The sequence below is a fragment of the Pseudomonas sp. GL93 genome (assembly GCF_003408955.1).
GTDB lineage: Bacteria > Pseudomonadota > Gammaproteobacteria > Pseudomonadales > Pseudomonadaceae > Aquipseudomonas > Aquipseudomonas paracarnis.
In genome coordinates this window covers 1-57,671 of the sequence record NZ_NKRF01000133.1, presented here as the reverse complement: position 1 = coordinate 57,671, position 57,671 = coordinate 1, and the positions used below count along the sequence as shown (strand labels likewise).

At 58.4% G+C, this 57,671-nt stretch carries 46 protein-coding genes, 2 tRNA genes, 1 other RNA gene and 1 pseudogene (1 of these 50 running past the window's edge); 21 read left to right on the top strand and 29 right to left on the bottom strand.

Going from position 1 to position 57,671, the window contains the following annotated elements; genetic code table 11:
* From CER19_RS27560 to CER19_RS27510, 10 genes are all read left to right on the top strand, one after another.
* On the top strand, positions 1 to 1,952 hold the 3' portion of the coding sequence (locus tag CER19_RS27560; protein WP_003194154.1) for a sensor histidine kinase. Its footprint begins 1,003 nt before the window's first position; only the last 1,952 of its 2,955 coding nucleotides appear in the window; its start codon lies off the left edge, out of view; it ends in the stop codon at positions 1,950 to 1,952.
* A 22-nt stretch (positions 1,953 to 1,974) separates the two neighbouring features.
* Positions 1,975 to 3,411: a sigma-54 dependent transcriptional regulator gene (locus CER19_RS27555; RefSeq protein ID WP_116668682.1), complete on the top strand. Its 1,437-nt coding sequence runs from the start codon at positions 1,975 to 1,977 to the stop codon at positions 3,409 to 3,411.
* A gap of 697 nt (positions 3,412 to 4,108) precedes the next feature.
* A complete protein-coding gene (locus tag CER19_RS27550; protein WP_116668681.1) occupies positions 4,109 to 5,512 on the top strand; it encodes a polynucleotide adenylyltransferase PcnB in 1,404 nt (467 codons plus the stop codon).
* Positions 5,513 to 5,514: 2 nt separating this feature from the next.
* The gene (gene folK, locus CER19_RS27545) at positions 5,515 to 6,000 is read left to right on the top strand and encodes a 2-amino-4-hydroxy-6-hydroxymethyldihydropteridine diphosphokinase (RefSeq protein WP_116668680.1); all 486 of its coding nucleotides are present in this window, start codon (positions 5,515 to 5,517) and stop codon (positions 5,998 to 6,000) included.
* 363 nt (positions 6,001 to 6,363) lie between these two features.
* Positions 6,364 to 7,164 carry a 3-methyl-2-oxobutanoate hydroxymethyltransferase gene (panB, locus tag CER19_RS27535; RefSeq protein WP_116668679.1) on the top strand — a complete coding sequence of 267 codons (801 nt, stop codon included), beginning with the start codon at positions 6,364 to 6,366 and terminating at the stop codon, positions 7,162 to 7,164.
* Positions 7,161 to 8,012 carry a pantoate--beta-alanine ligase gene (gene panC, locus CER19_RS27530; RefSeq protein WP_116668678.1) on the top strand — a complete coding sequence of 284 codons (852 nt, stop codon included), beginning with the start codon at positions 7,161 to 7,163 and terminating at the stop codon, positions 8,010 to 8,012. Before panB ends, panC begins: the two co-directional genes overlap by 4 nt.
* A gap of 224 nt (positions 8,013 to 8,236) precedes the next feature.
* Positions 8,237 to 9,901: a glucose-6-phosphate isomerase gene (gene pgi / locus CER19_RS27525; protein WP_003194166.1), complete on the top strand. Its 1,665-nt coding sequence runs from the start codon at positions 8,237 to 8,239 to the stop codon at positions 9,899 to 9,901.
* A 105-nt stretch (positions 9,902 to 10,006) separates the two neighbouring features.
* Positions 10,007 to 11,944, top strand: a complete 1,938-nt coding sequence (acs, locus tag CER19_RS27520; RefSeq protein ID WP_116668677.1) for an acetate--CoA ligase — start codon at positions 10,007 to 10,009, stop codon at positions 11,942 to 11,944.
* A 92-nt stretch (positions 11,945 to 12,036) separates the two neighbouring features.
* Positions 12,037 to 13,053 carry a class I SAM-dependent rRNA methyltransferase gene (locus tag CER19_RS27515; RefSeq protein ID WP_116668676.1) on the top strand — a complete coding sequence of 339 codons (1,017 nt, stop codon included), beginning with the start codon at positions 12,037 to 12,039 and terminating at the stop codon, positions 13,051 to 13,053.
* Between the two features lie 88 nt (positions 13,054 to 13,141).
* Positions 13,142 to 16,063: a DUF748 domain-containing protein gene (locus CER19_RS27510; RefSeq protein ID WP_116668675.1), complete on the top strand. Its 2,922-nt coding sequence runs from the start codon at positions 13,142 to 13,144 to the stop codon at positions 16,061 to 16,063.
* 289 nt (positions 16,064 to 16,352) lie between these two features.
* On the opposite strand, the gene CER19_RS27505 is transcribed toward CER19_RS27510, so the two are convergent.
* From CER19_RS27505 to rlmE, 16 genes are all read right to left on the bottom strand, one after another.
* Positions 16,353 to 16,952: a BON domain-containing protein gene (locus CER19_RS27505; RefSeq protein WP_116668674.1), complete on the bottom strand. Its 600-nt coding sequence runs from the start codon at positions 16,950 to 16,952 to the stop codon at positions 16,353 to 16,355.
* 294 nt (positions 16,953 to 17,246) lie between these two features.
* Positions 17,247 to 19,352 (bottom strand): polyribonucleotide nucleotidyltransferase, encoded by a 2,106-nt coding sequence (gene pnp / locus CER19_RS27500; protein ID WP_003194180.1) that lies wholly within the window; start codon positions 19,350 to 19,352, stop codon positions 17,247 to 17,249.
* 195 nt (positions 19,353 to 19,547) lie between these two features.
* Positions 19,548 to 19,817: a 30S ribosomal protein S15 gene (rpsO, locus tag CER19_RS27495; RefSeq protein ID WP_003177875.1), complete on the bottom strand. Its 270-nt coding sequence runs from the start codon at positions 19,815 to 19,817 to the stop codon at positions 19,548 to 19,550.
* A 260-nt stretch (positions 19,818 to 20,077) separates the two neighbouring features.
* Positions 20,078 to 20,995, bottom strand: coding sequence for a tRNA pseudouridine(55) synthase TruB (truB, locus tag CER19_RS27490; RefSeq protein WP_005791476.1), 918 nt, complete (start codon positions 20,993 to 20,995; stop codon positions 20,078 to 20,080).
* Positions 20,996 to 20,998: 3 nt separating this feature from the next.
* Complete coding sequence (rbfA, locus tag CER19_RS27485; RefSeq protein WP_003176137.1) at positions 20,999 to 21,394, bottom strand: 30S ribosome-binding factor RbfA; 396 nt, start codon at positions 21,392 to 21,394, stop codon at positions 20,999 to 21,001.
* A 159-nt stretch (positions 21,395 to 21,553) separates the two neighbouring features.
* Entirely contained in the window at positions 21,554 to 24,070 is a 2,517-nt protein-coding gene (gene infB, locus CER19_RS27480; protein WP_116668673.1) for a translation initiation factor IF-2, read from the bottom strand.
* Between the two features lie 27 nt (positions 24,071 to 24,097).
* On the bottom strand, positions 24,098 to 25,579 hold the full coding sequence (gene nusA / locus CER19_RS27475; protein WP_057703317.1) for a transcription termination factor NusA: 1,482 nt from the start codon (positions 25,577 to 25,579) through the stop codon (positions 24,098 to 24,100).
* 47 nt (positions 25,580 to 25,626) lie between these two features.
* Positions 25,627 to 26,085 (bottom strand): ribosome maturation factor RimP, encoded by a 459-nt coding sequence (gene rimP, locus CER19_RS27470; protein WP_032873230.1) that lies wholly within the window; start codon positions 26,083 to 26,085, stop codon positions 25,627 to 25,629.
* 140 nt (positions 26,086 to 26,225) lie between these two features.
* Positions 26,226 to 26,302: transfer RNA gene (locus CER19_RS27465), tRNA-Met, on the bottom strand.
* A gap of 96 nt (positions 26,303 to 26,398) precedes the next feature.
* Positions 26,399 to 26,484 (bottom strand) — tRNA-Leu (locus CER19_RS27460).
* A gap of 22 nt (positions 26,485 to 26,506) precedes the next feature.
* Positions 26,507 to 26,890 (bottom strand): preprotein translocase subunit SecG, encoded by a 384-nt coding sequence (gene secG, locus CER19_RS27455; protein WP_003194191.1) that lies wholly within the window; start codon positions 26,888 to 26,890, stop codon positions 26,507 to 26,509.
* Between the two features lie 4 nt (positions 26,891 to 26,894).
* Positions 26,895 to 27,650, bottom strand: a complete 756-nt coding sequence (gene tpiA, locus CER19_RS27450; protein WP_003194193.1) for a triose-phosphate isomerase — start codon at positions 27,648 to 27,650, stop codon at positions 26,895 to 26,897.
* Positions 27,651 to 27,716: 66 nt separating this feature from the next.
* Positions 27,717 to 29,054, bottom strand: coding sequence for a phosphoglucosamine mutase (glmM, locus tag CER19_RS27445; RefSeq protein WP_003194195.1), 1,338 nt, complete (start codon positions 29,052 to 29,054; stop codon positions 27,717 to 27,719).
* Positions 29,055 to 29,070: 16 nt separating this feature from the next.
* Positions 29,071 to 29,922 carry a dihydropteroate synthase gene (gene folP, locus CER19_RS27440; protein ID WP_054898020.1) on the bottom strand — a complete coding sequence of 284 codons (852 nt, stop codon included), beginning with the start codon at positions 29,920 to 29,922 and terminating at the stop codon, positions 29,071 to 29,073.
* Positions 29,923 to 29,930: 8 nt separating this feature from the next.
* Positions 29,931 to 31,841, bottom strand: coding sequence for an ATP-dependent zinc metalloprotease FtsH (gene ftsH / locus CER19_RS27435; protein WP_116668672.1), 1,911 nt, complete (start codon positions 31,839 to 31,841; stop codon positions 29,931 to 29,933).
* 200 nt (positions 31,842 to 32,041) lie between these two features.
* Positions 32,042 to 32,692: a 23S rRNA (uridine(2552)-2'-O)-methyltransferase RlmE gene (gene rlmE / locus CER19_RS27430; protein ID WP_014719954.1), complete on the bottom strand. Its 651-nt coding sequence runs from the start codon at positions 32,690 to 32,692 to the stop codon at positions 32,042 to 32,044.
* Between the two features lie 106 nt (positions 32,693 to 32,798).
* Here rlmE and CER19_RS27425 point away from each other — a divergent pair, with 106 nt between their 5' ends.
* A complete protein-coding gene (locus tag CER19_RS27425; protein ID WP_003176146.1) occupies positions 32,799 to 33,107 on the top strand; it encodes a YhbY family RNA-binding protein in 309 nt (102 codons plus the stop codon).
* Between the two features lie 9 nt (positions 33,108 to 33,116).
* Here the strand turns inward: CER19_RS27425 and CER19_RS27420 are convergent, their stop codons facing one another.
* From CER19_RS27420 to grpE, 8 genes are all read right to left on the bottom strand, one after another.
* A complete protein-coding gene (locus tag CER19_RS27420) occupies positions 33,117 to 33,521 on the bottom strand; it encodes an MFS transporter (RefSeq protein WP_116668671.1) in 405 nt (134 codons plus the stop codon).
* Between the two features lie 28 nt (positions 33,522 to 33,549).
* Positions 33,550 to 34,026: a transcription elongation factor GreA gene (gene greA, locus CER19_RS27415; RefSeq protein ID WP_005791494.1), complete on the bottom strand. Its 477-nt coding sequence runs from the start codon at positions 34,024 to 34,026 to the stop codon at positions 33,550 to 33,552.
* The gene (carB, locus tag CER19_RS27410) at positions 34,023 to 37,244 is read right to left on the bottom strand and encodes a carbamoyl-phosphate synthase large subunit (protein WP_003194205.1); all 3,222 of its coding nucleotides are present in this window, start codon (positions 37,242 to 37,244) and stop codon (positions 34,023 to 34,025) included. Before carB ends, greA begins: the two co-directional genes overlap by 4 nt.
* Before the next feature lie 105 nt (positions 37,245 to 37,349).
* Positions 37,350 to 38,486, bottom strand: a complete 1,137-nt coding sequence (gene carA, locus CER19_RS27405; protein ID WP_003194208.1) for a glutamine-hydrolyzing carbamoyl-phosphate synthase small subunit — start codon at positions 38,484 to 38,486, stop codon at positions 37,350 to 37,352.
* 259 nt (positions 38,487 to 38,745) lie between these two features.
* Positions 38,746 to 39,552: a 4-hydroxy-tetrahydrodipicolinate reductase gene (gene dapB, locus CER19_RS27400; protein ID WP_116668670.1), complete on the bottom strand. Its 807-nt coding sequence runs from the start codon at positions 39,550 to 39,552 to the stop codon at positions 38,746 to 38,748.
* Between the two features lie 10 nt (positions 39,553 to 39,562).
* Entirely contained in the window at positions 39,563 to 40,687 is a 1,125-nt protein-coding gene (gene dnaJ, locus CER19_RS27395) for a molecular chaperone DnaJ (protein WP_116668669.1), read from the bottom strand.
* 317 nt (positions 40,688 to 41,004) lie between these two features.
* Positions 41,005 to 42,927 (bottom strand): molecular chaperone DnaK, encoded by a 1,923-nt coding sequence (gene dnaK / locus CER19_RS27390; RefSeq protein ID WP_116668668.1) that lies wholly within the window; start codon positions 42,925 to 42,927, stop codon positions 41,005 to 41,007.
* Positions 42,928 to 43,029: 102 nt separating this feature from the next.
* Positions 43,030 to 43,590: a nucleotide exchange factor GrpE gene (gene grpE / locus CER19_RS27385; RefSeq protein ID WP_003194215.1), complete on the bottom strand. Its 561-nt coding sequence runs from the start codon at positions 43,588 to 43,590 to the stop codon at positions 43,030 to 43,032.
* Positions 43,591 to 43,844: 254 nt separating this feature from the next.
* Here grpE and recN point away from each other — a divergent pair, with 254 nt between their 5' ends.
* Positions 43,845 to 45,518 carry a DNA repair protein RecN gene (gene recN / locus CER19_RS27380; protein WP_003194217.1) on the top strand — a complete coding sequence of 558 codons (1,674 nt, stop codon included), beginning with the start codon at positions 43,845 to 43,847 and terminating at the stop codon, positions 45,516 to 45,518.
* An 86-nt stretch (positions 45,519 to 45,604) separates the two neighbouring features.
* On the opposite strand, the gene fur is transcribed toward recN, so the two are convergent.
* Positions 45,605 to 46,009 (bottom strand): ferric iron uptake transcriptional regulator, encoded by a 405-nt coding sequence (gene fur, locus CER19_RS27375; protein ID WP_003194220.1) that lies wholly within the window; start codon positions 46,007 to 46,009, stop codon positions 45,605 to 45,607.
* Between the two features lie 98 nt (positions 46,010 to 46,107).
* Between fur and CER19_RS27370 the strand changes: the two genes are divergently transcribed.
* Positions 46,108 to 46,635, top strand: a complete 528-nt coding sequence (locus tag CER19_RS27370; protein WP_019817954.1) for an outer membrane protein assembly factor BamE — start codon at positions 46,108 to 46,110, stop codon at positions 46,633 to 46,635.
* A 304-nt stretch (positions 46,636 to 46,939) separates the two neighbouring features.
* On the opposite strand, the gene CER19_RS27365 is transcribed toward CER19_RS27370, so the two are convergent.
* A complete protein-coding gene (locus CER19_RS27365; RefSeq protein WP_116668667.1) occupies positions 46,940 to 47,242 on the bottom strand; it encodes an RnfH family protein in 303 nt (100 codons plus the stop codon).
* Entirely contained in the window at positions 47,235 to 47,669 is a 435-nt protein-coding gene (locus tag CER19_RS27360; protein WP_003194226.1) for a type II toxin-antitoxin system RatA family toxin, read from the bottom strand. The genes CER19_RS27365 and CER19_RS27360 overlap by 8 nt, the downstream gene beginning before the upstream one ends.
* 167 nt (positions 47,670 to 47,836) lie before the next feature.
* Between CER19_RS27360 and smpB the strand changes: the two genes are divergently transcribed.
* Positions 47,837 to 48,319, top strand: a complete 483-nt coding sequence (smpB, locus tag CER19_RS27355) for an SsrA-binding protein SmpB (protein WP_003176160.1) — start codon at positions 47,837 to 47,839, stop codon at positions 48,317 to 48,319.
* Between the two features lie 27 nt (positions 48,320 to 48,346).
* On the opposite strand, the gene CER19_RS27350 is transcribed toward smpB, so the two are convergent.
* Positions 48,347 to 49,114, bottom strand: a complete 768-nt coding sequence (locus CER19_RS27350) for an FCD domain-containing protein (RefSeq protein ID WP_116668666.1) — start codon at positions 49,112 to 49,114, stop codon at positions 48,347 to 48,349.
* A gap of 251 nt (positions 49,115 to 49,365) precedes the next feature.
* Here CER19_RS27350 and CER19_RS27345 point away from each other — a divergent pair, with 251 nt between their 5' ends.
* From CER19_RS27345 to CER19_RS27325, 5 genes and pseudogenes are all read left to right on the top strand, one after another.
* On the top strand, positions 49,366 to 51,060 hold the full coding sequence (locus CER19_RS27345) for a lactate permease LctP family transporter (protein ID WP_116668665.1): 1,695 nt from the start codon (positions 49,366 to 49,368) through the stop codon (positions 51,058 to 51,060).
* Between the two features lie 70 nt (positions 51,061 to 51,130).
* Complete coding sequence (locus CER19_RS27340; RefSeq protein ID WP_116668664.1) at positions 51,131 to 53,941, top strand: FAD-binding and (Fe-S)-binding domain-containing protein; 2,811 nt, start codon at positions 51,131 to 51,133, stop codon at positions 53,939 to 53,941.
* 136 nt (positions 53,942 to 54,077) lie between these two features.
* Positions 54,078 to 54,356: a hypothetical protein gene (locus CER19_RS27335; protein WP_116668663.1), complete on the top strand. Its 279-nt coding sequence runs from the start codon at positions 54,078 to 54,080 to the stop codon at positions 54,354 to 54,356.
* 94 nt (positions 54,357 to 54,450) lie between these two features.
* Positions 54,451 to 54,847: a transfer-messenger RNA gene (gene ssrA, locus CER19_RS27330) on the top strand.
* A gap of 185 nt (positions 54,848 to 55,032) precedes the next feature.
* Positions 55,033 to 55,218: pseudogene (locus CER19_RS27325) on the top strand (integrase arm-type DNA-binding domain-containing protein); the annotation flags it as partial.
* Here CER19_RS27325 and CER19_RS27320 read toward each other — a convergent pair.
* Complete coding sequence (locus CER19_RS27320; protein WP_116668662.1) at positions 55,204 to 56,526, bottom strand: hypothetical protein; 1,323 nt, start codon at positions 56,524 to 56,526, stop codon at positions 55,204 to 55,206. The pseudogene CER19_RS27325 and the gene CER19_RS27320 overlap by 15 nt on opposite strands.
* 330 nt (positions 56,527 to 56,856) lie before the next feature.
* Here CER19_RS27320 and CER19_RS27315 point away from each other — a divergent pair, with 330 nt between their 5' ends.
* Positions 56,857 to 57,399 (top strand): helix-turn-helix domain-containing protein, encoded by a 543-nt coding sequence (locus CER19_RS27315; protein ID WP_116668661.1) that lies wholly within the window; start codon positions 56,857 to 56,859, stop codon positions 57,397 to 57,399.
* The coding region (locus tag CER19_RS27310) for an IS3 family transposase (RefSeq protein WP_133298370.1) at positions 57,396 to 57,671 on the top strand (276 nt) is incomplete at its 3' end. The genes CER19_RS27315 and CER19_RS27310, both read left to right, overlap by 4 nt.

Genomic DNA, 57,671 nt, shown 5'->3' with positions numbered 1-57,671 from the left:
GCGGGTTGATCATCGTCACCACCCTGGCACTCTCGGGCATGGCGCTCAACCACTTGGTACTGCCGCTGTACCAGCCGCCGGCTGAGGGCAATATCTACCGTTGGTTGAAATGGACCCGACGCGCGCTGATCGTCGCGATCATCATGGCCGGCTACGCGTTTTATCTGCTGCTGGGCGCCGGGCAAGACCTGGCCAACCTCGGCATCGTCGCGTTTGTCGCCACCTTGCAGTTCCTGCCGGGCGTGTTGTCGGTGCTGTACTGGCCGACCGCCAATCGCCGTGGCTTTATTGCAGGGCTGCTGGCCGGGATCCTGGTGTGGACCGTAACCATGCTGCTACCGCTGGTCGGCAACTTGCAGGGCTTCTATATCCCGTTGCTGAACATGATTTACGTGCTGGACGACACCAGTTGGCACATGGCTGCCATCGCCTCGCTGGCCGCCAACGTACTGATGTTTACCCTGATCTCGCTGTTCACCAACGCCAGCGCCGAAGAAACCAGCGCCGCCGAAGCCTGCGCGGTGGATAACGTGCGCCGCCCGCAACGCCGCGAACTGCATGCGGCCTCGCCCCAGGAGTTCGCCACGCAACTGGCCAAGCCCCTGGGCGCCAAGGCCGCACAAAAGGAAGTCGAACAGGCGCTGCGCGACCTCTACCTGCCATTTGACGAGCGCCGCCCTTATGCCCTGCGCCGCCTGCGTGATCGCATCGAGGCCAACCTGTCCGGGTTGATGGGCCCTAGCGTGTCCCAGGACATGGTGGAAACCTTCTTGCCCTACAAGGCCGGTGGCGAAAACTACGTCACCGAAGACATCCACTTCATCGAAAGCCGGCTGGAGGATTACCACTCACGCCTCACAGGCCTGGCCGCCGAACTCGACGCCCTGCGCCGTTACCACCGCCAGACCCTGCAGGAACTGCCGATGGGCGTGTGTTCCCTGGCCAAGGACCAGGAAATCCTGATGTGGAACAAAGCCATGGAAGAACTCACCGGCATCGCCGCCCAGCGGGTGGTGGGTTCGCGCCTCAATACCCTGGGCGATCCATGGAAAGAGCTGCTGCAAGGCTTCATCAACCTGCCGGACGAGCACTTGCACAAGCAGCACTTGGCCCTCGACGGCCAGACCCGCTGGCTCAACCTGCACAAAGCTGCCATCGACGAACCCCTGGCGCCGGGTAACAGTGGCCTGGTGCTGCTGGTAGAAGACTTGACCGATACACAGATGCTCGAAGACAAGCTGGTGCACTCCGAACGCCTGGCCAGTATTGGGCGCCTGGCGGCCGGCGTGGCCCACGAAATCGGCAACCCGATCACCGGTATCGCCTGCCTGGCGCAAAACCTGCGCGAAGAGCGCGAAGAAGACGGGGAAATCACCGAAATCAGCGGGCAAATCCTTGAACAGACCAAGCGGGTTTCACGCATCGTCCAGTCGCTGATGAGCTTTGCCCACTCCGGCGCCCATCAGAATCAGGACGAAGCGGTATGCCTGGCCGAAGTGGCGCAGGATGCCATTGGGCTGTTGGCCTTGAACCGGCGCAATTTCGAAGTACAGTTCTTTAATCTGTGCGATCCGGACCATTGGGTCGATGGCGACTCACAACGCCTGGCCCAGGTGCTGATCAACCTGCTGTCCAACGCCCGCGACGCGTCGCCGGCCGGCAGTGCTGTACGCGTCAAGAGCGAGGCTTTCGAGCACACGGTCGACCTGATCGTGGAAGACGAAGGCAGCGGTATTCCACAGAACATCATGGACCGATTGTTCGAACCCTTCTTCACCACCAAGGACCCGGGTGAAGGTACCGGTCTGGGCCTTGCACTGGTCTATTCCATCGTTGAAGAGCATTATGGACAAATCACCATCGACAGCCCGGCTGACACACAAAGCCAACGCGGCACCCGTATCAGGGTGACCTTGCCGCGTCATGTCGAAGCGACGTCCGCTGTGAACTGAGACCGTCGAGAGAATTGAATCAATGCCGCACATTTTGATCGTCGAAGACGAAACCATTATCCGCTCTGCCTTGCGTCGCCTGCTTGAACGTAATCAGTACCAGGTCAGCGAAGCCGGCTCGGTGCAGGAAGCCCAAGAGCGATTCAGCATTCCCACGTTCGACCTGATTGTCAGCGACCTGCGCCTGCCCGGCGCCCCGGGCACCGAGCTGATCAAGCTGGGCCAGGGCACCCCGGTGCTGATCATGACCAGCTACGCCAGCCTGCGCTCGGCGGTGGACTCGATGAAGATGGGTGCGGTGGACTACATCGCCAAGCCTTTCGATCACGATGAAATGCTCCAGGCCGTGGCCCGCATCCTGCGTGACCGTGTATCGGCCAGCAGCGCGCCTGCCGAGCAACGCCCCACCGGCAAGGCCAGCGGCGGCGAAAAACCGGGTGTCGACAACAGCAACGGCGAGATCGGCATCATTGGCTCCTGCCCACCGATGCAGGACTTGTACAGCAAGATCCGCAAGGTGGCGCCGACCGACTCCAATGTATTGATCCAGGGCGAATCGGGCACCGGTAAAGAACTGGTGGCCCGCGCCCTGCACAACCTGTCCAAGCGTGCCAAGGCACCGATGATCTCGGTGAACTGCGCGGCGATCCCCGAATCACTGATCGAGTCCGAGCTGTTCGGCCACGAGAAAGGTGCGTTCACCGGCGCCAGCGCCGGGCGTGCGGGCCTGGTGGAAGCTGCGGACGGCGGCACCTTGTTCCTTGATGAAATTGGCGAGTTGCCCCTGGAAGCCCAGGCGCGTTTGCTGCGCGTGCTGCAGGAAGGCGAAATTCGCCGTGTCGGCTCGGTGCAATCGCAGAAGGTCGACGTTCGATTGATCGCGGCGACACACCGAGACCTGAAGAGCCTGGCCAAGATCGGCCAATTCCGTGAGGACTTGTATTACCGCCTGCATGTCATCGCGCTTAAATTGCCGGCCCTGCGCGAGCGTGGCGCCGACGTCAACGAGATCGCCAACGCGTTCCTGTTGCGTCAAGGCGCGCGCATTGACCGCACCGACCTGAAGTTTGCCGCAGACGCCGAGCAGGCGATCCGTCACTACTCGTGGCCAGGGAACGTGCGTGAGCTGGAGAACGCGGTCGAGCGCGCCGTGATTCTGTCGGAGAGCCCGGAGATCTCCGCCGAGTTGCTGGGCATTGACATTGAGCTCAGCGACCTGGATGACGACGACTTCATCGGCCTGGCCCCGCAGCAGGGCGGCGGTAGCAATACCAGCCATGAACCGACGGAAGATTTGTCACTGGAAGACTACTTCCAGCACTTCGTGCTCGAGCATCAGGACCATATGACCGAGACCGAGCTGGCACGCAAGCTGGGCGTGAGTCGCAAATGCCTGTGGGAGCGGCGTCAGCGCCTGGGCATTCCACGGCGCAAGACCGGGGTGGCCAGCGAAAGCTGAGGGTGCAGCCCCACAGGTAACACCTGTTGATGTGAAAAAACTGTTACCGCTGACTTTTCACGTAACAAAAGCCGGGGCTTACGGTAACGAAACCCCGGCTTTTTTTTGGCCCTCAATCTGGCGAAACCAGCCCAACCCCCCGGTTTCGCTGGTCGGCGCAAAAGTTGGCACGCACCCTGCTATATGCTTAGTACAAAAACAATAACAAGCTTTGTACAAGACAATAAAAATAAGACGAATCGACTCACGCATAACAAAAACAACACGGCGGAGGCGCAGCTAACTGATTCTTTTGGAGAGGCGTTGCATTTGGGGCTTGCCCCGCAACCAGGCCGAGAACAACAAAAACTGCCCTAAGGCAGAGCCTGAACTGGTTGGATCGTAGATCAGCAACACAGCGACCAAAGCAATCCGTTTGCTCTTGACTCCCGATTGGGAGTGTCATGAAGGTGAAGCTTCGTGGCGAGGGCGATCAACAAAAACAAGAAGCCCGACATCAATAATAAAAATAGAGCACGCAACTACTTCTGGGGGAGCTTCGGCTCCCCTTGTAGTTTCCGGAATTTGACCTTCAAACGCTTATGGCGCAATGCCTTTAGCTTGTTCCTACACCATCCCCTGACTAAATGCTAGAATCCCCGCCCATCATGCGGTCATTCTTCGTTATGGCCGAACATTCCTTCAAACAGTGCATCCCATGCTGAAGAAGTTGTTCCAGTCATTCCGTTCTCCCTTGCGTCGAACGCAACACAAACGCAGCACGCCTGAAGTGCTCAATAGCAGCCAGCATTCGCTGCAGCGCGCTCAATTCAGCCGTTATGCAGTGAACATCGTCGAACGTTTGCAGAACGCCGGCTACCAGGCCTACCTGGTGGGTGGCTGCGTACGCGACATGTTGCTCAACATTACACCCAAGGATTTCGACGTCGCCACCAGCGCCACGCCTGAACAAGTGCGCGCCGAGTTTCGTAATGCACGAATCATCGGTCGGCGCTTCAAGTTGGTGCATATCCACTTTGGTCGCGAAATCATCGAGGTCGCAACGTTCCGCGCCGGTCACCCGCAAAACGATGAAGAGGAGGACACTAACCAGTCTTCCCGCAACGAGAGCGGGCGCATCCTGCGCGATAACGTCTATGGCACACTGGAAGAGGACGCGCAACGTCGCGACTTCACCATCAACGCCTTGTATTACGACCCGGTCAGCGAGCGCATCCTCGATTACGCCAACGGCGTACACGACATTCGCAACAACCTGATCCGCCTGATCGGCGACCCGACGCAGCGCTACCAGGAAGACCCGGTGCGCATGCTGCGTGCCGTGCGATTCGCCGCCAAGCTCAACTTCGGCATCGAAAAACACACCGCCGCGCCGATTCGCGAACTGGCGCCGATGCTGCGGGAAATCCCCTCGGCACGCCTGTTTGAGGAAGTGCTCAAGCTGTTCCTTTCGGGTTACGCCGCCGACACCTTTGAAATGCTGGTGGACCTGCAGTTGTTCGACCCCCTGTTCCCGGCCAGCGCCGAGGCCTTGGAGCACAACCCGACGTACACCCACACCTTGATCAGCGAAGCCTTGATCAACACCGACCTGCGTATCAAGCAGAACAAGCCGGTGACCCCGGCGTTCCTGTTTGCCGCCTTGTTGTGGCCGGCCCTGCCCAAACGCATTCTGCGCCTGCAGGACCGTGGCATGCCGCCGATCCCGGCCATGCAGGAAGCGGCTCACGAGCTGATCGCCGAACAGTGCCAACGCATCGCCATCCCTAAACGTTTCACCATGCCGATCCGCGAAATCTGGGACATGCAGGAGCGCCTGCCACGCCGCAGCGGCAAGCGCGCAGACCTGTTGCTGGACAACCCGCGCTTCCGTGCCGGCTATGACTTCCTGCTGCTACGCGAAAGCGCGGGCGAGCAGACCGATGGCCTGGGCGAATGGTGGACCGATTATCAGGACGCCAATGACAGCCAGCGCCGCGAAATGATTCGCGACTTGGGCAGCAAAGGCGATAGCGCCGGCGAAGGGCCGAAAAAGCGTCGCCGCAGCGGCACCAAGCGTAAACGCAGCAGTGCCGATGCCTCGGGCGCTGCGGGCGAATAAACGTGGAACGTATCTACATCGGCATGGGCAGCAACCTGGCTGCCCCGCAACAACAATTGCGCAGCGCGATCGAGGCGCTGGCGCAACTGCCTGGCACCCACCTCGCCGGTGTGTCCGCGTTCTACCAAAGCGACTCATTGCTTCCAGGCCAGCCGCGCTATACCAACGCCGTTGCGGCGCTGGACAGTCACCTGGCGCCATTGGACTTGCTCGATGCGCTGCAAGCCATCGAAAACGATCAGGGCCGCGAACGCCTGGAACGCTGGGGCCCGCGCACCTTGGACCTGGATATCCTGCTGTTCGGCAATCGCCTGATTGATGAGCCGCGCCTCAAGGTGCCGCACTACCAGATGCATTTGCGTGCGTTTGTACTGTACCCGCTGGCTGAACTGGCGCCAGCCGACCTGCAACTGCCCGACGACCAACGCTTGAGCGACCTGCTTACAGCCTGCCCCTTCGTCGGCCTGGAACGCCTCCCTCAAGAATGACTCGGTCAATGTGGGAGCTGGCTTGCCTGCGATGCAAGCGACTCGCTATATCAGCCACACCGAGTTGAAGCCATCGCAGGCAAGCCAGCTCCCACCTTTGATCTTCTCTGCCGTAATACAGCGCACACGTTGCGCAATCGCTTCAGTAACAGCGGTAACACCGCCATCGTAACAATGCGGTAACACATCCAATTGACTTCCCGTGTCCTCCTCACGACTATAGGCGTCCCGCTGCCGCCAACCCGGCGCGACAGGGCGCAATCCAGGCCTTATAAGCACTGCTTTCAAGACAGTGCGCCTGTATAAACGAAGACTCACGCGCGTTACTCGCTGTTTCCAAGCGCCTGAACGAGGACCCTTTTCATGCCAGACGTTACCCTGACCACCTTGCAGAGCCTCAAGCTCAAAGGTGAAAAAATCACCATGCTGACCTGCTATGACGCCACCTTCGCCCACGCCAGCTGCCAGGCTGGAGTCGAAGTGCTGCTGGTGGGCGACTCCCTGGGCATGGTTCTTCAAGGGAATGACAGCACGCTGCCTGTGACCACCGATGAACTCGCCTACCACACCGCCAGCGTCAAGCGTGGCAACGATGGCGCCTTTATCATCGCGGACCTGCCGTTCATGGGTTACGCCACCCTTGAGCAAACCTTCCTGAACGCCGGCAAGCTGATGCAGGCCGGCGCGCACATGATCAAAGTCGAAGGTGCCGTGTGGCTGGCCGAGTCGATCCGGTTGCTGGCCGAGCGCGGCGTGCCAGTGTGCGCACACATGGGGCTGACGCCGCAGTCGGTGAATATCCTCGGTGGCTACAAGGTCCAGGGCCGCAATGAAGCCCAGGCCCGCCAGATGCGCGCCGATGCCATCGCCCTGGAACAGGCCGGTGCTGCGATGATTCTGCTGGAGTGCGTGCCGAGCGAACTGGCCGCCGAAATCACCCAGGCCGTCAAAGTGCCCGTGATCGGGATTGGCGCCGGTTCCGCCACCGACGGCCAGGTGCTGGTCCTGCACGACATGCTCGGCCTGTCGATCACCGGCCACGTACCGAAGTTCGTGAAGAACTTCATGGCCGGCCAGGACAGCATCCACGCCGCCCTGAGCGCCTATGTCAGCGAAGTCAAAAACGTGACGTTCCCAGGCGTTGAACACGGATTCTCGGCATGAACACCGTAAAAACCGTCCGCGAACTGCGGGCTGCCGTAACCCACGCCCGCAGTGCCGGCAAGCGCATCGGCTTTGTACCCACCATGGGCAACCTGCACAGCGGCCACGCCACCCTGGTGACCAAGGCCGCGCAGCAAGCGGATTTCGTGGTGGCGAGCATTTTCGTCAACCCGCTGCAATTCGGCGCTGGCGAAGACCTGGACAAATACCCGCGCACGTTGGCCGCCGACCAGGAAAAACTCCTGCAGGCGGGCTGCAACCTGCTGTTCGCGCCCACGGTCGAGGAAATGTACCCCGATGGCATGAACGGCCAGACCCGAGTCAGCGTGCCTCAGCTGTCCGAAGGCTTGTGCGGCGCCAGCCGCCCAGGGCACTTCGAAGGCGTGGCCACGGTGGTCAGCAAGCTGTTCAACATGGTCCAGCCGGACATGGCCGTATTTGGCCAGAAGGACTACCAGCAGTTAGCGGTGATCCGCGCCATGGTCCGCGACCTGAACATGCCGATCCAGATCATCGGCGAGCCTACCGTGCGCGCCGAGGACGGCCTCGCGCTGTCATCACGCAACGGTTACCTCTCCGAGGAGCAACGGGCGGTCGCGCCAGTGCTGTACCGCGCGCTCAGCCAGATCGCCACGGCCATCCAAGGCGGCGATCACGATTTTGCCAGGCTTCGCGCCGAGCACATCCAGCAGATTGAAGCCGCAGGGCTGCGCATGGACTATCTGGAAGTGCGCCAAGGCGTACATCTGCGCCCGGCCACGGCTGAAGATCGTGATGTGGTGATCCTGGTCGCCGCTTATCTGGGGGCAACACGCCTCATCGATAACCTGCACCTGAACCTCGCCTGACCCTCGTTTTACCCTCAACCTGTTGCCCCGACGGCTGTGCCGGTATAAAAAAGTACCGGCCACAGCGCAGACAAAGCCAAGACATATCCACACGCTAGGTTTAATGTAACTGCCCTGCGCTATGGTTAGCGCTGTCTGGAACCCAATCCTTGCGATAAGACTGGATGTTCCGGGCTTTGAAGTGTCCTAAAGGCAGTCCCCGTAATAAAAGGAAACCCGCAGCGATGGCGTACTACCGCACCCCTCATGACGTTACCGCGCTGCCCGCCTGGCAAGCGCTTGTTCAACATCGCCAAGCCATGCAGGATTTCAGCATGCGCGAGGCGTTCAATGCCGATCCTCAGCGTTTTTCCCAGTTCACCTTGAGCAGCTGCGGACTTTTCCTCGATTACTCGAAAAACCTGATCACCAGCGAGACCCGCGACCTGTTGGTGGGCCTGGCCAAGGAAGTCAATCTCAAGGCGGCTATCGACGCGCAGTACGCTGGCGAACCGGTCAACTCCTCCGAGGGCCGCCCTGCCCTGCACACCGCCCTGCGCCGCCCGGTGGGCGACAAGCTGTCGGTCAACGGCGTGAACATCATGCCGGACGTGCACAAGGTGCTGAACCAGATCACTGACCTGGTCGGTCGTATCCACGACGGCCTGTGGCGCGGCTACACCGAGAAGCCGATCACCGACGTGGTGAACATCGGTATCGGTGGCTCGTTCCTCGGCCCGGAACTGGTCTCGGAGGCCTTGCTGTCCTATGCCCACAAAGGCGTGCGTTGCCACTACCTGGCGAACATCGACGGCAGCGAGTTCCACGAACTGACCATGAAGCTGCGCGCCGAGACCACGCTGTTTATCGTCTCGTCCAAATCCTTCAACACCCTGGAAACCCTGAAAAACGCCCAGGCCGCCCGCGCCTGGTACCTGGCCCAGGGGGGCTCGGAAGCCGAGCTGTATCGCCACTTCATCGCCGTCTCGAGCAACAATGCCGCGGCCGTGGCCTTCGGTATCCGTGAAGAGAACATTTTCCCGATGTGGGACTGGGTCGGTGGGCGTTACTCGTTGTGGTCCGCCATCGGTTTGCCAATCGCCCTGGCCATTGGCATGTCCAACTTCAAGGAACTGCTGTCGGGTGCCTACACCATGGACCAGCACTTCCTGAACGCGCCGTTCGAAGCCAACATGCCCGTGCTGCTGGGCTTGCTGGGCGTGTGGTACGGCAACTTCTGGGGTGCGCAGAGCCATGCGATCCTGCCGTACGACCATTACCTGCGTAACATCACCAAGCATTTGCAGCAGCTGGACATGGAATCCAATGGCAAGAGCGTGCGCCAGGACGGCACGCCCGTGTCCACCGATACCGGCCCGGTGATCTGGGGCGGCGTAGGCTGCAACGGCCAGCACGCTTACCACCAGTTGCTGCACCAAGGGACTCAATTGATCCCGGCCGACTTCATCGTGCCGATCGTCAGCTTCAACCCGGTGTCCGACCACCATCAGTGGCTGTACGCCAACTGCCTGTCCCAGAGCCAGGCGCTGATGCTCGGCAAGACCCGCAGCGAGGCCGAAGCCGAACTTCGCGAGAAGGGCCTGCCGGAAGCCGAAGTACAAAAGCTGGCACCGCACAAGGTGATCCCGGGCAATCGTCCGAGCAATACCCTGGTGGTCGAGCGCATCAGCCCGCGCCGCCTGGGTGCGCTGGTGGCGATGTATGAGCATAAGGTGTTCGTGCAGAGCGTAGTGTGGGGCATCAATGCCTTCGACCAATGGGGCGTTGAACTGGGCAAGGAGCTGGGCAAAGGCGTGTACAACCGCCTGACCGGCGCCGAAGAAACCTTGGCCGAAGATGCTTCGACCCAGGGCCTGATCAACTACTTCCGCGGTCGTCACCGCGGCTGAAGCCGTTCATTCAAGGCCAACGTCCGTTTGGACGTTGGCCTTGAACCCTCCCGCCCCAGGGTGCATCTTTATTACTTGTCGCAAAAACAAGAATAAGGAGCGCTCATGTTCGATATCAGCACCTTCCCCACCGCCGATGCCGTCCGCCGGGCTGCGCAACTCAGTCAAGAGGACTATCAGCGCCTCTATCGCCAATCCATCGACCAGCCAGACACCTTCTGGGCCGAACAGGCCAAGGGCTTTCTCGACTGGATAAAACCCTGGCACAGCGTCCAGCAGTCAAACATCCACACCGGTGCCGCCCAATGGTTTGCCGGCGGTCAGTTGAACGTCAGCTACAACTGCATCGACCGTCACTTGGCGCAACGCGCCGATCAGCCGGCCTTCATCTGGGAAGGCGATGATCCGTCAAAATCCTGCACGATTACTTACCGTCAACTGCACCAAAACGTCAGCCGCCTGGCCAATGTGTTGAAAAGCCGTGGCGTCAACAAAGGTGATCGCGTGTGCATCTACATGCCGATGATCCCCGAGGCGGCCTACGCCATGCTGGCCTGCACGCGAATTGGCGCAGTGCACTCGGTGGTGTTTGGTGGTTTCTCTCCTGACGCCCTGCGCGACCGCATTCTCGACGCCGATTGCCGCACCGTGATCACCGCCGACGAAGGCGTACGCGGTGGCAAGCCCGTGGCGCTGAAACAGAACGTCGACAAGGCCCTGGCCAGTTGCCCGAATGTCAGCACGGTACTGGTGGTGGAGCGCACCGGGGCGGGCGTGAGTTGGCACGAGGGCCGCGACCTCAAGTACCAAGCCGCCCTGGACGCCGCCAGCGACAACTGCCCACCCGAGCCGATGGACGCCGAAGACCCGCTGTTCATCCTCTATACCTCCGGCAGCACCGGCAAACCCAAAGGCGTGCTGCACACAACCGCTGGCTACCTGCTGCAAGCGGCGATGACCTTCAAGTACGTGCTCGATTACCAAGAAGGCGAAGTGTTCTGGTGCACCGCCGACGTGGGCTGGGTCACCGGCCACAGTTATATCGTCTACGGCCCGCTGGCCAATGGCGCCACCTCGCTGATGTTCGAAGGCGTGCCGAGTTATCCGGACAGTTCACGCTTCTGGCAAGTCATCGATAAACACCAGGTAAATATTTTCTACACCGCGCCCACCGCTCTGCGCGCCCTGATGCGAGAAGGCCACGGCCCGCTGCAGAGTACATCGCGCGCCAGCCTGCGCCTGCTGGGCAGCGTAGGTGAGCCGATCAACCCGGAAGCCTGGGACTGGTATTTCAACGCCGTCGGCGAACAGCGCTGCCCCATTGTCGATACCTGGTGGCAGACCGAAACCGGCGGCATCATGCTCAGCCCGTTGGTCAGCGCCCAGCGCATCAAACCCGGCTGCGCGACACAGCCCATGTTCGGCGTACAACCGGTGTTGCTCGACGAACAGGGCAAGGAAATCAGTGGCGCCGGCAGTGGTGTACTTGCCATCAAATCAAGCTGGCCGGGGCAGATTCGCAGCGTCTACGGCGACCCGCAGCGCATGATCGACACCTACTTCAAGCCCTACCCCGGCTACTACTTCACCGGGGATGGCGCACGGCGCGATGAAGACGGCGACTACTGGATCACCGGGCGGATCGACGATGTGATCAACGTGTCCGGCCATCGCATCGGCACCGCCGAGGTGGAAAGTGCCCTGGTGCTGCATGATCAGGTCGCCGAAGCCGCTGTAGTGGGCTACCCCCACGACGTGAAGGGCCAGGGCATCTACGCTTTTGTCACCCCCATGAATGGCGTCGAACCCAGCGACGCGTTGAAAAAGCACCTGCTGGACTTGGTCAGCAAGGAAATTGGCAGCTTCGCCAAACCGGAATTGATCCAATGGGCCCCTGCCCTGCCGAAAACTCGCTCCGGCAAGATCATGCGACGCATCTTGCGCAAGATCGCCTGTAACGAACTGGACAGCCTGGGCGACACCTCGACCCTGGCCGACCCCAGTGTGGTGGACGGTTTGATCGACAAACGCCTCAACCGATAGCCCCAGGATTATCCCCGGCCTGTGCAGGCCGGGGTTAGCTGTTAAACTTCGCGCCCCATTTTTCTTATTCATCTACCAGCAAGGCGCGCTCCATGACTCCCTTGAATCAGGCGCTGCGCGCCGCCCTCGATCACCGCCAAGACCTGATCAACACGCTGCACACCCAGGGTACGGATTGCTATCGGCTGTTTCACGGCAGCCAGGAAGGCGCCGGCGGCTTGACCATCGACCGCTACGGTCCGCAATTGCTGGTACAAAGCTTCCACCAGTCCCTGGAAACGGCAGACTTGCTGGACCTGCACCAACTGATCAACCAATACATGGGCCTGGAATTGTTGCTGGTGTACAACGACCGTGCCCGCGGCAACTCGCGCATCGACCGCGAAGACACGGTGTACCGCGCGGAGCCTGGCGCATTGGAAGACCTGGTCGGCCACGAGTGGGGCCTCAATTACCGTGTGCGTGGGCGCCACGCCGGGCAAGACCCACTGCTGTTCCTCGACCTGCGCAACACCCGGGGCTGGGTCAAGGACCACAGCGCCGGCAAAAGCGTGCTGAACCTGTTCGCCTACACCTGTGGCGTAGGTTTGAGCGCGGCAGCGGGCGACGCACGCGAGGTGTGCAACCTGGATTTTGCCGAGGGCAACCTGGCAGTGGGGCGTGAAAACGGCCAGCTCAACCCACAGTTGCCGAGCATGGAGTTTGTACAGTCCGATTACTTCCCGGCCATTCGCCAACTGGCGGGCCTGCCGATCACCCAGCGTCGCGGGCAGAAACTGCCGAGCTATCCACGCCTGGAGCAGCGCCAATACGACCTGGTACTGCTCGATCCCCCCGCCTGGGCCAAGAGCGCCTTCGGCACCGTCGACCTGTTGCGCGACTATCAAAGCCTGCTCAAACCCGCACTGCTGGCCACCGCCGACCATGGCGTGCTGATTTGCTGCAACAACCTGGCAAAGGTCAGCATGGAGGACTGGCGTGAACAAGTGCTGCGCTGTGCAGAAAAAGCCGGGCGCCCGGTGCGCGAATGGCAGGTTATGACACCTGGAGCCGACTTTCCCTCCAGGGACCAACAGCCTCCGTTGAAAACGCTGATCCTGCATTTGTAGGAAGTTTCCCAGCGCCCACGGTTCTTCGGAACCGAATTCCCGTGCCATACTCCAAGGCACTCTCGTTCGACATAGATGGCGTTCACCCATGCCCAAAGGATTGATCCGCGCCGTAGGCGCCTTGTTGACCGCCCTTGCTTTGTACAGCTTGCTGGGCTTTCTGATATTACCCGGCATCGCCCTTCGCATTGCCAACCAACAGTTGGCCAATTACGCCACGGTGCCGGCGCGAATCGAGCGCATCGAGCTCAACCCCTTCAGCCTGGAACTGACGCTGTGGGGCCTGAAGATCGGTGAGCCAGGCAAAGAACAAGTAGGTTTCGAACGCCTCTACGCCAACCTGCAGATCGACAGCCTCTGGACCCGCGCCCTGCACCTGGCCGATGTGCAACTGGACAAGCCCAAGACCGAACTGCTGTTCGACAAATCCGGCCAACTGAACCTGGCGCAGTTGTTCAAACTGCCTCCGAGCGAGCCTACCCCGGCCGATCCTGATGCCAAGCCGTTCCCACTGCGTATCGACAGCATCAAGCTGGCCGGTGGTAACCTGCATTTCCAGGACCTGCGCCCCAGCGAGCCCATCGAATTCCTCTACGACGAACTCGACTTCGAGCTGAAAAACCTCAGCACCTTACCTGACGACAATGCCGATATGACGCTGGTCGCCGCCGGCCCCGATGGTGGGCAAATCGACTGGAAAGGCAACTTCAGCCTGGTACCGATCACCTCCGAAGGCACCTTGAAGGTTACCGACGGCAAGATGAAAGCCTGGTGGCCATATGTACGTGACGCCCTGCCACTGGTACTGGAAGACGGGGTGCTCAACTTCAGCACTGACTACAAATTCAGCCTGGCCAAAGAAACCGAGCTGAACCTGACCAACACCGCCGCCAGCATCGCCCCCTTTGCTATCAAGGCCCCCGACGGCCGGCCACTGGCACGCCTGGAACGCCTGGACGTCAGCGAAACCACGGTAGACCTGGCCAGGCAGCAGGTCATTGTCGGCAAGATCCGCAGCAACAAGCTGGAAACCTGGGCCGCCCGTGAGGCCGATGGTCAGCTGGACTGGCAGAAGCTGTTCGCCAGCCAACCGAGCAAACCGGCCAAGGCTCCGGAACCAGCCGCTGCCGACGCACCGTCGGCACAACCGGCGGCCCCGAGCAAACCATGGCAAGTGCTGCTCAAGGATGTGCAACTGCGTAACTATCAGGTGCACCTGGCCGACCGCCAGGCAAAACCTGCGGTCGCGCTGGAACTGGGCCCGTTGAATGTCGACGTGCAAAACTTCGACAGCCTCAACCAGAGCCCTTTCGCCTTGAAGGTCGACACCGGCCTGGGTAAGCAAGGCAAGATCCAGGCAACCGGCGAGGTCAACCTCAACCCGGTCAGTGCCAAGCTGAAAGTGAACACCCAGGACATCGACCTGCGTATCGCCCAGGCCTATATCAGCCCGTTTATTCGCCTGGAATTGCGCAGCGGCATGCTGGGCAGCAACCTGGACGTGAACCTCAAAAGCACCGAGCCACTGGCCCTTCAGGTCACCGGCCGCGCCCAGGTTGACCAGTTGCATACCCTCGACACCCTAAAGACCCGCGACTTCCTCAAGTGGCAGCGCCTGGTGCTAGAGGGCGTGAACTACCAGCACGGCCAAAGCCTGTCGATCGACAAGGTCAACCTGCTGCAGCCGTATGCGCGCTTCATGATCAACGAAGATCGCACCACGAACATCGACGACCTGCTGATTCCGCAGCCAGCCGACAGTGGCAGCAAGTCGGCAGCCAAACCTGCCGCCAGTAACGACAAGCCCCTGGGCATTCACATCGGGCAGATCGCGATCAACGATGGTTCGGCCAACTTTGCCGACTTTAGCCTCACGCCCAACTTTGCCACCGCGATTCAACAGCTCAACGGCCAGATTGGCACCATCGACAGTCGCCAGGCCAAACCGGCGAGCGTCGACATCAAGGGTAAGGTGGACCGTTACGCACCAGTGACGATCAAAGGCAGCGTCAACCCGTTTGATCCGATGGCCGCGCTGGACATCGCCACCAGCTTCAAGCGTGTCGAGCTGACCAACCTGACGCCCTACTCAGGTAAATTCGCAGGCTTCCGCATCCGCAAGGGCCGCCTGAATCTCGATCTGCACTACGTGATCACCAAAGGCCAATTGAAGGCTGAAAACAAAGTGGTGGTCGAGCAACTGCAGTTGGGTGAAAAAGTCGACAGCTCCGATGCCGTGGACTTACCGATTCGCCTGGCTGTCGCCCTGCTCAAGGACTCCGACGGCAAGATCTCCATCGAACTGCCGGTAAGCGGCGACCTGAACAACCCGCAATTCAGCGTGATGCCGATTGTGTGGCAGACCCTGCGCAACCTCGTGGTACGCGCGGCAACCGCGCCCTTCAAGTTCATTGGCGGGCTGGTCACCGGTGGTGGCTCTGAAGACCTGGGCAATGTGTCGTTCGCCGCAGGCTCCAGTGAGCTGAACAAAGACGCCGAAGGCGCTCTGAACCCCCTGGCCAAGGCGCTGAAAGAACGCCCTGCCCTACGTCTGGAAATTGAAGGCACCGCCGCTGCCAGCAGCGACGGGCCGTTCCTGGCCGCACAGCGACTGGAACGTGAATACCAATACAACTATTACAAGATCCTCCAGCGCCGTGGCGACAAGGTCCCGGCCCAGGCCTCGTTGCTTGAAGTGCCAGAGAAGGAAAAGGCACCATTGTTGGAAGGCATCTACCGTACCCGCCTCAAACAGCAACCCCCGGCCGAATGGAAAGACCTGGGCAGCGACGAGCGCTCGGCGAAGCTCAAGGACGGTGTGATCAAGTTCTGGAGTAGCAGTGATGTACTGCTGCGCCAGTTGGGGCAGGACCGAGCCAGCACGATCAAGGATTACCTGGTAGACAAGGGCCAGTTGGAAGATGACCGCGTGTACTTCATCGATGCGCAGTTGGGGCAGGCCGAGAAAGATGGCCGGGTGATCACTCCAATGCACCTGGATGCTGAATAACTTCTAAGCACCGCCCATCCTAATGTGGGAGCTGGCTTGCCTGCGATAGCATCACCTCGGTGCAACTGAATGACCGAGGTGCCAGCATCGCAGGCAAGCCAGCTCCCACATTTTTTTGTGGTTGGGTTGGCAGTTTTGTTTCAACCGGAATAGAACAGGCCCCGACACAAGTGCCGGGGCCTGTAATGACCACATCCGTGTGGTCGGTCGCATGAACTCCAGAGGTGCGTCAGGTGGATATCTAACTCACCCTAAGCCGCCGCTATTCAGTCCAGACGAAACGTCAGCGTTACTCTGCTTTCAGGCCATCGGCCGATACAGCTTTAACGCCTTTGATTTTCTTGGCGATGTTCACAGCTGTAGTTTTCTGAGCCTCGGTGACCGCTGCGGTCGACGACAGGGAAACTACGCCTTTGTTGGTTTCGACTTTGATGTCGGTGCCAGGAATGCCTTTCTCGGTTACCAGATCAGCTTTTACCTTGGTGGTAATCCAAGTATCCGAAGTCCCTTCCTTGGCTTTGTCGATGTTGTCAGCTTTCACAGCACCGCCAGCCAGCAGGCCGTCAGCAGAAACCGCAGTCACACCTTTGATTTTCTTGGTGATGGCTACAGCAGTGGCTTTCTGCGAATCCGAGACTGCAACTTCGGAGGACAGGGAAACCACACCTTTGTTGGTCTCAACCTTGATGTCCGAACCTGGAATGCCTTTTTCGGTCAGCAGGTCAGCTTTGACTTTAGTGGTGATCCAAGTATCCGAAACGCTTTCCTTAGCCTTGGTCGCTTCACCGGCCGCCAAAGTCATAGGGGCTTGGGAAGTCTGAGCAAAGGCTACGTTAGCACCCATGGCCAGGGTCAGAGCGGTAGCAGTAGCGAGAGCGAACTTCTTCATACGAGTAACTCCTGTTTTATTAAAAGTCTGCAGGCGTAAACCTTCATGCTGCAGCGCTACCAGGGATATTGCAGGCAGTGTGCCAACTCGCAGAACAGATTAAATCCCTTAATAAACAATGAGTTATGAAATAAGTGAATTTTCGAAATCGTGCAACTTGCATGAAGCCCATCGTGCCTGCATGCAAGTTGCGGCTTTTGGGCGGCGCTAAACAGCTGATTCTGCTTCATTTTCTCGCGCCCATAAAAAAGGACTCCGAGGAGTCCTTTTTTTCAGCGTGAAGCCTGCGGGTGATTAAACGCCCGAAGCCTTGGCTGCTGCTACGTCCTTGATGGACAGCTTGATACGGCCGCGGTTGTCCACGTCCAGTACCAGCACTTCCACTTCCTGGCCTTCTTTCAGAATGTCGGTCACTTTCTCAACGCGAGCATCGCTCAGCATGGAGATGTGAACCAGACCGTCTTTGCCTGGGAGGATGTTGACGAACGCGCCGAAGTCGACAATGCGCTCAACCTTACCGACGTAGATCTTGCCGATCTCGGCCTCAGCGGTGATACCCAGGACGCGCTGGCGTGCAGCTTCAGCCGCTTCCTTGGTTTCGCCGAAGATCTTGATCGAACCGTCGTCTTCGATGTCGATCGAAGCCTTGGTTTCTTCACAGATCGCACGGATGGTCGCGCCGCCTTTACCGATGACATCACGGATTTTGTCGGTGTCGATTTTCATCGCGATCATGGTCGGAGCATTTTCCGACAGTTCGGTGCGGGACTGACCAATGATCTGGTTCATCTGGCCGAGGATGTTCAGGCGCGCTTCCAGGGCTTGGCCCAGGGCGATTTCCATGATCTCTTCGGTGATGCCTTTGATCTTGATGTCCATCTGCAGCGCGGTCACACCTTTGGCGGTACCGGCTACTTTGAAGTCCATGTCGCCCAGGTGGTCTTCGTCACCCAGGATGTCGGTCAGGATGGCGAACTTCTCGCCTTCTTTAACCAGGCCCATGGCGATACCGGCAACCGGTGCCTTCATTGGCACACCGGCGTCCATCAGAGCCAGGGAAGCACCGCAGACCGAAGCCATGGAGCTGGAACCGTTGGACTCGGTGATTTCCGATACAACACGGATGGTGTACGGGAACACGTCAGCAGCAGGCAGCATGGCCTGAACCGAACGACGGGCCAGACGGCCGTGACCGATCTCGCGACGACCTGCACCGCCCATACGACCACACTCGCCCACCGAGAACGGAGGGAAGTTGTAGTGCAGCATGAAGGGGTCTTTTTTCTCGCCTTCCAGGGTGTCCAGCAGTTGTGCGTCACGGGCAGTACCCAGGGTCGCAACGACCAGGGCCTGGGTTTCGCCACGGGTGAACAGCGCCGAACCGTGAGTCTTCGGCAGAACGCCGACTTCGATGTTCAGCGGACGCACGGTGCGGGTGTCGCGACCGTCGATACGTGGCTTGCCGTTAACGATGTTTTCGCGAACGGTGCGGTATTCGATCTCACCGAAAGCAGCTTTGACTTCGCTGGAAGAAGGCTGGCCTTCTTCGCCGGACAGCTTGGCGACGACCTGGTCCTTCAGCTCACCCAGGCGAGCGTAACGGTCGGCCTTGACGGTGATGGTGTAGGCGTCGGAGATGGCAGCGCCGAACTCGGAGCGGATAGCGCCCAGCAGTTCGGTGGCTTCCGGGGCAGCAGCCCAGGTCCAGGTCGGCTTGGCAGCTTCGGCAGCCAATTCTTTAACCGCGTTGATCACAACCTGGAACTCGTCGTGAGCAAACAGTACGGCACCCAGCATCTGGTCTTCGGTCAGCTCTTTGGCTTCCGATTCAACCATCAATACGGCTTCGGACGTACCGGCAACGACCATGTCCAGGCTCGATGCTTTCTGTTGCTCGTAAGTCGGGTTCAGCAGGTAGCCGGTGCTTTCGTGGAACGCAACGCGGGCAGCGCCGATCGGGCCATCGAAAGGAATGCCGGAGATGGCCAGGGCAGCCGAGGTACCGATCATCGCAGCGATGTCCGGATCGGTCTTCTTGCTGGTGGAAACGACGGTGCAGACAACCTGCACTTCGTTCATGAAGCCTTCTGGGAACAGCGGACGGATCGGACGGTCGATCAGTCGGGAAGTCAGGGTTTCTTTCTCGGAAGGACGGCCTTCGCGCTTGAAGAAACCGCCAGGGATCTTACCGGCAGCGTAAGTCTTTTCCTGGTAGTGAACGGACAGAGGGAAGAAGCCCTTGCTCGGGTCAGCGGTCTTGGCGCCAACAACGGTCACCAGTACGGTCACGTCGTCGTCAACGGTAACCAGCACTGCGCCGGAGGCTTGACGGGCGATACGGCCTGTCTCGAGGGTAACGGTCGACTGACCGAACTGGAATTTTTTGATAACCGGGTTCACGGTGTCCTACCTTCTTTGTGGCTCTTGGGGGAACTTGTCTTCTTGCGAAATTCTTGGGCAATGCCGGGAATCGGCCCGACGCTCGTCCAGGGTAAAACGTGTATCCAGATAAAACTTGAGGCTGGGAGCCTACCACGGGCCAACGGGAATCCCGATGACACGCGGCAGACAACCAACCTCTAGCGCAATCGCTTATTAGCGACGCAGACCCAGGCGACCGATCAGAGTCTGATAACGACCCAGATCCTTGCCTTTCAGGTAGTCCAGCAGCTTACGGCGCTGGTTTACCATGCGGATCAGACCACGACGGGAGTGGTGGTCTTTACCGTTGGCCTTGAAGTGACCTTGCAGTTTGTTGATGTTGTGGGTCAGCAGTGCAACTTGCACTTCTGGCGAACCAGTGTCACCAACAGCTTGCTGATAGTCAGCTACGATTTGTGCTTTTTCTTGAACGTCGAGAGCCATGAGGCAATCCTTTTTTCAGGAAACCACCCAAAGGGCAGTTTCAACAGGCCAGGGACAAATCCCTGTATCTAAAAATGAGTGTTGACCATGCCTGTTAACAGCCACACTCGTCCCAGTTTGCGTAAAAGCTACTGCGCTCGGTAATCCTGCGTCAAAAACAGGCTCGGAATGCTCATTAACAGCAGTTAACTCCGCTTCCTCGCCTGTTTTTTCCTTGTCTTACCTTCGCTCGCTACGCTTTTACCACAAACTGGTTCCGGTCATTCTGACCGAATCAGCCGACGCGGCGCGATGCGCCCGTCTTCGCTCACTTCACCGATACCGATAAAGCGACCGTTATGATCCTGTACTCGCACCATGCCGAACTTCGGGGCATCCGGGGCGCGTACCGGCTGGCCGTTGAGCCAATAGAACGCGCTGTGCTCCGAGAAGTGCAGCAATGGCCAATCCAGCAAACCGCTGTCCGATGGCATCAGGAAGCGATCAACCGCTTCGTTGCCGCCTTCGGCGTGCACCGCTTCCAGCTCTTCCAGCGTGACCGTCTGGGCCAAGGTGAAAGGTCCGGCTTGTGTACGTCGCAGTTCTGCAACGTAGGCGCCGCAACCGAGCTTTTCACCAATATCTTCCACCAGGGTACGGATATAGGTGCCTTTGCTGCAGTCCACGGCCAAACGGGCAGTGTCGCCTTCACAAGCGAGCAATTCCAAGCGCGCAATAGTAACAGAACGCGGTTCGCGCTCCACTACTTCGCCCGCACGTGCCAGCTTGTAAAGTGGCTGACCATCGCGCTTGAGTGCCGAGTACATCGGCGGTATCTGACTGATTTGCCCACGAAAAGCGGGTAAAGCAGCTTCGATATCCGCACGACCAACGGTCACGTCGCGAACCTGCAAAACATCACCTTCGGCATCTGCCGTGGTGGTGGTCTTGCCCAGTTGCATCAGGGTTTCGTAACCCTTGTCGGAATCAAGCAGGTATTGCGAAAACTTGGTGGCCTCGCCAAAGCACAACGGCAATACACCGGTGGCCAATGGATCAAGGCTGCCGGTATGCCCGGCCTTCTCGGCATTGAGCAGCCAGCGAACCTTCTGCAACGCGGCATTGGAGGTAAAGCCAATGGGTTTGTCGAGCAGAATGATGCCACTGACGTTGCGACGGATACGTTTGACCTGAGCCACCGCTTACTCCTTGGCGTCTTCAGGTGTGGACGGATGCTGGCTGTCTTCAGCCACGGCGCGTTCGATCAGGGCCGACAGGTGCGCGCCACGCACGACGCTTTCGTCGTAGTGGAAGTGCAACTGTGGAACGCTGCGCAGCTTCATTTCACGGGCCAACTGCATACGCAGGAAACCTGCGGCGGAGTTGAGCACCTTGATGCTTTGCGCGATTTCTTCGCTGTTGTCCTGCCCCATCACGGTGATGAAGATCTTGGCGTGACCCACGTCACGGCTCACTTCAACAGCGGTAATGGTGACCAGGCCAACGCGTGGGTCTTTGACTTCGCGGCGGATCAGTTGGGCCAGCTCACGCTGCATCTGATCGCCGATACGCTGGGTACGGCTGTATTCTTTTGCCATGTCTTGTTACCTGTTACTGCCACACGGTGAAACCCGTGGGGTCTGAAAGCGGCAAACGCCCGGCCTGACAAAAGCCAGACCGGGCGTTGCGTTTAGAGTCCTGACGCTGCGCGGGGCATCTGCATGCCCACACGCTGCGCGGCTCCTGAAGTGCGCGAGTTAGAGGCTGCGAGCAACCTGAACCTTCTCGAAGACTTCGATCTTGTCGCCAACCTTGACGTCGTTGTAGCTCTTGACGCCGATACCGCATTCCATGCCGGCACGTACTTCGGCAGCGTCATCCTTGAAGCGGCGCAGGGATTCCAGCTCGCCTTCGAAGATAACGATGTCTTCACGCAGTACACGGATTGGACGGTTACGGTACACAGTGCCTTCAACCACCATACATCCGGCAATCGCACCGAATTTCGGCGAGCGGAACACGTCACGCACCTCGGCGATACCCAGGATGTTCTCCCGGACGTCGCTGCCAAGCATACCGGTAAGGGCTTTCTTGACGTCTTCGATGATGTCGTAGATGACGTTGTAGTAACGCATGTCCAGGCCTTCCTGCTCGACGATCTTGCGAGCGCCAGCATCGGCACGCACGTTGAAGCCGAACAGTACAGCGTTGGAGGCCAGTGCCAGGTTGGCGTCGGATTCGGTGATACCACCGACACCGCCACCGACAACGCGCACTTGCACTTCGTCGTTACCCAGGCCGTTCAAGGCGCCGTTCAATGCTTCGAGGGAACCACGAACGTCAGACTTGAGGACGATGTTAAGCGTCTTCTTCTCTTCCTGACCCATGTTCTCGAAGATGTTTTCCAGCTTGCCGGCGTGAGCACGGGCCAGCTTGACTTCGCGGAACTTGCCTTGACGGAACAGAGCCACTTCACGGGCTTTCTTCTCGTCAGCCACTACGCTCATCTCGTCGCCAGCGTCCGGCGTACCGTCCAGGCCGAGAATCTCGACTGGGATGGCAGGACCTGCTTCCTTGATTGGCTTGCCGTTCTCGTCGAGCATGGCACGTACACGGCCGTAGTTCGAACCGACCAGTACCATGTCGCCTTGGCGCAGAGTACCGTCTTGGACCAGCACGGTGGCAACCGGGCCACGGCCCTTGTCGAGACGGGACTCAACCACGACGCCACGGCCAGGAGCCGATGGAGTAGCGGTCAGTTCCAGGACTTCGGCTTGCAACAGGACCGCTTCGAGCAGCTCGTCAACGCCGGTACCCATTTTCGCCGAGACCGATACGAATGGCGTCTCGCCACCCCATTCCTCGGACGTCACGCCGTGAACCGACAGTTCGCTACGGATGCGATCGAGATCGGCGCCCGGCTTGTCGATTTTGTTCACGGCAACGACCAGAGGAACACCGGCAGCCTTGGCGTGCTGGACAGCTTCAATGGTCTGCGGCATTACGCCGTCGTCCGCTGCAACCACCAGGATCACGATGTCGGTCGCCTTGGCACCACGGGCACGCATTGCGGTAAACGCGGCGTGACCTGGGGTGTCGAGGAAGGTGACCATGCCGCGCTCGGTTTCAACGTGGTATGCACCGATGTGCTGAGTAATACCACCGGCTTCGCCTGCGGCAACCTTGGCACGACGGATGTAGTCGAGCAGGGAAGTCTTACCGTGGTCAACGTGGCCCATTACGGTCACAACCGGCGCACGGGAGACCGCCTCACCTTCAAACTTCAGGGACTCGGCCAGGGAATCTTCCAGGGCGGTGTCGCTGACCAGGGTCACTTTGTGGCCCAGCTCTTCAGCAACCAACTGGGCAGTTTCCTGGTCCAGTACCTGGTTGATGGTGGCTGGAGTGCCCAGCTTGAACATGAACTTGATGATTTCAGCAGCCTTGACCGACATCTGCTGGGCCAGATCGCCCACAGTGATGGTCTCGCCGATCTTCACTTCACGCACGACAGGGCCGGTTGGGCTCTGGAAACCGTGGGCGTTGCGTTTCTTCAGCTTGGCTTTGCCGCGACCACCACGACGGAAGCCATCGCTTTCTTCGTCGGTGGTACGTGGGGCAACGCGTGGTGCAGGCGCTTTCTCTTTGACCGAGGCGCGGTGCGGAGCGTTTTTACGCTCGCCATCGCCACCACCACCGCGACGATTGTTGTCGTCAGCACGTGGTTTGTCCGGACGACGAGGCTCGTCGCGCTTGCGGGCGTCTGCTGCAGGAGCAGGTGCGGCGGCAACCGGGGCGGCCTCACGCACAGCTTCAACAGGGGCGGCGACCGCGTCAGTGGCAGCAGGTTGCGCAGCAGCAGGCTGGCGACGCGCTTCTTCTTCGGCGCGACGCTTGGCTTCTTCTTCAGCCTTCTGACGTGCAGCATTTTCTACTGCGCGACGTTCTTCCAGCTCGCGTTTGCGCTCGGCTTCGATTTCTTCCGGGCTGCGCTGTACGAAGACTTTCTTCTTGCGTACTTCAACGCTGATGCTCTTGCTACCCGCAACCCGCAGGGTGCTGGTGGTTTTGCGCTGCAATGTAATCTTGCGCGGTTCTTCCACTTTCGCCTTGTGGCTGCTCTTCAAGTGAGTCAGCAAAGACTGCTTCTCACTATCGCTCACACCTTCATCGGCGGCGGTGTGCGGCAGACCTGCCTCACGCATCTGCTGCAACAGGCGCTCTACCGGTGTTTTGACCTCATCGGCCAGTTGTTTCACCGTGACTTGCGTCATGCACTTCTCTCCTCAGGCCGCGCCTAATTACTCGAACCAATGGGCTCGGGCGGCCATGATCAACTTGCCGGCACGATCTTCGTCAATGCCGTCGATGTCGAGCAGATCGTCAATAGACTGCTCGGCCAGGTCTTCGCGGGTAATTACGCCGCGCACCGCCAGTTCCATCGCCAAATCCTTGTCCATACCCTCAAGCGAGAGCAGGTCTTCGGCCGGATGGGCGTCTGCCAGCTTTTCCTCAGTAGCGATGGCTTTAGTCAACAAACGATCCTTGGCCCGAGCGCGAAGCTCGTTGACGGTGTCTTCGTCAAAGCCGTCGATGTTGAGCATTTCTTCCAACGGTACGTAGGCAATCTCTTCCAGGCTGGTGAAGCCTTCATCTACCAGTACCTGTGCCAGGTCTTCATCGACTTCCAACTCTTCGATGAAGTTGCGCAGGATGTCACCGGTTTCAGCTTGCTGCTTAGCCTGGATGTCCGATTCGGTCATCACGTTCAGGGTCCAGCCGGTCAGTTGGCTGGCCAGACGCACGTTCTGACCACCACGACCAATGGCCTGAGCCAGATTGTCTGCGCCAACGGCGATGTCCATTGCATGGGCATCTTCGTCAACGATAATTGCCGCCACTTCAGCCGGCGACATGGCGTTGATCACGAACTGCGCCGGGTTATCGTCCCACAGGACGATATCCACACGCTCACCGCCCAATTCGCCCGACACTGCCTGGACGCGCGAACCGCGCATACCGATGCAAGCGCCTTGCGGGTCGATGCGTTTGTCCTTGGAGCGGACCGCGATCTTGGCACGCGAACCCGGGTCACGGGACGCAGCCATCACTTCGATCAGGCCTTCGGCGATTTCCGGCACTTCGATACGGAACAGCTCGATCAGCATTTCCGGCGCGGTCCGCGACAGGATCAACTGCGGGCCGCGGTTCTCGGTGCGGATTTCCTTGAGCAGCGCACGCAGACGCACGCCGACACGGAAGGTTTCGCGAGAGATGATGTCTTCGCGGGCCAGCAACGCTTCGGCGTTGTTGCCCAGGTCGACGATCACGTTGTCGCGGGTAACTTTTTTCACGGTGCCAGAGATGATTTCACCCAGGCGTTCGCGGTAGGCGTCAACGACTTGAGCGCGCTCGGCTTCGCGAACCTTCTGCACGATGACCTGCTTGGCGGTCTGTGCAGCAATACGGCCGAATTCGATCGACTCGATCTTTTCTTCGACAACATCGCCAACCTGAGCGCCCGGATGCGTTTGCGCAACCTTGCTTGGCCAGGTTTCGATGGCCGGATCATCAAGATCGTCCTCTTCGACCACCGTCCAACGACGGAAAGTCTCATAGGCACCAGTGTGGCGGTTGATTTCCACACGCAGATCTACTTCGTCTTCAAAACGTTTCTTGGTAGCAGTGGCCAGGGCCAGCTCCAACGCTTCAAAAATCACGCTTGCCGGTACACCCTTTTCATTGGATACCGACTCAACAACCAGCAGTACTTCTTTGCTCATCGTACGCCTCGCCTTTCGCAAGCCATTGGATCCGCGGGATCCGCGTCTCAGTCAAAACTGGGAATAATGTTGGCCTTGTCGATCATATCGATCGGCAACAGGAACTCGTGGTCTTCTACCTGCACCACGACATCCTGCTCTTCTACACCGCGCAGAAGGCCCTGAAAGTTGCGTCGCCCTTCAAAGGGGGAGCGCAGCTTGATCTTCACTTGTTCACCGGCATATTTAGCAAACTGCTCGATAGTGAACAGTGGGCGTTCCATGCCTGGCGAGGAAACTTCAAGGGTGTATTCAACGGAGATCGGATCTTCAACATCCAGCACACCGCTGATCTGACGGCTGACAATGGCACAATCGTCCACCAGCACGCCGCCCTCTTTATCGATATAAACGCGCAACATTGAGTGGCGACCTTGAGCCGAAAACTCAATACCCCAGCATTCATAGCCTAGGGCCACGACCACCGGGGCCAACAAGGCCTGCAACTCTTCTAGCTTGCTCGACACCTGAACCCCCTCGTGCATGTATGTGCATGCTGTGCAAAATAAAAAAATGGGCGAAACGCCCATCCTTGAAACGCCGTCGAACAGCGGCGTTGAAAGTGTCCAGCTAACAAAAAGCCCCTTAAAAGGGGCTCCGCTAAAACTGGTTGCGGGGGCCGGATTTGAACCGACGACCTTCGGGTTATGAGCCCGACGAGCTACCAGACTGCTCCACCCCGCGACAAAGCTGGGGCGGAAGTATACGACCGATCCCTTACAGGGTCAATGTAACCTTCCACCTACAAGAAAGCCCGCAACAGCGGGCTCTCCTGATAATTGGTACCGAGAAGGGGACTCGAACCCCTACACCCTATGGGCACAACCACCTCAAGGTTGCGTGTCTACCAATTCCACCACCTCGGCAATACAGCGCTTACAACCCTTCTTACTTTTGCTCTTGAGCTGGAGGTACGTCAGTCGCTGGAGTAGCCGACTTTTGCTCTTGAAGCACCGGGACATCATCAGAAGCCGGTTTTGCTTTTGGAACTTCCAACACCGCTGGGTTTGGCAAACCTACTTGAGTCAGCACATGAGCTTTCTCTTTAGCAAAGTAACCTAACCCTAAGCTGGTTATGAAGAAACCTGCGGCAAGTATAGCAGTAAACTTACTAAGAAAGGTAGAGGAACCTTGGCTTCCGAACACAGTATTTGAAGCACCTGCACCGAAAGACGCACCAGCATCCGCACCTTTACCCTGTTGCAGCAAAACCAGAGCAACTACGCTCAGGGCAGCCAACAGATGAAAAACGACTACGACTGTTTCCAGCATTTTTTCAGTTTCCCGCGGCGCGACAGATCGCACCGAACTCATCTGCATTCAGGGAAGCTCCACCAATGAGCCCCCCATCGATATCCGGCATGCCGAACAGTTCGACCGCATTGGCCGCCTTCACGCTGCCGCCGTATAGAAGCCGCACACCTTGTGCGACCTCAGAATTCTCTGCCGCCAACTGCGCGCGGATGGCTGCGTGCACATCCTGCGCCTGTTGCGGTGTAGCAGTCAGCCCGGTGCCAATGGCCCAGACCGGCTCGTAAGCAATGACCGCCTTTGCAAATGCACCAACACCCAGCTCCTCGATGATGCTGCCCAGCTGACGCGAGACAACTTCAAGAGTCTTGCCCGATTCGCGCTGCTCAAGGGTCTCCCCTATGCACAACACCGGAATCAAGCCACAAGCCTGTGCCGCGGCGAACTTGCGGTTGAGCGTCCCATCCCGCTCGCCCATCATCTGGCGACGCTCGGAGTGCCCGACAAGCACATAGGAACAACCCGCATCAACCAGCTGACTCGGCGAAATCTCGCCGGTCAACGCACCTTGCATCGGCTCTACCGCAGAGTTCTGCGCGCCGACCTGGATCGACTTGCCCTTCAAGCCATCAACCACTTGGTTGATATGCAAGCAAGGCGGGAACACCGCGACGTCAACACCGCTAGGCAAGGCCAAGTGACGAAGGCCATTGATCAGCTCAGCGACACTGGCGCGGGTACCGTGCATCTTCCAGTTACCAGCTACCATAGTGCGACGCATGCTGTACCCCGTCGGTCAAAGTGGGCGCAGATGTTACCCAACCACATCATCACTGGCAAGCCGAATTCAGGCGCAAACTTCAGTTACCAGTTTTGCCAGGTCTTCGGCATGGCCGCGAACCTGCGTTTCGTCCTCACCTTCGACCATCACACGCACCAGCGGCTCTGTGCCGGACTTGCGCAGCAACACGCGCCCGCGCCCCGCCATTGCCTGGGTCACGCGCTCGCAGGCCTCTTTGACAGCAGGGTGCTCGATGGGGTTTTCGCCACCGGCAAAACGCACATTGAGCAGCACTTGCGGACACTTGCGCAGGGCTTGACGCGCCTGGGCCAGGCTCTCCTCGCGGCGACGCAGGGCGAGCAGCACCTGTAGTGCGGCGATGATAGCGTCACCCGTGGTGGTGTGCTGGAAGCAGACCACATGCCCGGAATTCTCACCGCCAACCAACCAGTTACGCTCCAGCAGTTCGGCGATCACATAGCGGTCACCGACATTGGCGCGAATAAAAGGAATCCCCAGTTCTGCCAACGCCAATTCCAGCCCGAGATTACTCATCAGGGTGCCGACCACGCCACCTTGCAGCTTGTTACGCTCATGCAGGTCACGGGCAATGATGAACAACAGGTCATCACCATCCACGATCGTGCCAGTGTGATCCACCATCAGCACACGGTCGCCATCGCCATCAAAAGCAATGCCCAGGTCCGCATGTTCAGCCAGCACAGCAGCCTGCAGCTGCTCCATGTGGGTAGAACCGCAATTGTCGTTGATGTTCAAGCCGTTGGGCTGAGCCGACAGCACGGTGACCTGTGCGCCCAACTCCTTGAAGACGCTCGGCGCTACCTTGTAGGTCGCACCATGGGCGCAATCGACAACAATCTTCAAGCCTGCGAAATTAGTGCTGCTCGGGACGCTGCTTTTACAGAATTCGATATAGCGACCTGACGCGTCGTTAATGCGCGACACCTTGCCCAGCTTGCTGGACTCGACCACCGTCATCGGCGCATCCAGCAGCTCTTCGATCATCAACTCGATCTCGTCAGGCAGCTTGGTGCCCTGCCCCGAGAAAAACTTGATGCCGTTGTCATCATGAGGATTGTGGGAGGCGCTGATCACAATACCGGCTTCAGCGTGGAAGGTACGCGTCAGGTAAGCGATCGCCGGCGTGGGCATAGGGCCCAACAGCATCACATCAGCCCCGGCGGCGGACAATCCGGCCTCCAGCGCAGACTCAAACATGTAGCCCGAAATACGGGTGTCCTTGCCCACCAGGATGCGACACGCGCCCATGCTGCGGAACGCCATGCCTGCAGCCCAACCCAGCTTGAGCATGAAATCAGGGGTGATCGGGAATTCGCCGACCCGACCACGAATGCCGTCGGTGCCAAAATATTTTTTAGTCATAAGTGCTCCATCATTCTTATTCGGCTGATTCTACAGCAGCGAGCATGCGCACCACATCGACCGTTTCGGCGACATCATGCACACGCAAAATACGTGCGCCCTTGGTCACGGCAAGCGCCGCAAGCGCCAGCCCGCCATACAGGCGCTCGCCGACCGGGCGATTCAAGGCGAGCCCTATCATGCTCTTGCGCGAAACACCGACCAACAGCGGGCGACCAAGGGCATGCAAGGCTTCCATGTGTTTGAACAGGCTTAGATTGTGCTGCAGGGTCTTGGCAAAGCCAAACCCCGGATCGAGGATGATCTGCTCAGGCGCAATACCCACCGCCACACACTGGGCAATCCTCTCAGCAAGAAACCCACTCACCTCGCCGACCAGATCGTCGTAATGCGGATTGTCCTGCATGTTGCCGGGCTCACCCAGCATATGCATCAGGCAGACAGGCAAGCCGGTAGCAGCGGCCGCATCAAGGGCGCCATCGCGCTGAAGCGAACGCACATCGTTGATCAACCCAGCTCCGAGCCGCGCAGTTTCGCGCATTACTGCCGGGGTGGAGGTGTCTACCGAGATGATGACATCCAGCTCACGGGCAATACGCTCAACCACGGGCGCCACCCGCTCCAGCTCCTCCAAAGGAGAAACAACACGAGCGCCGGGGCGGGTGGATTCCCCTCCTACATCAATCAGCGTCGCACCGGCAGCCACCATCGCCTCGGCGTGGCGCAACGCGGCATCCAGCTGGCTGAAGCGGCCACCATCGGAAAAGGAGTCAGGGGTTACATTGAGAATGCCCATGACATGCGTCCGGGCCAAATCAAGAACCCGGTTGCCGCAAGGCAACCGGGTAGAGGACAAAGCAGAAGTCATTTCAAACCTTAGTGATCAGCTGCCGGGCCGCCGATAGGCGTTTCAGGGCGCTCATTCTGCACCACAGGCGGAGTGCCCGAAGTACCCGAACCACCTTCCCAGTCGCGCGGCTCACGCGGCGTACGGCCCGACATGATGTCATCGATCTGGTCGGCATCGATGGTTTCGTACTTCATCAACGCATCAGCCATGGCGTCCAGCTTGTCACGGTTGTCAGTCAAAATCTGCTTGGCAGTGCCGTAGCACTGGTCAATGATGCTACGAACCTCGGAATCGATCAGCTTGGCTGTCTCACCTGAGAAGCTGGCGCTTTGCCCACCGCCGCCACGCCCCAGGAACACTTCGCCTTCTTCTTCGGCGTACATCAATGGGCCGAGTTTTTCCGACAAGCCCCACTTGGTCACCATGTTTCGCGCAATCTGGCTGGCACGCATGATGTCATTGGAGGCGCCAGTGGTCACACCGTCGAAGCCAAGGGTCATTTCTTCAGCAATTCGGCCGCCATACAGCGAGCAGATCTGACTGATCAGCGCACGCTTGGAGAGGCTGTAGCGATCCTCTTCCGGCAGGAACATGGTCACACCGAGTGCCCGACCACGGGGAATGATCGACACTTTGTAGACGGGGTCATGCTCAGGCACAACACGACCTACAATAGCGTGACCGGCTTCGTGATAAGCGGTGTTCTGCTTCTCTTTCTCGGACATGACCATGGATTTGCGCTCAGCGCCCATCATGATCTTGTCTTTTGCCAATTCGAACTCTTTCATTTCAACGATGCGCTTGCCAGTACGGGCAGCGAACAGCGAAGCCTCGTTCACCAGGTTCGCCAAATCAGCACCGGAGAAGCCGGGAGTACCGCGTGCGATCACGCCCGGAGCCACGTCGTCACCCATCGGTACCTTGCGCATGTGTACTTTCAGGATCTGCTCACGGCCACGAATGTCCGGCAGACCGACCACAACCTGACGGTCGAAACGGCCCGGACGCAGCAACGCAGGGTCGAGAACGTCGGGACGGTTGGTTGCGGCGATGACGATAATGCCGTCATTCATCTCGAAACCATCCATCTCTACCAGCAATTGGTTGAGGGTCTGCTCACGCTCATCGTGACCACCACCCATGCCCGCGCCACGATGGCGACCGACGGCATCGATTTCGTCGATGAAGATGATGCATGGCGCGTGCTTCTTGGCCTGCTCGAACATATCGCGAACACGGCTGGCGCCGACGCCGACAAACATCTCGACGAAGTCAGAACCGGAAATCGTGAAGAAAGGCACCTTGGCTTCGCCGGCAATCGCCTTGGCCAGCAAGGTTTTACCGGTACCCGGCGGGCCCACCATCAGCACACCGCGAGGGATACGGCCACCCAGGCGCTGGAACTTGCCCGGATCACGCAGGAACTCGACCAACTCGCCGACTTCTTCCTTGGCTTCGTCGCAACCTGCAACGTCAGCCAGGGTGGTCTTCACCTGGTCTTCGGAGAGCAGGCGTGCCTTGCTCTTACCGAAGCTCATCGGCCCGCCCTTGCCTCCCGCACCACCTTGCATCTGGCGCATGAAGAACATGAACACGGCGATAATCACCAGGATCGGGAAGCTGGCCACCAGGAGCTGGGTCCAGATGCTTTGCTGTTCAGGCTGCTTGCCTTCCACAACGACCTTGTTATCCACCAGGTCACCGATGAGACCGTTGTCCTGAATGGCAGGACGAATGGTCTTGAAGCTGTCGCCATCGTTGCGCTTACCGGTAATCACGTAGCCATCAACCGCTACGCGCTCGACCTTGCCATCCTTAACTTGCTGGATGAAGTCGGAATAGTTGAGGGTCTGCGGCTCGTTAGGGCTGGAGAAGTTGTTCATCACCGTCACCAGGACAGCCGCGATGATCAACCACAGGATCAGATTCTTTGCCATATCGTTCAATTAACTACCCTCTGAAGCAAGCTCCGCTACTGGCGCGCGCTTCGCATGATATTCACCGGCCTAACTTACTACATTACCTACAACTCTGGCAGGCGCCGTCTGTAACCCTTTGTGAAACTTTGACCACTCAATATTCGTAAAGCTTGGTGACGAAAGCGATATAAAAAAACCTATCGCCCTCCTCGAATTTCTCAAAAACGCTCTTCGCTCGCAGCGCCTTCTACGCCGCGGAAGCCACGGCACAGCAGATACTGCTCCCTGGACCTGTCACGGGAAGAGTCCGGTTTGCGGGTCTGCACCTTGTCGAACAACTTGCGAATGTTCTTGTGGTACTCGTCGAAACCTTCGCCCTGGAAGACCTTCACCAGGAAATCGCCACCCGGACGCAACACCCGACCTGCCAAATCCAGCGCCAGTTCACACAGGAACATGGCACGCGGCATATCAACAGCCGGTAATCCACTCATATTGGGGGCCATGTCGGAAATCACAAGGTCTACCTGCGAATTTCCCACAGCCTCCAGGATCTCGGCCAATACTTTGTCCTCGGTGAAATCGCCGTGAACAAAGGTCACGTCCGGGATGCTGTCCATCTCGAGGATGTCGGAAGCGATCAATCGGCCTTGCCCACCAATCAGACGACTGGTCACCTGGGACCAGCCACCGGGGGCCGCGCCGAGATCGATAACGCTCATGCCTGGACGGATCAATTTGTCCTTGTCCTGGATCTCCAGCAGCTTGTAGCTGGCCCGGGAACGGTAGCCGTCCTTTTGCGCCTTTTTGACGTAAGGATCATTGAAATGTTCTTGTAGCCACTTAAGGCTGGTTTTGGAACGGGCCACGGGCCACCTCGAAAAATAAAACGGGTCGTGATTAACTGGGCGGTCCCGGACTCGCTCGGGTAAACTGGCCGCCGCTTTTTACAAGATCAGACGCAGGGGTCAGATTATGCCGCTCACTCAAGAGCAGAAGAAACAGTACAAATCCATTGGCCACCATCTGAAACCAGTTCTGATTGTGGCAGACAACGGTTTGACTGAGGGTGTGCTAGCCGAATTCGAGCGTGCACTGAACGATCACGAACTGATCAAGATCAAGGTCAACATCCTTGATCGCGAAGCGCGCCTGGCCGCCGTTGCAGAACTGTGCAAGGTGGGCAAAGCGGACCTGGTTCAGGTCATCGGCAAGATGGCGCTGTTGTATCGCAAGAACTTCAGCGTCAACAAGCAACTGTCGAACGTTCATCGCTTCAAATGATGAAAAGGGTCAAGGGCGTGCTTCGCGCGCCCCGCCACTCCATCCCGGCGCAGGTTGCATAACCAGCACCAAGCCAGAGAACCCTAGCACAAGATAGCTGAACAACTGCCAGCGCAACGCTTGCGGCAGCCATACATGCACCACGCAAAACATTGCGCATGCATACAGCGCCATCAACAGCAGTTGCCCGCGAATATCCCGCCACAAACTCTTCAAGCCTTCGGCCTTGATCAGCACCAACACCTGAAGCATCACGCACGCCGCCGCAAAACCCACCAGCAGCGCACTCAGCAATCCGTCGATCTCGTCGATCAGCAGCGGCGCCAGGCCAATCAGGCCCAACGCCGGCAACACACCAATATGTAACAGCCATAGACCGCCCACCCAAAGCATCTGAGAGAGCTGCCAAAGCATGGCGCCCGCACGCAGCGGGCGCCGTCTTTCAGATGTGACGAACTTCGACAATCTCGTACTCAATGACGCCGCTCGGCGTTTTCACGGCAACGACGTCGCCTTCTTCCTTGGCAATCAAGGCGCGAGCAATCGGCGAGCCGACAGAGATCTTGCCTTGCTTGAAGTCAGCCTCATCCTCACCCACGATCTGGTAGGTCACGCTTTCGTCGGTCTCGACGTTGGCGATTTCCACGGTCGTGCCGAAAATCACCTTACCGGTATGCGGGATGGTGGTGACATCGATGATCACCGCATTCTGCATACGGCCTTCGATGTCACGAATCCGCGCCTCGACCATACCCTGCTGCTCGCGAGCAGCGTGGTATTCGGCGTTTTCCTTCAAGTCGCCCAGCTCGCGGGCCGTACCGATGTCCTGGCTCAGCTTTGGACGTACGACCTTGGTCAGATGGGCGTGTTCCTCTTCCAGGGCCTTGGCGCCCTGGACGGTCATTGGGTATTTGATCATGCCTTCAATCCTGCGTGTAGATCCTGCAAGCGACGCACGGTCTTTTCCGGACCGAACTTCAGCGCTTCACAGATAGCTTCGCCAGCAGCAATGGTAGTGGTGCAGTAAATCTTGTGCTGCAAGGCATTACGACGAATGGAATAGGAGTCCGCGATCGACTGACGACCTTCGGTGGTGTTGATGATCAGGGTGACTTCGTCATTCTTGATCATGTCGACCACATGCGGACGGCCTTCCGTCACCTTGTTCACGCGACGTACTTTCAGGCCGGCAGCTTCGATCAGCTTGGCGGTCCCGGCGGTAGCCACGACTTCAAAGCCCAAGTTGATCAGATCGCGGGCAACCCCTGCAACCAGTGGCTTGTCGTCATCACGCACGCTGATAAACGCAGTACCACCGGTCGGCAGCACTTCGCTGGCACCCATCTGGGCCTTGGCAAACGCTTCACCGAAGGTATCACCCACGCCCATCACTTCACCGGTGGACTTCATCTCTGGGCCCAGGATCGGGTCCACGCCAGGGAATTTGGCGAACGGGAACACCGCCTCTTTCACACTGTAGAAGTTCGGAATGATTTCCTTGGTAAAGCCGATTTCCTTCAGGGTCTTACCAGCCATCACACGTGCAGCGATCATGGCCAGGGACACACCGATGCACTTGGACACGAACGGTACGGTACGCGAAGCACGCGGGTTGACTTCAATGACGTAGATGTCTTCGCCTTGCAGCGCCAACTGTACGTTCATCAGGCCGACAACGCCCAGTTCCAGGGCCATCTTCTTGACCTGCTCGCGCATCTCGTCCTGGATGTGCGCCGGCAGCGAGTACGGCGGCAGCGAGCATGCGGAGTCACCAGAGTGAACACCGGCTTGTTCGATGTGCTGCATGATGGCGCCGATCACTACGTCAGTACCGTCGCACACCGCGTCCACGTCCATTTCGATGGCGCAGTTGAGGAAGTGATCCAGCAGCACCGGGCTGTCGTTGGAGACTTTCACCGCATCACGCAGGTAGCGTTTGAGTTCTTCTTCTTCGTAGACGATTTCCATCGCCCGGCCGCCCAGTACGTAGGACGGACGCACCACCAGCGGGTAGCCGATCTTGCTGGCCGCGCGGATGGCTTCGTCTTCGCTGCGCACGGTGGCGTTCGGCGGCTGACGCAGGTTCAAGCGCTCAACCATCTGCTGGAAACGCTCACGGTCTTCGGCACGGTCAATCGCATCCGGGCTGGTACCGATGATCGGCACGCCAGCGGCTTCGAGGGCACGCGCCAGCTTCAGCGGGGTCTGGCCGCCGTATTGGACGATTACGCCTTTAGGCTTCTCGACGCGGCAGATTTCCAATACGTCTTCCAGCGTTACCGGCTCGAAGTACAAGCGGTCGGACGTGTCATAGTCGGTGGAAACCGTTTCCGGGTTGCAGTTGACCATGATGGTCTCGTACCCGTCTTCGCGCAGGGCCAGGGCGGCGTGTACGCAGCAATAGTCGAACTCGATGCCCTGGCCGATACGGTTCGGACCGCCACCCAGGATGATGATCTTGTCGCGGCCTGTCGGCGCGGCTTCGCACTCTTCTTCATAAGTTGAGTACATGTAGGCCGTGTCGGTGGCGAATTCTGCGGCGCAGGTGTCAACGCGCTTGTAGACCGGGAAAATATCCAGCTTGTGGCGATGAGTACGCAGGTTCTTCTCGGTCACACCCAGCAGCTTGGCCAGACGCTGGTCGGAGAAGCCTTTGCGCTTGAGGCGGAACATCAAGTCGCGATCGATAGACGACAGGCCAAGCGTCTTGACCTTCTCTTCTTCCTTGATCAGATCTTCGATCTGCACCAGGAACCACGGGTCGATCATGTTCATGCCGAAGATATCTTCGACGCTCAGGCCGGCACGGAAGGCGTCAGCCACATACCAGATACGCTCAGCGCCCGGCACGGTCAGCTCGCGCTTGAGGATGCTCATGCTTTCCGGGTTGCTCAGGTCGAGCTTTTCGTCCAGGCCGCAAACGCCGACTTCCAGACCGCGCAGCGCTTTCTGCAGGGATTCCTGGAAAGTACGGCCGATTGCCATGACTTCACCGACAGACTTCATCTGGGTGGTCAGGCGCGCATCAGCCTTGGCGAACTTCTCGAAGGCAAAGCGTGGCAGCTTGGTCACAACGTAGTCGATAGACGGCTCGAAAGACGCCGGCATAGCGCCGCCGGTGATTTCGTTTTGCAGCTCGTCCAAGGTGTAGCCGATAGCCAGCTTGGCAGCGATACGCGCAATCGGGAAGCCGGTGGCTTTCGAGGCCAGCGCAGAAGAACGCGATACACGTGGGTTCATCTCGATCACGACCATGCGGCCGGTGTCCGGGCAGATGCCGAACTGAACGTTGGAACCGCCGGTTTCAACGCCGATCTCGCGCAGTACCGCCAGGGAGGCGTTACGCAGGATCTGGTATTCCTTGTCGGTCAGGGTCTGCGCCGGAGCTACGGTGATCGAGTCACCGGTGTGCACGCCCATCGGATCGAAGTTTTCGATGGAGCAGACGATGATGCAGTTGTCCTTCTTATCGCGGACAACCTCCATCTCGTATTCTTTCCAGCCGATCAGCGATTCGTCGATCAGCAGCTCTTTGGTCGGCGACAGGTCCAGGCCACGCGCGCAGATCTCTTCGAACTCTTCACGGTTGTAAGCGATACCACCGCCGGTGCCACCCATGGTGAAGGACGGACGGATGATGCATGGGAAGCCCAGGGTCTCGAGGACCGCGTTGGCCTCTTCCATGCTGTGGGCGATACCGGAACGCGGGCACGCCAGGCCGATGGACTTCATGGCCTTGTCGAAACGCGAACGGTCTTCAGCCTTGTCGATGGTGTCGGCATTGGCACCGATCATCTCTACGCCGAACTTTTCCAGGACGCCTTCGCGCTCCAGGTCCAGGGCGCAGTTCAGAGCGGTCTGGCCGCCCATGGTTGGCAGCAGTGCGTCAGGACGCTCTTTCTCGATGATCTTGGCAACCGTCTGCCACTTGATCGGCTCGATGTAGGTGGCGTCAGCCATGGCCGGGTCGGTCATGATGGTCGCTGGGTTGGAGTTCACCAGGATGACGCGGTAGCCCTCCTCGCGCAGGGCTTTACAGGCCTGGGCGCCGGAGTAGTCGAATTCGCAGGCCTGGCCGATCACGATCGGGCCAGCGCCGAGAATCAGGATGCTTTTTATGTCTGTACGTTTTGGCATGGGTTTGTCACTCAAATCCGCAGGTCAGTCGGCAAGCCGTCTTGAACAATCTTTGAAGAGCCTGTGGGGGCCACCGCAATCCGGGGCCGCCCGCAGGCCACTCAGTCAGCGTCGCTTGGCCATCTCATTGATGAAACGGTCGAACAGCGGCGCTACGTCGTTCGGGCCCGGGCTGGCTTCAGGGTGGCCCTGGAAGCTGAACGCGCTCTTGTCGGTGCGCTCGATGCCCTGCAGGGAACCGTCGAACAGCGACTTGTGAATGGCGCGCACGTTGCTCGGCAGGGAGGCTTCATCCACCGCAAAACCGTGGTTCTGGCTGGTGATCATCACAACGCCGGTGTCCAGATCTTGTACCGGGTGGTTGGCACCGTGGTGGCCGTGCCCCATTTTCAGGGTCTTGGCGCCGGAGGCCAAAGCCAGCAGCTGGTGGCCAAGGCAGATACCGAACACCGGAATCTCGGTCTCCAGCACATCCTTGATGGCCTGGATAGCGTAGTCGCATGGCTCAGGGTCACCCGGGCCGTTGGACAGGAACACACCGTCCGGCTGCATTGCGAGCACATCGCTGGCAGGGGTTTGCGCGGGCACCACGGTCACGCGGCAACCGCGCTCGACCAGCATGCGCAGGATGTTGTACTTGACGCCGTAGTCATAGGCGACCACGTGGTAAGGCAGATCGGCAGCCTCGATAGTCGCGTGGCTGTCGGTCTTCAGATCCCACACAGTGGAACGCCATTCGTACTTCTCTTTGACGCTGACGACTTTCGCCAGGTCCATGCCCTTCAGGCCAGGGAAGCCTTGCGCCGCGGCAATCGCCGCCTCTTCGGAGATATTGTCACCGACCATGATGCAGCCGTTCTGTGAGCCTTTTTCACGCAGGATGCGCGTGAGGCGGCGCGTATCGATACCGGCGATCGCCACAACGTTATTGGCTTTCAGGTAATCGGACAGCGACATCGTGTTACGCCAGTTGCTCGCAACCAGTGGCAGGTCACGAATCACCAGGCCCGCCGACCAGACACGATCAGACTCGACATCTTCCGGCGTAGTGCCGGTGTTGCCGATGTGCGGATAGGTCAGGGTAACGATCTGTTGGGCGTAGGAAGGATCGGTAAGGATTTCCTGATAGCCGGTCATGGCGGTGTTGAACACCACCTCTCCAACGGTTTGACCGTCGGCTCCAATGGCTTCGCCGCGAAAAATGCTGCCATCAGCAAGGGCGAGTATGGCTGGCTTAGTCAAGAAGACCTCCCGTAAATAAAGCCTGAAAGGGCGATCGCAGGTTGTAAAAAAGCGGAGTGACGTATGGACACGTCACCCCGCTTCTTCACTGAATTATTCTGCGCGCTTTTAGTGGACACACTAAAGCTGTAGCTTACAGAAAAAGGCTTTTTTGGTCCACCGCTAATGAGCCTTAAAGGCAGGAGAATGCGACAGGACGTCGCTTAGCGGGTAAAAACGGGGCTACAGGATAATCCTGAGGCCCCGTTTTAGCTACTGCTTAGTGCAGGTCCAGCACGTCACGCATGTCGTACAGGCCCGACTCACGTCCTTCCAACCAGAGTGCAGCACGCACCGCGCCCTTGGCGAAAGTCATGCGGCTGGAGGCTTTATGGGTGATTTCCAGGCGCTCGCCCTCGGTAGCAAACAGCACCGTGTGATCACCAACCACATCACCACCGCGCACAGTGGCAAAACCAATGGTGTCACGCGCGCGCACACCGGTATGGCCCTCACGCCCGTACACCGCCACTTTCGACAGATCGCGACCCAGCGCATCCGCGATGGCTTCGCCCATGCGCAACGCAGTACCCGAAGGCGCGTCGATCTTGTGGCGATGATGGGTCTCGATAATCTCGATATCCGCCTCATCCCCCAGCACACGCGCCGCCAGGTCCAGCAATTTCAGCGACAGGTTTACGCCCACGCTGAAATTGGCCGCGAAGACGATCGGAATATCCTTGCCCGCCTCCACCAGCAACTGTTTCTGCTCGGCATTCAAACCGGTCGTACCGATCACCATGGCCTTGCCTGCCTTGCGGCAGAAGGCCAGATTTTTCAGCATCACTTCCGGCAGGGTGAAGTCGATCAGCACGTCGAACTCGTCAGCCACCTGCTCGAGGTTGCCAGACAGCGAAACACCGATGCGACCCAACGAGGCCAACTCACCTGCGTCCGCGCCGATCAACGTACTGCCTGGGCGAACAATCGCCGCCGTCAGCCCGGAGGCCGGCGAGCGCTGCTGCACCGCCTCGACCAGCGTCTTGCCCATGCGCCCGGCAGCGCCCATTACGGCTATACGTCGCATATTCAAATCCTTACAGGTCGCCGAAGAAGCGTTTTACACCGTCGAAGAAGCCCGTGGTCTTCGGCGAATGCGAGTCATCGCCTTCCAACGAGCTACGGAACTCTTCGAGCAATTCGCGCTGACGACGGCCCAGGTTGACCGGGGTTTCCACCGCCACACGACACATCAGATCGCCCGCACCACCGCCGCGCACGGGCGCAACGCCTTTGCCACGAATGCGGAACTGCTTGCCGGTTTGAGTTCCCTCGGGAATCTTGAGCTTGACCCGACCATCCAGCGTCGGAATCTCCAGCTCGCCACCCAGGGCCGCATCAACAAAGCTGATCGGCACTTCGCAGAACAAATGCTTGCCGTCGCGCTGGAAGATCGAGTGCTCGCGCACATTGATCACCACGTACAGGTCGCCCGTAGGGCCGCCCTGGGCACCCGCCTCGCCTTCGCCCGACAGGCGAATACGATCACCGGTATCCCCCCCCGCCGGCACTTTCACCGACAGCGTCTTGTACTCTTCGACGCGGCCTTCGCCGTGGCAGGAGTCGCACGGATCGGAAATGATCTTGCCCTGGCCATGGCAACGCGGGCAGGTTTGCTGCACCGAGAAGAAGCCCTGCTGCATGCGTACCTGCCCGATACCGCCGCAGGTCGGGCACGTGATCGGCGAGGAGCCTTTCTTCGCACCCGAGCCGTCGCACGGTTTGCAGTTGACCAGCGTCGGCACACGGATATTGACACTGGTACCGCGCACGGCTTCTTCCAGGTTCAGCTCCAGGGTGTAGCGTAGGTCGCTGCCGCGCTGAGGGCCGCCACGCTGGCCGCCACGGCCGCCGCCGAAGAAGTCACTGAATACGTCGCCGAAAATATCGGAGAAGTTCTGGCCACCAAAACCGGCACCGCCGCCACCCATGCTCGGGTCGACGCCAGCATGGCCATATTGGTCGTACGCCGCACGCTTATTGGGATCACACAGGCATTCGTAGGCCTCGTTGGCCTCTTTGAACATCTCTTCGGATTCTTTGTTATCCGGATTACGGTCCGGGTGGTGCTTCATCGCCAGGCGACGGTAGGCCTTCTTCAGGTCCGCCTCGCTGGCGCCACGCTCCACACCCAATACTTCGTAATAGTCACGCTTTGCCATAAGTCTTTGCACTCTTAAGGACGTTCGACCTGGCCCTCCTGAACCCTGCCAAACTCGTTGAGCCCCAATACAGGCCCGGACCCAACTCACGTCAATTCAACGATCCTGGTCATTACTGCTTTCAGCCAGGGAGCCGGCCAAAAACGCGGTGACTGTCATTCGGAAAGCAGGAGCATTCCCGTTCACACCGCCAGCATCCGAGCGTTGTCGCATGCTGTAAAAATTCGCATACCCCAGACACGCCAACGCGGGAGCAAGCTCCCGCGCGGCGACATCCTACCAGTCACCGCTTATGCGCGGTCAACCGGGCGACAAAGTTACTTCTTGTCTTCGGGTTTGACTTCTTCGAACTCGGCATCGACAACATCGTCGTGCTTGGCTTCAGGCTCTGCTTGTTGCGCAGCGCCGTCAGCCGGCTGGCCTTGCTCGGCGTACATTTTCTGAGCCACTGGCGCAGAGACTTTCGACAGCTCCTCAACCTTGGCTTCGATGGCAGCCTTGTCGTCGCCTTTAATGGCGGCTTCCAGGGCAACCACTGCCGCTTCGATTGCGGTTTTCTCTTCGTCCGTCACTTTGTCGCCAGCATCAGCGATCATTTTGCGCGTCGAGTGAACCAGGGCGTCACCCTGGTTACGGGCGCCTGCCAACTCTTCGAACTTCTTGTCCGCTTCAGCATTGGTTTCAGCATCACGGATCATCTGTTGAATTTCTTCATCAGACAGGCCGGAGTTGGCCTTGATGGTGATCTTCTGCTCTTTGCCGGTGGCCTTGTCTTTCGCGCCGACGTGCAGGATGCCGTTAGCGTCGATGTCGAAGGTCACTTCGATTTGTGGCACGCCACGTGGTGCTGGTGGAATCTCAGCCAGGTCGAACTTGCCCAGGGACTTGTTCTGTGCGGCTTGCTTACGCTCGCCCTGCAGCACGTGGATAGTCACGGCGCCCTGGTTGTCATCGGCAGTCGAGAACACCTGGGATTTCTTGGTAGGAATCGTGGTGTTTTTCTCGATCAGCGCAGTCATCACGCCGCCCATGGTTTCGATACCCAGGGTCAGCGGGCTTACGTCCAGCAGCAGCACGTCTTTCACGTCACCGGCCAGTACAGCACCCTGGATGGCAGCACCCATGGCAACGGCTTCGTCCGGGTTCACGTCTTTACGGGCTTCTTTGCCGAAGAACTCGGTGACCAGCTTCTGAACCAGCGGCATACGGGTCTGACCGCCCACCAGGATCACGTCGTTGATAGAGCCAACGTCGATACCGGAGTCTTTCAGCGCGATGCGGCAAGGTTCGATGGTGCGCTGAACCAGGTCTTCAACCAGTGCTTCGAGCTTGGAACGCGAGATCTTCACGTTCAAGTGCTTAGGACCGGTAGCGTCTGCAGTGATGTACGGCAGGTTCACGTCAGTCGACTGAGCGGAAGACAGCTCGATTTTGGCTTTTTCAGCGGCTTCTTTCAGGCGCTGCATGGCCAGCGGGTCACCCTTGAGGTTCATGCCGCTTTCTTTCTTGAATTCGTCAACGAGGTAGTCGATCAGACGAATGTCAAAGTCTTCACCACCCAGGAAGGTGTCACCGTTGGTGGCCAACACTTCGAACTGGTGCTCGCCGTCAACTTCTGCGATCTCGATCACGGAGACGTCGAACGTACCGCCACCCAGGTCGTAAACGATCACGGTGTGGTCGCCCTTGGCCTTGTCCATACCGTAAGCCAGCGCGGCTGCGGTTGGTTCGTTGATGATACGTTTTACATCCAGGCCCGCGATGCGGCCGGCGTCTTTGGTGGCCTGGCGCTGGCTGTCGTTGAAGTAGGCAGGAACGGTGATCACCGCTTCAGTCACTGCTTCACCGAGGTAGTCTTCGGCGGTCTTCTTCATCTTTTTCAAGATTTCAGCCGAGATTTGCGGCGGCGACATTTTCTGGCCGTTCACTTCAACCCAGGCGTCACCGTTGTCGGCCTTGGCGATTTTGTAAGGCACCATCTTGATGTCTTTCTGTACGACTTCTTCGTCGAACTTACGACCGATCAGACGCTTTACCGCGTACAGGGTGTTGTGCGGGTTGGTCACCGCCTGACGCTTGGCCGATTGACCGACGAGGATTTCACCGTCGTTGGCGTAAGCGATGATCGACGGAGTGGTACGTGCGCCTTCGGCGTTTTCAATAACTTTTGCAACGCCGTTTTCCAGCACGGAGACGCAGGAGTTGGTGGTCCCCAGGTCGATACCGATAATTTTGCCCATGATTTACTCTCCCGAAACTTGAATTTGGTTGCCGCAGCAGTTTTGGCTAACTGCGGTAGCACTTAAACGCTTGACTTATAAATGGGGGCCTTGCGGCGAATTTCAAGCCTGCTCATCAATAGAAGGCGCAACGGGTGCAGGAGCCTTGCTCACCACCACCATTGCCGGACGCATCAGGCGACCGTTGAGCTGGTAACCCTTCTGGAACACCTTGATCACGCTATTGGGTTCCAGGTCATGGCTTTCCTGCATGGCCATGGCTTGGTGATGTTCAGCATTGAACGGCTCGCCAGCTTGCGGATCGATAGCTTCCAACTGATAACGCTTCAGGGTGTCCTGGAACATTTTCAGGGTCAGCTCGATGCCTTCGCGCATTGGGCGGATGTTTTCATCGTCCGGGTTGGACAACTCAAGACCACGCTCCAGGCTGTCGATGATCGGCAGCAGGTCACCGGCGAATTTTTCCAGCGCGAACTTGTGAGCCTTCTCTACATCCTGCTCGGCACGGCGGCGGACGTTCTGCAGATCGGCGGCAACACGCAACGATTGATCCTGCGCAGCGGCCAATTGCTCTTCGAGCACTTGCACACGAGTCGCCAGCTCATCACCGGCAGCCGAATTGGCGTCTGGAGTTTGCGTATCCTGCGTCTGTTCGTCAGCCATAGATTTCTCCTTTCAAAATCATGCGCGAACTCAACTCGCGCTTCTGCTCCGGTATATGGGGCCACAATTTTCAGGTTCAAGGGCGCAGGCGTTACCAAAAGTCTTTCGATTGACCTGGATCATTTCCTTCATGCTCATTCCACATCGCGCTAAAAAAAATCGCTAATCAAGCAAATCGAGCTAAGCGGCAGGATTGTCAGGCCTGAACAAAACACTGTATAAATAACCAGACCTAAAGCCTGGGAGCGGCCGTCATGCTCGTGCACCTGTCTGTACATAACTACGCCATCGTTGAACATCTGGATCTTGAACTTGATCGCGGGATGAGCGTAATCACAGGCGAAACCGGCGCCGGCAAGTCGATCATGCTCGACGCCCTCGGCCTGACGCTTGGCGACCGCGCCGACAGTGGCGTGGTACGCCCTGGCTCCGACAAGGCTGACATCCTGGCCACCTTCGACCTGGCGGACATCCCCGAAGCCGAAGCATGGCTGGCCGAGCGCGACCTTAATAATGAAGGCCCCTGCATTCTGCGTCGGGTGATCACGGCCGAGGGGCGCTCACGCGGCTATATCAACGGCACGCCTTGCCCACTGGGAGACTTGAAAGCCCTGGGCGAGTTGCTGATCGATATCCACAGTCAGCACGAACACCAATCCCTGCTGAAAACCGATACCCACCGTCGCCTGCTCGATGAGTACGCCGGCGCCACCGATCTTTCCCGGCAAGTTCAACTGGCAGCCCAACGCTGGCGCCAGACACGCCAGGAACTGGAACGCCTTTCCAACTCCGGCGACGAACAACGCGCCCGCCACCAGTTGCTCAGCTATCAACTGGAAGAGCTCGAGAGTCTGGGCCTGGGTGAGACAGAGCTGGAGCAACTTGAGCAGGAACACAAGAACCTGACCAACGCCGAGACCCTGCTGGGCATCTGCCGCCAGGTGGTCGAACAATGTAGCGAGAGCGACTCCGGCAATGTGCTCAACGCACTGACCGCCAGCCTCAACCGCCTGTCCAGCGTGAACAATGCTTCCGGCTCACTGAGTGAAGCGACCACGCTGTTGACCAGCGCGCAGATCCAGGTTGAAGAGGCCGTGGGCGAACTCAATCGTTTCCTGGACCATTTCGACGCCGACCCAGCTCGCCTTCAGGAAATAGAAGAACGCCTGGACACTATTTATACCCTGGCTCGCAAGCATCGAATCCAGCCGACTGAAGTCGCAACCATGCAGCAGAAACTGCTGGATGAAATCGAAACACTCAACGCGAACGACGAATCCATCGAACGACTGGGCGAGGAGCTCGCTTCGTTTGCCCGTCATTATCAGGAAAAAGCCCGGGAGCTGAGCGCTCTGCGCCAGCAGGCAGCTACTAGCCTGGCAAGCGCCGTTGAGCTTGAAATCCAGCGCCTGGGCATGCCAGGCGGGCGCTTCACCATCGAGTTGCATCCCAACGCCAGTCAAGAATTGCAGCCCCATGGGCTGGAGCATGTCGAACTGCTGGTGAGTGCCAACCCCGGGCAACCGCTCAAGGCCCTGGCCAAAGTGGCCTCCGGCGGCGAACTCTCGCGGATCAGCCTGGCGATCCAAGTGATTACCGCTCAGACCTCACGCGTACCCACCCTGGTATTCGATGAAGTGGATGTGGGCATTGGCGGGCCGACCGCAGAAATTGTTGGCCAATTGCTGCGTCGCCTGGGGGATCGCGGCCAGGTGCTTACGGTGACCCACTTGCCGCAAGTGGCAGCCCAAGGGCATCAGCACCTGTTTGTGCATAAGGTACGCGGCAGTGACGCGACACACACAGCCGTCTCCAAGCTGAACAAGTCGGAACGGGTGGAAGAAGTGGCGCGGATGCTCGGCGGTATCGACTTGACCAAGGAGTCCTTGGCTCACGCGAAAAAAATGGTGGTGGCCGCGAAGGCTTGAAGTGAGACTTTTCCCTCTTATAGAAAGCACGAAGGCGACCCGAGGGTCGCCTTCAATCGTTTCGCAAAGCAAAACTGCGTCGATTTTTACTTTTTCTTACGGATGTACAACACGAGATTGTGGTCGACCAAATCGAACCCATGCTCCTCAGCAATCTTGTGCTGCAGCGCTTCGATTTCAGGGCTGGTGAACTCGATAACCTCATTGGTATCCAGGTCAACCATGTGGTCATGGTGACCACCGTCAGCCAATTCAAACACCGCATGACCGCCGTCGAAATTATGACGAACCACCAGCCCTGCGGCTTCAAACTGGGTCAGTACACGGTAGACCGTGGCCAGGCCGACGTCCTCGTTAGACTCCATCAGTGCCTTGTAAACATCTTCGGCACTCATGTGGCGCTGCTCAGCAGAATCGAGCATTTGTAGAATCTTGACTCGTGGCAGAGTCACTTTGAGACCGGCTTTGCGTAGTTCGCTATTTTCAACCATGGTTAGCTTTCTCGCGGATGCTGCTTCGCAGCTTCTCTTAATACGGGTATGATCGGCGTTTACGTTGTCCCAGCCAAGATAGTGGAAGTCGCCCACCGATGCAAAACACCAAGCTCTTGCTAACCAGTTTCACCTTTGTGGGACTGCTCGCACTCGCCGGTTGTTCATTCCCCGGGGTTTACAAAATCGACATCCAGCAGGGCAATGTCGTCACGCAGGACATGATAGACCAGTTACGCCCGGGAATGACCCGACGGCAAGTACGGTTTATCATGGGTAACCCCCTGCTGACCGACACTTTCCATGCCGATCGCTGGGATTATCTCTACAGCCTGCAGCCTGGTGGCGGTGAACGCCAGCAGGAGCGCGTCAGTGTCATCTTCAATGGCAATGACCAGCTCGTGAGCCTGTCCGGTGACTTCATGCCCGGCGTAAGCCGCGATGAAGCCTTGCTGGGCAAGGACAGCGGCACCAACGTGACCGCCCCTGCGCAGGAAGCCGAAAAGCCAAAATCCGAGGTACCGGCCAAGCCAGGTTCGTTGCTGGACACCATCCAGAAAGACATCGACAACGTGGAAACCGTGCCCGTCCCGACGCCCGAGCCTCTGGACACCAGCCCGCAATAATTTTGCGATCGATAAAAAGCCCGGCATGCCGGGCTTTTTGTTGCCTGCCATTTACATAGGCATCTACATAACCTTGGTGCGACGCTGAACCTGTGGGAGCTGGCTTGCCTGCGAAAGCGATCTGACAGTCAACCAGGATCTTGGATCAGATCGAGTACATATCCGTTAACGGGACCGTCCCTTCCACATTTGGATCGCGGGTATCAGGTAGATATGCGCTGGCTAACAGGGCATCATCGCAGGCAAGCCAGCTCCCACAGTTGGATCGCGGCGTTCCAGATAGCTAGGCTGCCATTTGGCAAGCTCAAGAATTCGTTTGCCTGGCCAATGCCGCCTTGGCCGCGCGCAACCTGCGCACCTCTTTAGGGTCGGCCAGCAAAGGCCGGTAGATCTCAATACGGTCGCCCGCTTGTACGAAACGCGCCCCGGCATCCACGACAACCTTGCCAAATATACCCAGCGGGCAATCAGCCAGATCAACATTAGGAAAATGCGCCGCCATTCCCGACGCCCGCACCGCCTCGCGCAAACTAGTGCCTTCAGCCACCTTTACCCCCAGCAACACCTGGCGATCCTCAGCGGCGAACACCACCTCAATCTCAACCATGCAGTTGCTTGGCGCGCTGACAGAACGCGTCCACCAGGGTATTGGCTGCCTGATTGAACAAAGGCCCTAAAGTCGCACGAACAATTGGCCCGGCATAATCAAACGAAAGATCCAGGCTGATCTTGCAGGCCTTGTCCGTCAACGCCTTGAACACCCACACACCGTGCAGTTGGGTGAACGGCCCTTCCTGCAGGTTCATTTCGATGGACTGGCCCGGCACCAGCACATTGCGCGTCACAAAATGCTGGCTGAGGCCGCCCTTGGCCACCCCCACACTGGCAACCATGTGCTCGTCACTGCTCTCCAGAACCTCGGCTGTCGAGCACCAAGGCAGAAACTCCGGGTAACGCGCCACGTCGTTGACCAGGTCATAGAGCGCCTGCGCCGGATAGGGCAACAGGGCCGAACGTTGAATATGCGTCGTCATGTGAGCGTTACTTCCACTGCTTAAGGCAAACATCGCGAAAGAACAGCCCAATCCGCGAGAGAAAAAAACCAAAGAACTGCCCGCATTGTCCGGGATTCGCCCAACTCGCTCAAGCACACAGGTTGACCGTAGCCGACACGCTCGCAACTCCCTATAATGCCGCCCCTATGGCTAAACAAAAGAAACACCCCACAGGGACCATCGCGCAAAATAAAAAAGCGCGACACGATTACTTCATCGAACATCGGTTCGAGGCTGGTCTGGTCCTGGCCGGCTGGGAAGTAAAAAGTCTGCGTGCCAGCAAACTGCAGCTGGTCGACAGCTATGTGCTGCTCAAGGATGGCGAGGCATGGCTGCTTGGCAGTCATATCACCCCGCTGACCACCGCGAGCACCCACGTGATTGCCGACCCGGTGCGTACGCGCAAGTTGTTGCTCAATGCCCGCGAACTCGAAAAGCTCGCCGCAGCCGTGCAGCAAAAAGGCTACGCGTGCATCTGCTTGTCCTGGTACTGGAGCAAGCACCTGGTCAAATGCGAGATCGCATTGGGCAAGGGCAAAAAGGAATACGACAAGCGCGACACCGAACGCGAGCGCGATTCCAATCGCGAGCTGCATCGCGCCGTGCGCAACAAAGGCAAGGAAGAGTAATCCTTGTGACGATGTAGCCCACGCGGGCTACATCCCTTTGCGCCGCTCCGCCCGAGCCACGCGCTGAACCTCCTGACGCACCTCCGCCAACACCTCCTGCACATACAGCAGATGTCGTGTCGAGACTTCGCGCGCCTGCTCGGCCCGCCCCTCGATGATGGCCAGGTACAAGTCCCGGTGCTGATTGATCAGCATGTCGCGGGTCTCAGTACGCTGCTGGTACATGCCACCAATATTCGTCACCACGTTACGCTTGAGCAGGTCGAACAGCCCGCGGATGGTGTGCAGCAACACGGCGTTATGACTGGCTTCGGCAATCGCCAAGTGAAACCTTGCATCCGCAGCGCCCTCCTCCACTCGGCTCACCTCGTCGGCTCGCGCATAGCAATCCTGCAACGCCTCAAACGCTGCGGTCAGGCGTTCACGGTCAACCTCAGTGGCGCGTAACGCCGCGTAGTAGGCACACGAAGCCTCCAGGGTCTGGCGAAACTCCAGCAGATCGCGCTGCGCTTCGGGATTGCTTTCCAACAAGTGCAACAGCGGATCGCTGAAGGTCGAACCCAGGGAGTCCACCACATAGTTGCCACCCCCCTGGCGACTGACCAGCAACCCCTTGGCCGCCAGCTTCTGAATCGCCTCACGCAACGATGGGCGCGACACACCAAAGCGCTCAGCCAACGCGCGCTCGGCCGGCAAGCGCTCGCCCGACTTCAGCGTGCCCTCGAGAATCATCCCCTCAAGCTGCTCGACAATATCGTCAGACAAACGGCGCTGACGCACCTGATCAAACCCCATAACTCACTCTCCACCATCCCGACCACTCGCCGGGGCCCCTATTCTGGCCTATCGACGTGCCGGCAGCACCTATCAGAACGCCTTCAATTTCGCCGATCAGAACACCCCGCCTCCCGACCTACGACCAAAGTTTCGCAGGCGGCAAATTGACACACCCCTGCCCAGGCTCTTAATCTAGCCCACAGCGATTGTAAATTGGTATTACCAATTACCCAAGCTCACCAAACAACAACAATCAGGGGCCACCCCATATGCAAACCTGGCAACAGCTTTACAGCCCACTCGGCAGCCTCGGCCTGTCCGCACTGGCCGCCGTCATTCCCATCGTATTCTTCTTCCTGGCGCTGGCCGTGTTCCGCCTCAAAGGCCATGTGGCCGGCAGCATCACCCTGGCCCTGTCGATCCTGGTCGCTATTTTCGCCTTCCAGATGCCAGTAGACATGGCGCTGGCTGCGGCCGGTTATGGTTTTGCCTACGGCCTGTGGCCCATCGCCTGGATCATCGTCGCGGCGGTATTCCTGTACAAATTGACGGTCAAGAGCGGTCAGTTCGAAATCATCCGCAGCTCCGTTTTGTCGATCACCGACGACCAGCGCTTGCAGGTGTTGTTGATCGGTTTTTGCTTTGGCGCCTTCCTGGAAGGTGCGGCCGGTTTCGGCGCGCCCGTGGCGATCACCGCCGCGCTGCTGGTGGGCCTGGGCTTCAACCCGCTGTACGCCGCCGGCTTGTGCCTGATTGCCAATACCGCGCCCGTGGCTTTCGGCGCATTGGGCATTCCGATCATCGTCGCCGGCCAGGTCACCGGTATTGATGCGTTCAAGATTGGCGCCATGACCGGCCGCCAACTGCCGCTGCTGTCGCTGTTCGTGCCGTTCTGGCTGGTGTTCATGATGGACGGCCTGCGCGGCGTTCGCGAAACCTGGCCGGCAGCCTTGGTGGCGGGCTTGAGCTTTGCCGTCACCCAATATTTCACCTCGAACTTCATTGGCCCGGAACTGCCGGACATTACCTCGGCACTCGCCAGCCTGATTGCCCTGACGCTGTTCCTGAAAGTCTGGCAACCCAAGCGCACCGCAGGCGCACAAATTGCCGGCGCCACCTCCAGCGTAGCGGTTACTTCCAGCGCCGGCGGCTTCGGTTTGCCACGCAACACCGTGGTTTCGCCCTACAGCCTGGGGCAAATTTTCAAGGCCTGGTCGCCATTCCTGATCCTCACCGTACTGGTGACCATCTGGACCCTCAAACCCTTCAAGGCCCTGTTCGCCGCGGGCGGTTCGATGTACGGCTGGGTGTTCAATTTTGCGATCCCGCACCTGGATCAACTGGTGGTTAAAGTCGCGCCCATCGTGACCAACCCGACCGCCATCCCGGCCGTATTCAAGCTGGACCCGATTTCGGCCACCGGCACTGCGATCTTCTTCTCGGCACTGGTCTCCATGCTGGTGTTGAAAATCGATGTCAAAACTGGTCTTACCACTTTAAAAGAGACCTTCTTTGAGCTGCGCTGGCCGATCCTGTCCATCGGCATGGTCCTCGCATTCGCCTTCGTCCCCAACTACTCCGGCATGTCCTCGACCATGGCCCTGGTTCTGGCCGGCACCGGTGCTGCCTTCCCTTTCTTCTCGCCATTCCTTGGCTGGCTGGGAGTTTTCCTGACAGGCTCCGATACCTCATCCAACGCCCTGTTCAGCTCACTACAAGCCACTACCGCTCACCAGATCGGCGTCAACGACACCCTGCTGGTAGCCGCGAACACCAGCGGTGGCGTGACCGGCAAAATGATCTCGCCGCAATCAATCGCCGTGGCCTGCGCCGCCACCGGCCTGGTGGGCAAGGAATCCGACCTGTTCCGCTTTACCCTCAAGCACAGCCTGTTTTTTGCCACCATCGTCGGGCTGATCACCTTGGCGCAGGCGTACTGGTTCACCGGTATGCTGGTGCACTGAGACCTGCACGTAATAGGGTAAGAATCGACGCCGGAGCATCCTTCCGGCGTCTGCTATTTCTGGAGGACCGATGAGCCTGCCTGCTGCTTTCCTGAGCGACGTCGCACAACTGATCCCGCAAGATCGCCGCTTCGACGATCCACTTTCCACCCTCGCCTTCGGCACCGACGCCAGCTTCTACCGACTGATCCCACAGTTGGTGATCCGAGTGGAGTCAGAAGACGAAGTGGTAACACTGCTGCAACTGGCCCAGCGCGACCGCGTACCGGTGACCTTCCGTGCCGCAGGCACCAGCCTCTCGGGCCAGGCCATCAGCGACTCGGTACTGATCGTGCTGGGTGATAACTGGAACCACCGCGAAATTCGCGGGCAAGGCACACAGATCCGCCTGCAACCCGGCGTCATCGGCGCCCAGGCCAATGCCTGGCTCGCACCGTTCGGGCGCAAGATCGGGCCGGACCCGGCATCCATCAATGCTTGCAAGATCGGCGGTATCGTCGCCAACAATGCCAGTGGCATGTGCTGCGGCACGGCGCAAAACACCTACCACACCCTGGCGGGCATCCGCTTGGTGCTGGCCGATGGCAGCCGCCTGGACACCGAAGATGCCGCCAGCGTGCAAGCCTTCCGCCAGTCACATGGCGCACTGCTTGAACGCCTGGCCCTGTTGGGTCGCGAAACACGGGCAAATACTGAGCTGGCGGCAAGGATCCGCCATAAATACCGACTGAAAAATACCACCGGCCTGTCACTCAATGCCTTGGTGGATTTCGATGACCCGCTGGATATCCTCAGCCACCTGCTAGTCGGCTCCGAGGGCACCCTGGGGTTTATCAGTGCGGTCACCTACGACACCGTGATTGATCACCCCAACAAAGCCTCGGCGCTGATCGTCTTCCCGGATGTCGAAACCTGCTGCAACGCAGTCACCGTGCTGAAAACCCAGCCAGTCTCCGCCGTTGAACTGCTGGACCGACGCAGCATGCGCTCGGTACAGGACAAACCGGGCATGCCTGCTTTCGTACAGCACCTATCGGAAAACGCCTGCGCCCTGCTGATCGAATCCCGCGCCGCTTCGCCAACGCTGCTGCACGAACAACTGACGCGCATCATGGCGTCCCTGGCGGCGTTTCCCGTGGAGCAACAAGTCGACTTCACCGAAGACCCACTGGAAAACGCACGCCTGTGGGCCATCCGCAAAGACACCTTCCCCGCCGTAGGCGCCGTACGCAAAACCGGCACCACCGTGATCATCGAAGACGTGACCTTCCCAGTCGAACAATTGGCGATTGGTGTGAATCGCTTGATCGCACTGTTCGACAAACATCACTACGACGAAGCCATCCTTTTCGGACATGCCCTGGAAGGCAATCTGCACTTTGTGTTCACTCAAGGCTTCAACAGCAGCGAAGAAGTCGCACGCTATCAAGCGTTCATGGACGACGTCGCGCAACTGGTGGCCGTGGAGTTCGGTGGCTCGCTGAAGGCCGAACACGGCACCGGCCGCAATATGGCGCCGTTCGTTGAACTGGAATGGGGCAGCGACGCCTATCAATTGATGTGGCAACTCAAGCGCCTGCTCGACCCTAACGGCATCCTCAACCCGGATGTGGTGCTCAGCGAAGACCCGCAGATCCACCTCAAGCACCTTAAGCCGTTGCCCGCCGCCGATGAGCTTGTGGATAAGTGCATCGAGTGTGGGTTCTGCGAGCCGGTGTGCCCGTCAAAAGGCCTGACCCTGAGCCCGCGCCAGCGCATCGTGATCTGGCGCGACATCCAGGCCAAAAAACGCGCAGGCGTGGGCACCACCGAACTGGAAGCGGCCTACCACTACCAGGGCATCGACACCTGCGCCGCCACTGGCTTATGCGCGCAACGTTGCCCTGTAGGCATCAATACCGGCGACCTGGTGAAAAAGCTGCGCAGCCGCGAGGCCGACCGTACGAAAACCGCCGACTGGCTCGCCAGCCATTTCGCCATCGCGCTGCAAGGTGCGCGCTTTACCCTGCACGTCGCCAACGGTGCGCGCATGCTGCTGGGCGCTCCACGGCTGGCCAAGCTCTCGAGCACGCTGACCAAGCTGTCCAAAGGGCAAATTCCGCAGTGGACAAACGCCATGCCACAGCCCGAAAAAGTCATCCGCTTCAGCCCCGCGGTGACGGACGCGCGCCCGCGTGTAGTGTACCTGGCCGCCTGCGTCTCCCGCGCCATGGGCCCGGCAGCCGGCGATAAAGAGCAAATGTCGCTGTACGACAAAACCCGCCAGTTGCTGGAAAAAGCCGGCTACCAGGTGGTCTTCCCCGATAACCAGGACAGCCTCTGCTGCGGCCAACCCTTCGCATCCAAAGGCTACGCCGAGCAGGCCGAACACAAGCGCCAGGAACTGATCGGCGCCCTGCTCCACGCCAGCCGCGGCGGCCTCGACCCGATCTACTGCGACACCAGCCCCTGCACCCTGCGCTTGGTGCAAGAGTTGGGAGAAACGCGCCTGGACCTCTACGACCCCGTGCGCTTTATCCGCACCCACCTGATGGACCGCCTCGACTTCACGCCCCAGGAAGCGCCCATCGCCGTGCACGTCACCTGTAGCACCCAACACCTGGGCGAGAGCCAGGCCCTGATCGAACTGGCACGCCGCTGCGCAAAAACCGTGGTAATCCCCGAAGGCATTCACTGCTGCGGCTTTGCCGGTGACAAAGGCTTCACCACGCCGGAGCTCAACGCCCACTCCCTGCGCTCGCTCAAGGACGCCGTGCAATATTGCAGCGAAGGCATCTCCACCAGCCGCACCTGCGAGATCGGCCTGAGCCAGCATGGCGGCATCGACTACCACGGCCTGGTCTACTTGGTAGACCGAGTCACCAGCGCCCGCGCCCATTGACCCGGCAAAAAAACCGAACCCTGACGCACCGGCGCAGTCATCTGCATAGGCCTCGACAAACGAGGCCCATCAGTGATGTCGCTGGCAGCGGTTGCACGCCAGCAGCGTCGAGCCCTTTTGCGCAAGGAGACACCCTATGAAGCGTTCCGCTCTTGTTGGCTTGTTCATGACCGCTGCGATGCTCGCCCCCCCCGCTTTCGCCGCCGGTGACAAAGACCTGTGCCAGATCAACCTGGACAAAATCAACAACGGTAAAGCCCTGCTCGCCACCGACACCAGCGGTAAAAGTGGCGAAATAGACACCGCCGTCTCCCAGGCCAAGGCCGCCCACGCCGCAGGTGATGACAAGAAGTGCATCGAAATCACCTCCAAGGCCCTGCAAGACCTGCAGAACAGCGAGAAAGGCGGCCAGTAAGCGATAGGGCCAACCTTCGGGTTGGCCTTCGCCAAGCTTTTGGCGTACACTGCACAGGCTTGTCACTCACTAAGAAACAACGAGTTACAAGCACGGGGCCGTTTAGGATTCGACGCCGGTCGCGAAACTTTAGGTGCATGCCGAGTTGGTAACAGAACTCGTAAATCCACTGTTGCAACTTCTTATAGTTGCCAATGACGAAAACTACGGCCAGGAATTCGCTCTCGCTGCGTAAGCAGCCTTAGCCCTGAGCTTCTGGTACCTTCGGGTCCAGCAATCACCAGGGGATGTCTGTAAACCCAAAGTGATTGTCATATAGAACAGAATCGCCGTGCAGTACGTTGTGGACGAAGCGGCTAAAACTTACACAACTCGCCCAAAGCACCCTGCCCTTCGGGTCGCTGAGGGTTAACTTAATAGAAACGGCTACGCATGTAGTACCGACAGCGGAGTACTGGCGGACGGGGGTTCAAATCCCCCCGGCTCCACCACTTCATCATCTAAAGACGTCCACGGACGTCTTTTTTTGTGCCTGAAATCCAGTAAATACGGGGATTTCAGCGCTTACGGGAGCTTTGGAGGGTTTCTGAGTTCCAGCTGCTTTGGTATCCCAGGTAGTATCCCGGACTAGCAAATGCTATTTTCAGGATACCAAAACGGTGCTGGAGGTAGCCCCATGCCTACTAACGCAACCCGCCTCTCCGATCGCCAGCTCAAGGCAGTCAAGGCAACTGGTAAAGACTTCGTCCTCAGCGACGGCGATGGCTTACAGCTTCGAGTACGCGCCAGCGGCTCGATGATGTGGAATTTCAATTACCGCGAGCCGTTGACCAGGAGCCGTATCAACTTAACGCAACTGCCACTTGTTCATTAGCACTTCCGCCATTTCCGAGTCCACCAAAGGCGGGGAATGGGGCCTCGCTTGGATGATAGCGCGTAGTTCATCAGGTGTAATGCAGTCGAATGTATATCCTACTTTTATACCACGGCCTTTTTCCAGCTCTCGCTTCATAGCCGCCACAACATTGAAACACCCCATGCAAATATGCCCTTGAGATTTCCAAGTTTGGCTATATAGGGTCGGCAAGTGAGTATGAAAGCTAATTTTTCCTTTTTTATAACTAACAACCTCATACTTAGAGCGCTCACAAACGGGGCATTTCCAACTATCCGCAAGTTCTGCCCACATCCGGGCACATCCCGGCAGCGACTCTATAATAACTAAGAAATTTTGGGGTGGCTTGTCTCCCGGACGCGACTCTTCCGTGCGCCATCGACTGTAGTTTGACGAGTGTTTAACAGTGCTTTTCGCCATTTCACGAACGAGCGCCTCGCCGCTAACTAACTCCAGTCCGTTATATCGCTGGAATCCATTGGACAGAGTAGGCACCGCCATTGCTTCGCCTTGATATCTTTCAAACCAATAGTCTTGTAGCACCGCTGCCTTTGCCACTTCGTATACGAGGTTCATTCGCGCAACGTAAGCGGGGCGAACGAGCCCCCAGAGTTCTAAAAATCTGGCTACATCTATGCTATGTGGAGCGTGCTCCCGGATGATGATGAAACGACGAATTTGCCCAATAGAGAATGACTGCCATTCGATCTTGCGCCCCGCATTCGAGATAATCTTCTTTGCAGCAGCATCTGCATTATTACAATCTTCGCAAATCAAAACTGGAGGGTAAGCTGAAAACGCAGGCGCCATCCGTTCAACAAGTGCTAAGCCGGTACTGGTGGGCTTGTCCGTACCACTCACAACAAACACCTTATTAAAGGCAGCTTTCAGTGCGTCAGCCATATGATCATGATGCTCGACTAATTTCGCTAAAATTTGCCTCTTACCACCAATTCTCGAAATTTCAAATTTGCCTCGATCGCAGCATGGGCACTTCCAGTCCTGTGCTGTTTCGACCCAATTTCTGTTCATCTCAAATAAATCAACTCCATGATGAGCTTGAATTTTTCGCGACAACGGCGATTCAACACCATCAAGCGAATCTATCGAGCCATCAGCGATCCCTTCAATTGCCAACCTCAGGGCAATCTCTCTTTTTTCTTGAATAATTTCCGGGGATAGCTCGTTCTGCTTGGCCCATACGGCCAAGGCATACTTAGGACTTTTTTGAATCAGCGTTTTCTTGTCCTCCGCAACTTCATCATGGTCCGTCACAAACGACTCCTGCCATCAATTATTTGAAATTCTTACACTCGTCTCGATGTCTGTACAACCTTCAATTGCGTTACAGGGTGTAATTTGACACACGCCCCTCGGGTCCAACTCAGAACCCCGCCCAAAAAGGCCGAAGAATAGAAACCTACCAGGCCACCAGTCCTGCTGGGAAAATCGTAGATGCCGTCTTCAATTTTTTGTATCGGACTGTTGCCGCATCAGGTATCCCGATCTCAGAGCCTTTTTATCTGCTGACACAAGCCATAATGGTGAGTCGTCCTGAACTGCCCCCCGAATGTTGGACACCTGACCCCCTCGGGAGGGTGTTCCATGACGAAATACAACCTAGCACTCAAGCAATCACTGATTGAAGAGTGTCTGTCTGCCAGTAGTGTTCATGAGGTGGCCCTCAAGCATGGCTTGAGTCCATCGCTGCTTCGTCGCTGGGTCAAGGGTTTTGAAAAGCACGGCGCCTCTGGCTTGATTGCCAAGTACAGCCATTACGATGCCCAGTTTAAATTGAAGGTTTTGCAGTGCATCAAACAAGACGGGCTGTCGGACCAACAGGCCTGTATACGGTTTGATATCCGTGGTCCAAGTAGTATCAGGCAGTGGCGAAAGCTGTACGATGAAGGCGGTGTAGAAGCACTACAACCGCATCGTCTTAAAGAGTCCAGCATGCCCCGCAAACCTTCCAGGCAACCCAAAGCAAGTCCTGCTCTTCCTGCGGACGCAGAACTGACCCCTGCACAAATGCTCGCAGAACTGGCTTATCTGCGCGCGGAGAATGCCTATCTAAAAAAGCTCGATGCCTTAATCCAAGCGGATCCCCTTACTGCGCAGCCAAAAAAACGCAGGCCGTCCAAGGATTGAGGCATGAGCATCCACTTGCTCTGTTGCTACGTGCTGCGGCACTTGCACGCAGCACCTTCTATTACCAAAGTAAAACACTGCTAACCGACAAGGATGCCGGCCTTAAAGATCGCATCCGCAGCGTCTATCACAGGCATAAGGGGCGTTACGGCTACCGCCGCATCGCCGCGACCCTTGGAAACAGTGGTGAGTTGATCAATCACAAAAAGGTGTATCGGCTGATGCAGATGATAGGCCTCAAGTCGCTGGTCAAAGTGAAGAAATATCGCTCT

Bases quoted from the DNA above. Each gene is read 5' to 3' on its own strand.
- carB (WP_003194205.1), bottom strand. From the start codon at position 37,244: ATGCCAAAACGTACAGACATAAAAAGCATCCTGATTCTCGGCGCTGGC.
- CER19_RS27550 (WP_116668681.1), top strand. From the start codon at position 4,109: ATGCTGAAGAAGTTGTTCCAGTCATTCCGTTCTCCCTTGCGTCGAACG.
- CER19_RS27505 (WP_116668674.1), bottom strand. From the start codon at position 16,952: ATGAAGAAGTTCGCTCTCGCTACTGCTACCGCTCTGACCCTGGCCATG.
- CER19_RS27350 (WP_116668666.1), bottom strand. From the start codon at position 49,114: ATGGGGTTTGATCAGGTGCGTCAGCGCCGTTTGTCTGACGATATTGTC.
- CER19_RS27335 (WP_116668663.1), top strand. From the start codon at position 54,078: ATGAAGCGTTCCGCTCTTGTTGGCTTGTTCATGACCGCTGCGATGCTC.
- grpE (WP_003194215.1), bottom strand. From the start codon at position 43,590: ATGGCTGACGAACAGACGCAGGATACGCAAACTCCAGACGCCAATTCG.
- pgi (WP_003194166.1), top strand. From the start codon at position 8,237: ATGGCGTACTACCGCACCCCTCATGACGTTACCGCGCTGCCCGCCTGG.
- CER19_RS27420 (WP_116668671.1), bottom strand. From the start codon at position 33,521: ATGCTTTGGCAGCTCTCTCAGATGCTTTGGGTGGGCGGTCTATGGCTG.
- dapB (WP_116668670.1), bottom strand. From the start codon at position 39,552: ATGCGACGTATAGCCGTAATGGGCGCTGCCGGGCGCATGGGCAAGACG.
- CER19_RS27365 (WP_116668667.1), bottom strand. From the start codon at position 47,242: ATGGTTGAGATTGAGGTGGTGTTCGCCGCTGAGGATCGCCAGGTGTTG.
- secG (WP_003194191.1), bottom strand. From the start codon at position 26,890: ATGCTGGAAACAGTCGTAGTCGTTTTTCATCTGTTGGCTGCCCTGAGC.
- fur (WP_003194220.1), bottom strand. From the start codon at position 46,009: ATGGTTGAAAATAGCGAACTACGCAAAGCCGGTCTCAAAGTGACTCTG.
- smpB (WP_003176160.1), top strand. From the start codon at position 47,837: ATGGCTAAACAAAAGAAACACCCCACAGGGACCATCGCGCAAAATAAA.
- nusA (WP_057703317.1), bottom strand. From the start codon at position 25,579: ATGAGCAAAGAAGTACTGCTGGTTGTTGAGTCGGTATCCAATGAAAAG.
- folP (WP_054898020.1), bottom strand. From the start codon at position 29,922: ATGACTTCTGCTTTGTCCTCTACCCGGTTGCCTTGCGGCAACCGGGTT.
- CER19_RS27340 (WP_116668664.1), top strand. From the start codon at position 51,131: ATGAGCCTGCCTGCTGCTTTCCTGAGCGACGTCGCACAACTGATCCCG.
- CER19_RS27515 (WP_116668676.1), top strand. From the start codon at position 12,037: ATGACTCCCTTGAATCAGGCGCTGCGCGCCGCCCTCGATCACCGCCAA.
- tpiA (WP_003194193.1), bottom strand. From the start codon at position 27,650: ATGCGTCGCACTATGGTAGCTGGTAACTGGAAGATGCACGGTACCCGC.
- panC (WP_116668678.1), top strand. From the start codon at position 7,161: ATGAACACCGTAAAAACCGTCCGCGAACTGCGGGCTGCCGTAACCCAC.
- dnaK (WP_116668668.1), bottom strand. From the start codon at position 42,927: ATGGGCAAAATTATCGGTATCGACCTGGGGACCACCAACTCCTGCGTC.
- CER19_RS27345 (WP_116668665.1), top strand. From the start codon at position 49,366: ATGCAAACCTGGCAACAGCTTTACAGCCCACTCGGCAGCCTCGGCCTG.
- CER19_RS27360 (WP_003194226.1), bottom strand. From the start codon at position 47,669: ATGACGACGCATATTCAACGTTCGGCCCTGTTGCCCTATCCGGCGCAG.
- CER19_RS27315 (WP_116668661.1), top strand. From the start codon at position 56,857: ATGACGAAATACAACCTAGCACTCAAGCAATCACTGATTGAAGAGTGT.
- greA (WP_005791494.1), bottom strand. From the start codon at position 34,026: ATGATCAAATACCCAATGACCGTCCAGGGCGCCAAGGCCCTGGAAGAG.
- CER19_RS27555 (WP_116668682.1), top strand. From the start codon at position 1,975: ATGCCGCACATTTTGATCGTCGAAGACGAAACCATTATCCGCTCTGCC.
- acs (WP_116668677.1), top strand. From the start codon at position 10,007: ATGTTCGATATCAGCACCTTCCCCACCGCCGATGCCGTCCGCCGGGCT.
- ftsH (WP_116668672.1), bottom strand. From the start codon at position 31,841: ATGGCAAAGAATCTGATCCTGTGGTTGATCATCGCGGCTGTCCTGGTG.
- glmM (WP_003194195.1), bottom strand. From the start codon at position 29,054: ATGACTAAAAAATATTTTGGCACCGACGGCATTCGTGGTCGGGTCGGC.
- rpsO (WP_003177875.1), bottom strand. From the start codon at position 19,817: ATGGCTCTCGACGTTCAAGAAAAAGCACAAATCGTAGCTGACTATCAG.
- infB (WP_116668673.1), bottom strand. From the start codon at position 24,070: ATGACGCAAGTCACGGTGAAACAACTGGCCGATGAGGTCAAAACACCG.
- CER19_RS27425 (WP_003176146.1), top strand. From the start codon at position 32,799: ATGCCGCTCACTCAAGAGCAGAAGAAACAGTACAAATCCATTGGCCAC.
- CER19_RS27510 (WP_116668675.1), top strand. From the start codon at position 13,142: ATGCCCAAAGGATTGATCCGCGCCGTAGGCGCCTTGTTGACCGCCCTT.
- dnaJ (WP_116668669.1), bottom strand. From the start codon at position 40,687: ATGGCAAAGCGTGACTATTACGAAGTATTGGGTGTGGAGCGTGGCGCC.
- panB (WP_116668679.1), top strand. From the start codon at position 6,364: ATGCCAGACGTTACCCTGACCACCTTGCAGAGCCTCAAGCTCAAAGGT.
- CER19_RS27370 (WP_019817954.1), top strand. From the start codon at position 46,108: ATGCAAAACACCAAGCTCTTGCTAACCAGTTTCACCTTTGTGGGACTG.
- rbfA (WP_003176137.1), bottom strand. From the start codon at position 21,394: ATGGCAAAAGAATACAGCCGTACCCAGCGTATCGGCGATCAGATGCAG.
- recN (WP_003194217.1), top strand. From the start codon at position 43,845: ATGCTCGTGCACCTGTCTGTACATAACTACGCCATCGTTGAACATCTG.